The sequence below is a fragment of the Pseudomonas sp. NFPP07 genome (assembly GCF_900115645.1).
In the GTDB taxonomy this organism is placed as follows: Bacteria; Pseudomonadota; Gammaproteobacteria; order Pseudomonadales; family Pseudomonadaceae; genus Aquipseudomonas; species Aquipseudomonas chlororaphis.
Genome location: NZ_FOXG01000001.1, coordinates 114402 through 172072 on the forward strand (window position 1 = coordinate 114402; position 57671 = coordinate 172072).

The 57671-nt window shown below is 58.4% G+C and carries 55 protein-coding genes (2 of these 55 cut by a window edge); 15 read left to right on the forward strand and 40 right to left on the reverse strand.

The features are described 5' to 3' along the window. Both BM019_RS00505 and BM019_RS00510 read left to right on the forward strand, forming a co-directional pair. On the forward strand, positions 1-303 hold the 3' portion of the coding sequence (locus BM019_RS00505) for a hypothetical protein (RefSeq protein WP_092417373.1). The gene continues 93 nt to the left of window position 1, outside the view; the window shows 303 of its 396 coding nt (coding positions 94-396); its start codon lies off the left edge, out of view; its stop codon occupies positions 301-303. Positions 304-305: 2 nt separating this feature from the next. Then, positions 306-788 carry a GreA/GreB family elongation factor gene (locus BM019_RS00510; protein WP_062825078.1) on the forward strand — a complete coding sequence of 161 codons (483 nt, stop codon included), beginning with the start codon at positions 306-308 and terminating at the stop codon, positions 786-788. 7 nt (positions 789-795) lie between these two features. Here the strand turns inward: BM019_RS00510 and cysB are convergent, their stop codons facing one another. The 5 genes from cysB to BM019_RS00535 all read right to left on the reverse strand — a co-directional run bounded on the left by cysB (position 796) and on the right by BM019_RS00535 (position 4748). Further along, on the reverse strand, positions 796-1770 hold the full coding sequence (cysB, locus tag BM019_RS00515; protein WP_007931387.1) for an HTH-type transcriptional regulator CysB: 975 nt from the start codon (positions 1768-1770) through the stop codon (positions 796-798). Positions 1771-1882: 112 nt separating this feature from the next. Beyond that, entirely contained in the window at positions 1883-2383 is a 501-nt protein-coding gene (locus BM019_RS00520) for a universal stress protein (RefSeq protein ID WP_007931386.1), read from the reverse strand. A gap of 93 nt (positions 2384-2476) precedes the next feature. Beyond that, a complete protein-coding gene (locus BM019_RS00525) occupies positions 2477-3382 on the reverse strand; it encodes a 5'-nucleotidase (RefSeq protein WP_007931385.1) in 906 nt (301 codons plus the stop codon). Between the two features lie 23 nt (positions 3383-3405). Then, on the reverse strand, positions 3406-4362 hold the full coding sequence (locus BM019_RS00530) for a putative 2-dehydropantoate 2-reductase (protein WP_092417374.1): 957 nt from the start codon (positions 4360-4362) through the stop codon (positions 3406-3408). Further along, entirely contained in the window at positions 4362-4748 is a 387-nt protein-coding gene (locus tag BM019_RS00535; protein ID WP_092417375.1) for a thioredoxin family protein, read from the reverse strand. The genes BM019_RS00530 and BM019_RS00535 overlap by 1 nt, the downstream gene beginning before the upstream one ends. Between BM019_RS00535 and BM019_RS00540 the strand changes: the two genes are divergently transcribed. After that, positions 4747-5190: a pilus assembly protein PilZ gene (locus BM019_RS00540; RefSeq protein WP_009044962.1), complete on the forward strand. Its 444-nt coding sequence runs from the start codon at positions 4747-4749 to the stop codon at positions 5188-5190. The two genes, BM019_RS00535 and BM019_RS00540, sit on opposite strands and share 2 nt — an antisense overlap. A 131-nt stretch (positions 5191-5321) precedes the next feature. Next, positions 5322-6398, forward strand: a complete 1077-nt coding sequence (locus BM019_RS00545; protein WP_009044963.1) for a 3-deoxy-7-phosphoheptulonate synthase — start codon at positions 5322-5324, stop codon at positions 6396-6398. Between the two features lie 60 nt (positions 6399-6458). On the opposite strand, the gene BM019_RS00550 is transcribed toward BM019_RS00545, so the two are convergent. Then, complete coding sequence (locus BM019_RS00550; RefSeq protein ID WP_007931380.1) at positions 6459-6740, reverse strand: GNAT family N-acetyltransferase; 282 nt, start codon at positions 6738-6740, stop codon at positions 6459-6461. A gap of 674 nt (positions 6741-7414) precedes the next feature. Between BM019_RS00550 and oprI the strand changes: the two genes are divergently transcribed. Next, entirely contained in the window at positions 7415-7666 is a 252-nt protein-coding gene (oprI, locus tag BM019_RS00555; RefSeq protein WP_003448337.1) for an outer membrane lipoprotei OprI, read from the forward strand. A 126-nt stretch (positions 7667-7792) separates the two neighbouring features. On the opposite strand, the gene BM019_RS00560 is transcribed toward oprI, so the two are convergent. From BM019_RS00560 to BM019_RS00570, 3 genes are all read right to left on the reverse strand, one after another. Beyond that, entirely contained in the window at positions 7793-8761 is a 969-nt protein-coding gene (locus BM019_RS00560) for a L,D-transpeptidase family protein (protein ID WP_092417376.1), read from the reverse strand. A 114-nt stretch (positions 8762-8875) separates the two neighbouring features. After that, positions 8876-9169 carry a hypothetical protein gene (locus BM019_RS00565; protein ID WP_007931378.1) on the reverse strand — a complete coding sequence of 98 codons (294 nt, stop codon included), beginning with the start codon at positions 9167-9169 and terminating at the stop codon, positions 8876-8878. Between the two features lie 56 nt (positions 9170-9225). Then, positions 9226-9831 carry an arylesterase gene (locus tag BM019_RS00570; protein ID WP_009044965.1) on the reverse strand — a complete coding sequence of 202 codons (606 nt, stop codon included), beginning with the start codon at positions 9829-9831 and terminating at the stop codon, positions 9226-9228. A 10-nt stretch (positions 9832-9841) separates the two neighbouring features. Between BM019_RS00570 and BM019_RS00575 the strand changes: the two genes are divergently transcribed. Both BM019_RS00575 and BM019_RS00580 read left to right on the forward strand, forming a co-directional pair. Continuing rightward, positions 9842-10525 carry an ABC transporter ATP-binding protein gene (locus tag BM019_RS00575; protein ID WP_009044966.1) on the forward strand — a complete coding sequence of 228 codons (684 nt, stop codon included), beginning with the start codon at positions 9842-9844 and terminating at the stop codon, positions 10523-10525. After that, positions 10525-13029: an ABC transporter permease gene (locus BM019_RS00580; protein ID WP_092417377.1), complete on the forward strand. Its 2505-nt coding sequence runs from the start codon at positions 10525-10527 to the stop codon at positions 13027-13029. The genes BM019_RS00575 and BM019_RS00580 overlap by 1 nt, the downstream gene beginning before the upstream one ends. Before the next feature lie 16 nt (positions 13030-13045). Here BM019_RS00580 and greB read toward each other — a convergent pair whose 3' ends face one another. Continuing rightward, positions 13046-13519: a transcription elongation factor GreB gene (gene greB / locus BM019_RS00585; RefSeq protein ID WP_009044968.1), complete on the reverse strand. Its 474-nt coding sequence runs from the start codon at positions 13517-13519 to the stop codon at positions 13046-13048. Positions 13520-13898: 379 nt separating this feature from the next. Continuing rightward, on the reverse strand, positions 13899-15659 hold the full coding sequence (locus BM019_RS00590) for a hypothetical protein (RefSeq protein WP_239691034.1): 1761 nt from the start codon (positions 15657-15659) through the stop codon (positions 13899-13901). A 610-nt stretch (positions 15660-16269) separates the two neighbouring features. On the opposite strand from BM019_RS00590, the gene BM019_RS00595 reads away from it, so the two are divergent. Next, complete coding sequence (locus BM019_RS00595; protein WP_007931372.1) at positions 16270-16899, forward strand: response regulator transcription factor; 630 nt, start codon at positions 16270-16272, stop codon at positions 16897-16899. An 85-nt stretch (positions 16900-16984) separates the two neighbouring features. Here the strand turns inward: BM019_RS00595 and BM019_RS00600 are convergent, their stop codons facing one another. The 3 genes from BM019_RS00600 to BM019_RS00610 all read right to left on the reverse strand — a co-directional run bounded on the left by BM019_RS00600 (position 16985) and on the right by BM019_RS00610 (position 19509). Beyond that, a complete protein-coding gene (locus tag BM019_RS00600; RefSeq protein ID WP_037035956.1) occupies positions 16985-17293 on the reverse strand; it encodes a hypothetical protein in 309 nt (102 codons plus the stop codon). A gap of 257 nt (positions 17294-17550) precedes the next feature. Beyond that, positions 17551-17985, reverse strand: coding sequence for a DoxX family protein (locus tag BM019_RS00605; protein WP_007931371.1), 435 nt, complete (start codon positions 17983-17985; stop codon positions 17551-17553). Between the two features lie 102 nt (positions 17986-18087). After that, entirely contained in the window at positions 18088-19509 is a 1422-nt protein-coding gene (locus BM019_RS00610; RefSeq protein WP_092417379.1) for an MltF family protein, read from the reverse strand. Positions 19510-19744: 235 nt separating this feature from the next. On the opposite strand from BM019_RS00610, the gene BM019_RS00615 reads away from it, so the two are divergent. The 3 genes from BM019_RS00615 to BM019_RS00625 all read left to right on the forward strand — a co-directional run bounded on the left by BM019_RS00615 (position 19745) and on the right by BM019_RS00625 (position 22633). Continuing rightward, entirely contained in the window at positions 19745-20551 is an 807-nt protein-coding gene (locus tag BM019_RS00615; RefSeq protein ID WP_092417380.1) for a TatD family hydrolase, read from the forward strand. A gap of 85 nt (positions 20552-20636) precedes the next feature. Continuing rightward, complete coding sequence (locus BM019_RS00620) at positions 20637-22118, forward strand: methyl-accepting chemotaxis protein (RefSeq protein ID WP_092417381.1); 1482 nt, start codon at positions 20637-20639, stop codon at positions 22116-22118. Between the two features lie 152 nt (positions 22119-22270). After that, the gene (locus BM019_RS00625; RefSeq protein WP_092417382.1) at positions 22271-22633 is read left to right on the forward strand and encodes an Mpo1-like protein; all 363 of its coding nucleotides are present in this window, start codon (positions 22271-22273) and stop codon (positions 22631-22633) included. A gap of 7 nt (positions 22634-22640) precedes the next feature. Here BM019_RS00625 and BM019_RS00630 read toward each other — a convergent pair whose 3' ends face one another. The 3 genes from BM019_RS00630 to BM019_RS00640 form a co-directional block, all read right to left on the reverse strand. Beyond that, entirely contained in the window at positions 22641-23438 is a 798-nt protein-coding gene (locus tag BM019_RS00630; RefSeq protein WP_009044974.1) for an acyl-CoA thioesterase, read from the reverse strand. Between the two features lie 107 nt (positions 23439-23545). Continuing rightward, a complete protein-coding gene (locus BM019_RS00635; protein WP_009044975.1) occupies positions 23546-24313 on the reverse strand; it encodes a CHAD domain-containing protein in 768 nt (255 codons plus the stop codon). A gap of 144 nt (positions 24314-24457) precedes the next feature. Next, positions 24458-24736, reverse strand: coding sequence for a hypothetical protein (locus BM019_RS00640; protein ID WP_007931360.1), 279 nt, complete (start codon positions 24734-24736; stop codon positions 24458-24460). A 263-nt stretch (positions 24737-24999) separates the two neighbouring features. Between BM019_RS00640 and BM019_RS00645 the strand changes: the two genes are divergently transcribed. Further along, the gene (locus BM019_RS00645) at positions 25000-26040 is read left to right on the forward strand and encodes a patatin-like phospholipase family protein (RefSeq protein WP_007931359.1); all 1041 of its coding nucleotides are present in this window, start codon (positions 25000-25002) and stop codon (positions 26038-26040) included. Between the two features lie 19 nt (positions 26041-26059). Here the strand turns inward: BM019_RS00645 and BM019_RS00650 are convergent, their stop codons facing one another. The 6 genes from BM019_RS00650 to kdpF form a co-directional block, all read right to left on the reverse strand. Next, complete coding sequence (locus tag BM019_RS00650) at positions 26060-26755, reverse strand: response regulator (RefSeq protein ID WP_009044976.1); 696 nt, start codon at positions 26753-26755, stop codon at positions 26060-26062. 114 nt (positions 26756-26869) lie between these two features. After that, positions 26870-29521, reverse strand: a complete 2652-nt coding sequence (locus BM019_RS00655) for a sensor histidine kinase (RefSeq protein ID WP_092417383.1) — start codon at positions 29519-29521, stop codon at positions 26870-26872. A gap of 52 nt (positions 29522-29573) precedes the next feature. Next, positions 29574-30125, reverse strand: coding sequence for a potassium-transporting ATPase subunit KdpC (kdpC, locus tag BM019_RS00660; protein ID WP_037005296.1), 552 nt, complete (start codon positions 30123-30125; stop codon positions 29574-29576). Between the two features lie 127 nt (positions 30126-30252). Next, complete coding sequence (gene kdpB / locus BM019_RS00665; protein WP_175510549.1) at positions 30253-32352, reverse strand: potassium-transporting ATPase subunit KdpB; 2100 nt, start codon at positions 32350-32352, stop codon at positions 30253-30255. A gap of 10 nt (positions 32353-32362) precedes the next feature. After that, a complete protein-coding gene (gene kdpA / locus BM019_RS00670; protein WP_092417384.1) occupies positions 32363-34072 on the reverse strand; it encodes a potassium-transporting ATPase subunit KdpA in 1710 nt (569 codons plus the stop codon). An 8-nt stretch (positions 34073-34080) separates the two neighbouring features. Beyond that, positions 34081-34170, reverse strand: coding sequence for a K(+)-transporting ATPase subunit F (kdpF, locus tag BM019_RS00675; RefSeq protein ID WP_007899818.1), 90 nt, complete (start codon positions 34168-34170; stop codon positions 34081-34083). 415 nt (positions 34171-34585) lie between these two features. Between kdpF and eat the strand changes: the two genes are divergently transcribed. After that, positions 34586-35971 carry an ethanolamine permease gene (gene eat / locus BM019_RS00680; protein ID WP_092417743.1) on the forward strand — a complete coding sequence of 462 codons (1386 nt, stop codon included), beginning with the start codon at positions 34586-34588 and terminating at the stop codon, positions 35969-35971. 167 nt (positions 35972-36138) lie between these two features. Then, complete coding sequence (locus BM019_RS00685; protein WP_008006000.1) at positions 36139-36306, forward strand: DUF2897 family protein; 168 nt, start codon at positions 36139-36141, stop codon at positions 36304-36306. A 76-nt stretch (positions 36307-36382) separates the two neighbouring features. On the opposite strand, the gene BM019_RS00690 is transcribed toward BM019_RS00685, so the two are convergent. Together BM019_RS00690 and BM019_RS00695 are read right to left on the reverse strand one after the other, a co-directional pair. After that, positions 36383-37234, reverse strand: a complete 852-nt coding sequence (locus tag BM019_RS00690; RefSeq protein WP_092417385.1) for an urea carboxylase-associated family protein — start codon at positions 37232-37234, stop codon at positions 36383-36385. 15 nt (positions 37235-37249) lie between these two features. Continuing rightward, on the reverse strand, positions 37250-37903 hold the full coding sequence (locus BM019_RS00695) for a GntR family transcriptional regulator (protein ID WP_009044983.1): 654 nt from the start codon (positions 37901-37903) through the stop codon (positions 37250-37252). Positions 37904-38099: 196 nt separating this feature from the next. On the opposite strand from BM019_RS00695, the gene BM019_RS00700 reads away from it, so the two are divergent. Continuing rightward, entirely contained in the window at positions 38100-38666 is a 567-nt protein-coding gene (locus BM019_RS00700) for a TetR/AcrR family transcriptional regulator (RefSeq protein ID WP_085531731.1), read from the forward strand. Positions 38667-38694: 28 nt separating this feature from the next. On the opposite strand, the gene BM019_RS00705 is transcribed toward BM019_RS00700, so the two are convergent. From BM019_RS00705 to BM019_RS00775, 15 genes are all read right to left on the reverse strand, one after another. Continuing rightward, entirely contained in the window at positions 38695-39489 is a 795-nt protein-coding gene (locus BM019_RS00705; RefSeq protein WP_092417386.1) for an SDR family NAD(P)-dependent oxidoreductase, read from the reverse strand. A gap of 211 nt (positions 39490-39700) precedes the next feature. Further along, a complete protein-coding gene (locus BM019_RS00710; RefSeq protein WP_092417387.1) occupies positions 39701-40036 on the reverse strand; it encodes a ComEA family DNA-binding protein in 336 nt (111 codons plus the stop codon). A 121-nt stretch (positions 40037-40157) separates the two neighbouring features. Beyond that, a complete protein-coding gene (locus BM019_RS00715) occupies positions 40158-41183 on the reverse strand; it encodes an MraY family glycosyltransferase (protein ID WP_092417744.1) in 1026 nt (341 codons plus the stop codon). A 291-nt stretch (positions 41184-41474) separates the two neighbouring features. Next, on the reverse strand, positions 41475-43469 hold the full coding sequence (locus tag BM019_RS00720) for a polysaccharide biosynthesis protein (protein WP_009044988.1): 1995 nt from the start codon (positions 43467-43469) through the stop codon (positions 41475-41477). A gap of 167 nt (positions 43470-43636) precedes the next feature. After that, positions 43637-44812, reverse strand: a complete 1176-nt coding sequence (locus BM019_RS00725) for a DegT/DnrJ/EryC1/StrS family aminotransferase (protein WP_009044989.1) — start codon at positions 44810-44812, stop codon at positions 43637-43639. A gap of 82 nt (positions 44813-44894) precedes the next feature. Beyond that, complete coding sequence (locus tag BM019_RS00730; protein WP_009044990.1) at positions 44895-45524, reverse strand: acetyltransferase; 630 nt, start codon at positions 45522-45524, stop codon at positions 44895-44897. Continuing rightward, positions 45521-46117, reverse strand: coding sequence for a sugar transferase (locus BM019_RS00735; RefSeq protein WP_009044991.1), 597 nt, complete (start codon positions 46115-46117; stop codon positions 45521-45523). The genes BM019_RS00730 and BM019_RS00735 overlap by 4 nt, the downstream gene beginning before the upstream one ends. Continuing rightward, complete coding sequence (locus tag BM019_RS00740) at positions 46114-47331, reverse strand: glycosyltransferase family 4 protein (protein ID WP_009044992.1); 1218 nt, start codon at positions 47329-47331, stop codon at positions 46114-46116. Before BM019_RS00740 ends, BM019_RS00735 begins: the two co-directional genes overlap by 4 nt. A 2-nt stretch (positions 47332-47333) precedes the next feature. Continuing rightward, positions 47334-49163 (reverse strand): heparinase II/III family protein, encoded by a 1830-nt coding sequence (locus tag BM019_RS00745; protein WP_092417388.1) that lies wholly within the window; start codon positions 49161-49163, stop codon positions 47334-47336. After that, the gene (locus BM019_RS00750; protein ID WP_009044994.1) at positions 49160-51304 is read right to left on the reverse strand and encodes a bi-domain-containing oxidoreductase; all 2145 of its coding nucleotides are present in this window, start codon (positions 51302-51304) and stop codon (positions 49160-49162) included. Before BM019_RS00750 ends, BM019_RS00745 begins: the two co-directional genes overlap by 4 nt. A 146-nt stretch (positions 51305-51450) precedes the next feature. Beyond that, a complete protein-coding gene (gene asnB / locus BM019_RS00755; RefSeq protein ID WP_009044995.1) occupies positions 51451-53379 on the reverse strand; it encodes an asparagine synthase (glutamine-hydrolyzing) in 1929 nt (642 codons plus the stop codon). Between the two features lie 8 nt (positions 53380-53387). Continuing rightward, positions 53388-54686 carry an oligosaccharide repeat unit polymerase gene (locus BM019_RS00760; RefSeq protein WP_009044996.1) on the reverse strand — a complete coding sequence of 433 codons (1299 nt, stop codon included), beginning with the start codon at positions 54684-54686 and terminating at the stop codon, positions 53388-53390. Positions 54687-54705: 19 nt separating this feature from the next. Then, a complete protein-coding gene (locus BM019_RS00765) occupies positions 54706-55953 on the reverse strand; it encodes a lipopolysaccharide biosynthesis protein (protein ID WP_009044997.1) in 1248 nt (415 codons plus the stop codon). A gap of 41 nt (positions 55954-55994) precedes the next feature. Then, positions 55995-57008: a glycosyltransferase family 4 protein gene (locus BM019_RS30930; protein ID WP_223816043.1), complete on the reverse strand. Its 1014-nt coding sequence runs from the start codon at positions 57006-57008 to the stop codon at positions 55995-55997. A gap of 47 nt (positions 57009-57055) precedes the next feature. Further along, positions 57056-57671, reverse strand: partial view of a GDP-mannose 4,6-dehydratase gene (locus BM019_RS00775; RefSeq protein ID WP_239691035.1) — the 3' portion only. The gene runs 275 nt beyond the window's last position; 616 of the gene's 891 nt are visible here — the last part of the coding sequence; its start codon lies off the right edge, out of view; it ends in the stop codon at positions 57056-57058.

The window sequence follows — 57671 nt, forward strand, 5'->3', positions numbered from 1 at the left end:
TTTCTGGCGATCGCCCTGACCTGCGGGCTGGCCTGGCGTTTTCTGTTCGACCAGCCATTGGCGCCCGTCGCCCAGGCCGTGCAACAGCTGGCAAAACCGCCCAGTGCGGAATCGGCAGCGTCCAACCGCATGTTCGAGCAGTACCAGGAAAACCTGCGTAAAAACGAACAGCAGCAGGCCCTGGATAATGCGCGCAGCAACCTGCGCAACCAGTCCAACCCGAAATGCCAGTTCTGGTTGCAACAGGACCAGACGGCGCCGAGCGAAAAGAGCCGGGCCAACGTCCTGCAATTCTGCGATTGATCATGAACAAGTCTACGGTCCACCAGCTGATTCTCGACAAACTCCGTGGCGATCTGGAGATCGCCCAGCGTGCGGCGCAGACCGCCTATGAGGCGGCGACCCACGAAGAGAACATTGCCGAAAACAAGTACGACACCCTGGGGCTCGAGGCCTCCTATCTCGCCGCCGGCCAGGCCAGGCGCGTCGAGGAAATCCGGCAGGCGTTGGCGCTCTGCCAGAACCTGACCCTGCGCCCGTACGATGAGCAGGTCGGTATCCAGGTTGGCGCGTTGCTGGGCCTCGAAGACGAAAACGGCCACGAACAATGGCTGTTCCTGGCGCCGGATGGGGCAGGACTGAAAGTAGAGGTGGTGGGGCAACCGGTGACCGTCATCACCCCTCGTTCACCGCTGGGCAAAGGCCTGCTGGGCAAGTTCGAGGGGGATGAACTGGAGATCGTCGTCGCGGGCGCTCGGCAACAGTTCGCTGTCACCGAGGTCAAGTAAGCCCGACTTAGTGGACAGGCAGTTCGACGCCGTCGAACAGTTCTTCGAGCTCCTGCTTGTTGTGGCACTGAATGGCCTTGGCCATCACTTCGCGCGTCAGGTGCGGCGCGAACTTCTCGATGAAGTCGCACATGAAGCCACGCAGGAAAGTGCCACGACGGAACCCGATCTTGGTGATGCTCGACTCGAACAGTTCGCTGGCATCCAGTACCACTAGGTCACTGTCGAGCTTGGTATCGACCGCCATCTTGGCGACGATGCCCACACCCAGGCCCAGGCGTACGTAAGTCTTGATCACGTCGGCGTCGGCGGCGGTGAACACCACCTTCGGCGTCAGGCCGCGATGGCTGAAGGCTTCGTCGAGCTTGGAACGGCCGGTGAAACCGAACACGTAAGTCACGATCGGGTATTCGGCGAGGGTTTCCAGGGTCAGCTTCGGCAGCTTGGTCAGCGGGTGGCCCTGCGGTACTACCACGCAGCGATTCCAGCGGTAGCACGGCATCATCACCAGATCGCCGAACAGCTCCAACGCTTCGGTGGCGATGGCGAAGTCGACGGTGCCATCGGCGGCCATTTCGGCGATCTGCATCGGCGAGCCCTGATGCATGTGCAACGCCACATCCGGGTACTGCTTGATGAAGCTGCTGATCACCGGCGGCAAGGCATAACGGGCCTGGGTGTGGGTGGTGGCGATCGACAGGGTGCCCTTCTTCTCGTTGGAGAATTCCTGGGCGATCTGCTTGATGCTTTCAACCTTGCGCAGGATCTCGCCGGCGGTAGTGATGATGCGTTCGCCAGCCGGGGTGACGCGAGTCAGGTGCTTGCCGCTGCGAGCGAATACCTCGACCCCCAGCTCGTCCTCGAGCAGGCGAATCTGCTTGCTGATACCCGGCTGCGACGTATAAAGGCTTTGGGCTGTAGCGGAGACGTTGAGGTCGTGGTGCGCCACTTCCCAGATGTAGCGCAATTGTTGAAGCTTCATATGAATCCCTCAAAGCAGGTAGACGCCACGGGCATCAGCGACGGTATATAACTATATTAATGGTTCGAAGAATAAATCTAGAACTTTTATTAAGAAAATTCCAATAACCGCGTCAGATATCTCCGAGCCGCCGACGCTGTACCAAGGGCACCAGGTAAACCGGAACCTTGGCCAGTTGCAGTACCCTGGCTGCCGTCCTGCCCAATGGAGTTTCACCGCCCGCCCCATGGCTGTGACTTCCTACGATCAACAAATCCACAGAGAGTTTCGACGCCTGCTCGAGAATGACGTGCGAGGGGTCCCCCTGAAAGACCCTGACCGACTGAATCAGCGCGAGATCCTGCATACCCTCCCCCAACTCTTCGCGAAAGCTGTCGAGCACCCGTTGCTCGATATTCGCCATCACCGTGCTCAGACCCTGACTGTGAAACTCATTCAGGGCCTGTTCGTCGAGATAACTCTGTAACACCGACTCGGCAAACAGTCCCATGGGCTCCACCGCATGAACCACGTGCAATTCGGCATTGAATGTTCGAGCCAGCTCCAGGGCATGTTGCATCACGTAGGGCGCATACAGACCGAGGTCAGTGGCATACAGCATCGAACGAATCATATGACCTCCTCGACTGCCAATATGGCGGAGATTGATTCAGCTTAGCAGTGCCAAGGCGACTACGACGTCCCGCGCAAGCCCGTGAACATTGAGCTAAACCTTGGTTTCGTTGCTGATACCGTGGGGTACGTGACCGGTGGCGACCACTTCGCGAGCCAGTTCGCAATGACCCGCCTGATCGTCGAAGAACACATCGGCGGCGAAGGCTTCGAGAAAGGCGGCCTTCTCCAGGCCGCCCAGGAACAACGATTCGTCCAGGCGGATATCCCATTCGCGCAAGGTGCGGATCACTCGCTCATGGGCCGGTGCCGAACGCGCCGTCACCAGGGCGGTGCGGATCGGACAACCATCGTCGGGGAATTCGCGCTGCAACAGATTGAGCGCGGCGAGGAAGCCTTTGAACGGCCCCCCACGCAACGGCTCGCGGGCGGACTCGCGCTCCTTGGCCTGAAAGGCTTCCAGGCCACCGAGCTGATAGACCCGCTCCGACTCATCAGAAAACAGCACGGCGTCACCGTCGAAAGCGATCCGCAGTTCGGCGCTGGCGGCGCGTCGGGCGCCACCGGAAAGAATGGTCGCCGCGGCGAACCCGGCGTCCAGTGCGCTGCGCACATCTTCGGCATGGGTGGAAAGAAACAAGTCGCAACCAAAGGCCGCGAGGTAGGGATAAGGGCTGCGGCCACCAACAAACGCGGCCCGGGAAATATCCAGGCCGTAATGCTGAATCGAGTTGAAGACCCGCAGGCCCGTGTCGGCACTGTTACGCGACACCAGCACCACCTCGACCCGCGCCCGGCCGAGGCTGGCATTGAGGCTCAAGAGCTTTTTCACCAGGGGAAAAGCATCGCCCGGTTCGAGGGATTCCTCCTCGTGATCGATCTGATACTTGCGGTAGGCCTCGACCCCCTCGGCCAGATAGACCTTATGGCTCTCGCTGAGATCGAACAGGGCCCGCGATGAAATCGCCACCACCAGTTTACCGCCCAAGCCCTTTGCCATATCCCCTCTCCTCGATGCTGCGATCAACCGTTATGCCGGTCGATAAAACTCAACGTCTGATACAAGGCTTCCATTTTCGGCAGTGCGCATCCCACCGCCTTAGCCGCGGCCAGTGGCGCGGCATAGATGGCCGACAACTCCAGCGCACGTTTGTGCTGGTAGTCGTGGTACATGCTCGGCCAATAGTCCGGCATGCCTTCGGTCACCTTGAACAAGTGCTCAGCATAGCCGTCCGGCATGCTGTGACCACAGGCCAGGGCGCCTTGCACCACTTCACGCATCAAGGCCTGAATCAGCTCGCGGCTGTCGGCATCGGCCATCAGTGGCGTGGTGCTGGCGTTGAGCAATACCGACAAACCGTTATAGGGCACGTTCCACACCAGTTTCTGCCAGCGCGCCTGCTGCAGGTTGGCCATGGCCTGGGAGCCGATACCGGCCTTGCGGAACAGCGCAGCCCCCTCTTCCACTATCGCCTGGCGCTGCGAGTCGTCCTGCGCTGCCGGGCCACTGTGATAACCCAGGTTCACCGCGCCCAGCGCCTGATGCTCGATCACCCCGGGGCCGGCACGGTGCACGCAGATAAAACACAGGCCGCCCAACAGATGCAGCGAGTCGGGAAGCAGGTCGCGCAGGCCGTCCTCCACATCCAGGCCATTCTGCAGCAACAGCACCTTGGCGCCGGGAGCCGCCGCGCGAAGAATCGCCGGAGCCAGCTCGGCGTTGCTGGTGGTTTTGGCTCCCACCAGCAGCCAATCGCAGGGCGGCATGTCTTCGGCACTGGCATAGGCCTGGACCGGGTTCAGGGTCAGCTCACCATGCACCGCGCTATGCAGTTGCAACCCCCGCTCGGTGACCGCAGCGAATTCGCTGCGCAGCAGGAAATGCACATCCAGGCCGGCTCGCGCCAGCAGCATCCCGTAGAAACCACCGATCGCTCCGGTACCGATAATGCCGATTCGCGGCGTGTGGACTGCTTCCATCAAGGCAACTCCTCTGGAATTCGGTTCAGCGCCTGTGCCAGTCGCTCGCTGAGCTCGCCGGGTGTCAGGCGCGACTGCAAGGCCCCATAAAACTCACCGTCGCGCACCACGAACAGTGCCGGCAAGTGAAACACCTGATAACGCTCGACCGCGCCGCCATTGTTTCCCGCATCGATCCAGCACAACCGCTCGATCGGCAGATCGAAGTCGGGCAACTGCTGCCTGGCCCAGCGACAGCTGGCGCAGCCGGCGCTGGTGAATATCACCAGCGAAACACCGCTCATCGCCAACAACCGCTGATCGATATCGAAATCAGTCAGCTCCAATTCGACCACTATACTGGGGGAAACAATGTCACATAGCCGACACTCGGAGTCTGCGTTCATGGGACGTTTCATTCCTCATCCTGACGATGTTCCGGTTGAGATGACCTTACGCGAGCACGCATGCATTTCGCGTCAACGGTTGCACACTATCAGCCTCGGCGGCATGGCTTGCAATTATCACCGCGCCTGGCGTTGCGGCACCGCACTGGAAATCTGCATCCCCACTCTGGGTGAAAACGCCCGCTACAACGGCTATGTGGCCTGGTGCCTGCGACGCAAGCATGGCTATCTGGTGGGGATCGCCTTCATCGACGAACAGACCCTGTTCCATGCCCGAATGAGTGAGCAGGTGTGCCAGATCGCCCACTATTGCCACCTGCATGAGCCCCAGGCTGAGCAGCGACAGATCGAAACCCTGGCCCAGCAATGGGTCGAACAGCACGCCGCCGAATTCTCCCATGACCGGGTTCACCAGGCTTTTATGCAGCCAGCGCTGGATTAAACCCGCCTCTGCCCATTGTCGAGCCCCGGTGTAACGCGCTAAGGTTCGGCTCCCCGACGCGCTTAAATCCGCTGTGCACCGCCGCGCGGGGATCGCTGGCGGCCGGCACCCGTGACCTGACGAGTAACACGATGGCTGATTTACCGATCAACGACCTTAACGTCGCCTCCAACGAAACCCTGATCACTCCCGACCAGCTCAAGCGTGACATCCCGCTGAGCGACGCCGCCCTGCGCACCGTGACCAAGGGTCGCGAAGTGATCCGCAATATTCTCGACGGCACCGACCACCGCCTGTTCGTCGTCATCGGCCCGTGCTCGATCCACGACATCAAGGCTGCTCACGAGTATGCCGAGCGCCTAAAAGTCCTGGCCGCCGAAGTCTCCGACACCCTTTATCTGGTGATGCGCGTGTACTTCGAGAAACCACGGACCACCGTTGGCTGGAAAGGCTTGATCAACGACCCGTACCTGGACGACTCGTTCAAGATCCAGGACGGTCTGCACATCGGTCGCCAGTTGCTGCTGGACCTGGCCGAGATGGGCCTGCCGACCGCCACCGAAGCGCTGGACCCGATCTCCCCGCAATACCTGCAGGACCTGATCAGTTGGTCGGCGATTGGTGCACGTACCACCGAATCCCAAACCCACCGCGAGATGGCTTCCGGCCTGTCCTCGGCGGTAGGCTTCAAGAATGGCACCGACGGCGGCCTGACCGTTGCCATCAACGCCCTGCAATCGGTTTCCAGCCCTCACCGTTTCCTCGGCATCAACCAGGAAGGCGGCGTCTCCATCGTCACCACCAAGGGCAATGCCTACGGTCACGTGGTTCTGCGCGGTGGCAATGGCAAGCCGAACTATGATTCGGTCAGCGTCGCCCTCTGCGAGCAGGCGCTGAACAAGGCAAAGATCAAGCCGAACATCATGGTCGACTGCAGTCACGCCAACTCCAACAAGGACCCAGCCTTGCAGCCGCTGGTGATGGAGAACGTGGCCAACCAGATTCTCGAAGGCAACCAGTCGATCATCGGCCTGATGGTCGAAAGCCATCTGAACTGGGGCTGCCAGGCAATTCCCAAGGACCTGGCCGAACTGCAATACGGCGTGTCGATCACCGATGCCTGCATCGACTGGGAAAGCACCGAAAAAACCTTGCGCAGCATGCATGCCAAGCTCAAGGATGTCCTGCCAAAACGGGTTCGTACCTGACCCCGTATCGCAGACACAAAAACGCCGGGCCAAGCCCGGCGTTTTTTTTGGTGTCCCCGCTCAGAGTTTCGCGGCGTGGCGCTGATGGCGCTCCATATAGCGCTCCACATATGAGCACGACGGAATTACCGTGTAACCCATGCGGTCAGCATATTCCAACGCCTGCTCGGTCAGTGCCGCGGCAATACCACGGCCACGCAGCGCGTTAGGCACGAACGTCCGATAAATATCCAGGGTCTGCTTACCCAGGTCCATATAGGTCAGGTAGGCACGATGACCGTCCACATTGGTCTCGAATTGATGACCAGCCTGGTCATGGTGGATGGACAACGCCTCGCTCATCACTACTCCTCGCGGGTCTTGGATTCTGACCCCTACCTTACCGATGTTTTTCCGGCGAAGGAACAACTACGCCACCCCGTGCCTGTCTGGACACCGAGGAGAGCTTGCCGCTCTCGCATGACCGAGCACGTTTCAAATAGTAGGCACCATTGGCACCAATGCTCAAGGGACGCTTGCGTTCAAGCTACTGGCATCAGGCCAGTTTGCTGTCGATGCGTCCTCAGACCTGTTCCCAGCTACATGCAAAACGCTCGATCAAACCGCCTGAGGATCAACAACCTGAACATCGCCGGATGTTGAGATTTAAGACGAGCCCACCCATTTAAAGTCACCTCAACATGGACAAAGATGCGTGAGACGCCCCACAGATTCTGAACAAAAGTGTAGACGAGTCGATATAGATAGACTTGAGCCTACACTCCGCAAGCGCCGTGCAAAGGGACTCTACGGCAGATACGGTTAACAAGCGCAACCTCCCAACAGGGTGACAAGGTTGCGTATTTTTTATACAGATCGATAAAAAGTTGCTCGAAAAAGATTCAACGCCTAGAATTTTTTTTGCTTCTTGCGCTACGTCAGTTTACTTACTACAAGTAATGGGTAGTATGTACGCCGGCCATTTCATCACTCGGATGAGATAGCTACTTAATAGAAAGTCCTTGAAGGGGAACACGATGAACAACGTTCTGAAATTCTCTGCTCTGGCTCTGGCCGCAGTTCTGGCTACCGGTTGCAGCAGCGTATCCAAAGAAACCGAAGCTCGTCTGACTGCAACTGAAGACGCAGCAGCTCGTGCCCAGGCTCGTGCAGACGAAGCCTACCGTAAAGCTGATGAAGCTCTGGCTGCTGCTCAAAAAGCACAACAGACTGCTGACGAAGCTAACGAGCGCGCTCTGCGTATGCTGGAAAAAGCTAGCCGCAAGTAATAATCCCTCGGGATTGTTATCGAGCCGACCCATTTATTGGGTCGGCTTTTTTATTGCCCGGATCTTCTTGTGGCAATAAAAAACCCGTCGACGCCCGAAAGCATCGACGGGTTGCTGTTCCAGCCGTTACTGCTGCATATCGATAGGCACCGCCGATACCACCGGTGCATTGGTCGGTATGGCGATCTCTACTGGCAAACCATCTTCGGCCGCCACCACGTCGCGCACTACATCCCAATTCATCCGCAGGTTATTGGCCAGGTCTTCACGCTTGAGCAAGGCGTTGATCACCGCGGTGTGCTTGTCCACGACCGACGGATTGCCCTTGTCATCCAGTGGCGTATGAGCCTCCAGATAAACTTTGCCAGCGCTGATACCGAACTTGTACGGATCGTTGAGGATGCGCACCGATGTCCCCACCGGCACCATGCTCGCCATTTCCAGGACGTTGTTGTTGAACATCCGGAAGCAGCCGTGGCTGGTGCGCATGCCGATCCCGAACTTCTTGTTCGAACCGTGGATCAGGTAGCCCGGCATGCCCAGGGTGAACTTGAATGGTCCCAACGGGTTGTCCGGCCCCGCCGGCACCACGTTTGGCAGCGGGTCACCGTCGGCGGCGTGCTCGGCCTTGATCGAGGCTGGCGGAGTCCAGGTCGGGTTCGGCGTCTTCGCGACAATGCTGGTATGGGCGATCGGCGACCCCCAGCCTTCCCGCCCGATACCCAGGGGGAAGGTGTACACCACGTTCCGCCCTTTCGGGTAGTAGTACAGGCGATATTCAGCCAGGTTGATCACGATGCCTTCACGAGGTCCCGGCGGCAGGATGAAACGCGTCGGCAACACCACTTCGGTGCCCGCGCCCGGCAACCAGGGATCCACTCCCGGGTTGGCCGCGACCATCTCGTAATAGCCCAGGTCGTAGGTCGTGCCCAGGTCGGCAAAGGTGTCTTCGTACTTGGCCTTGATCACCTGTACCTGACCGACGATATCTTCGCCCGGTGGAGGTAGAGGCAGTTCCAATGCGGCAACGGGGCCGGCCACACAGAAGGCGGCAAGCGTCAGGCAACGGGTGACGACAGGAAAGCGCGGCAACATCCGGAAAATCCTTCGCATGATCAACGAGTAAAAAAGTGATTGTACACCCGCCCCCGTGGCTGCGGGAGCGACAGCTGCATCAGCAAGGAGGGAGCCAGGCGAGAACTTGCTGCCTTACAGTTCGAAACGCAACTCTGGCCAGATCGGTGGCGTGCCGCGCTTTTGCGATTCGAGGATCGCCCGGCACAACGGACACAGGCGCTGGTCCTGGAAAATGGTCCGGTCGACACTCGACCAGCGCGGTTGCGCGGGCAGCAAGGTGCCGCACAACGTGCGATCGGCAGAGCCGCCCAGCTCCAGCTGACGCGTCACCAGGTGCACCCGGACTTCCTGGCAGGCGAACAGGTCGAGCTGTTCGTCAGGCTCGATCAGTTGGTAGGCAAACAGGGACCAGGCGGGACGCGGCATCGGGGGCTCCAAATCGGGGGCGCCACATTAGCCGAAACACTGCCGGTAGAAAAGCGTCAAAGCAGCGGTTTTAGCGTCGGCCAGACATTTTCCAGCAACTTGCCCTGAGCGGTGACCGCAGGGTGGATGCCATCGGCCTGCATCAGCTCGGGATTGCCGCCGACCCCTTCCAGAAAAAATGGCACCAGCGCTACGTTTTTTTCATTCGCGAGCTTGCTGTACACCTCGGCAAACGCCTGGGTATAACGCACGCCGTAATTGGGTGGCAGCTGCATGCCAAGCAACAGCACCTTGGCACCACTGGCCTTGGAGCTGTCGATCATCGAAGCAAGATTTTGTTGCAATTGCGTGGGCTGTTGCCCACGCAGGCCATCGTTGCCGCCCAACTCGAGAATCACCAGCTCCGGCTTGTGCTCTGCAAGCAGCGCCGGCAGCCGCGCCTGGCCACCTGCGCTGGTGTCTCCACTGATGGAAGCATTGACCACTTTATCGTTGAAACCTTCGCTCTTGAGCCGTTGCTCGAGCAGTGCCACCCACCCCTGCCGGGTATCCAGGCCGAAAGCCGCGCTGATACTATCGCCAACGATCAGGACTGTACCCGCCGCTGCGTTCTGGGCCATGCACATCAAGGCCAGGCCAGCACTCAAAAACCACACACGCATCGGATTCTCCATGGGCGCAAGCATTCTCACTGCGCGGAACCTTAGCAAAGTGGTTCCCAGCGCGGAAGGTGAACTGACCATCCTGCACGAACTCAGCCTGGAACTGAACAAAGGCGACAGCCTGGCCATCGTCGGCAGTTCCGGCTCCGGAAAATCCACCCTGCTCGGCCTGCTGGCCGGACTCGACCTGCCCAGCAGCGGCGAGGTCACCCTGGCCGGTCGCAGCCTGAGCACCTTGGACGAAGACCAGCGCGCCCGAATCCGCGCCGAGCATGTGGGCTTCGTCTTCCAGTCGTTCCAACTGCTCGACAGCCTCAATGCCCTGGAGAACGTCATGTTGCCCATGGAGCTGGACGGCCGCCGGGATGCCCGCGAGCGTGCGACCGAACTGCTCCAGCGCGTCGGGCTCGGGCAACGCCTGAGTCACTCGCCTCGCCAGCTCTCCGGCGGCGAACAACAGCGGGTGGCCATCGCCCGCGCCTTCGCCGCCGAACCTGACGTGCTGTTCGCCGACGAGCCGACCGGCAACCTCGACAGCCACACCGGCGAGCGTATCAGCGACCTGCTGTTCGACCTGAACAAGGAAAGCGGCACGACGCTGGTCCTGGTCACTCACGATGAACGCCTGGCCCATCGTTGCCGGCGCCTGATCCGCCTTGAAGCCGGCCTACTGGTCGCCCCCCTGGAGCCTTGATGGCACGCCTGCCGCTGTTGCGCCTGTTCAGCCTTGCCGTTCGCCAACTTCTGCGCGACGCCCGCGCCGGAGAACTGCGGGTATTGTTCTTCGCCCTGGTGGTGGCCGTAGCCGCCAGCACCGCCATCGGCTATTTCGGTGCGCGCCTCAACGGCGCGATGCTGTTGCGCGCCACGGAGTTTCTCGGCGCGGACCTGCTGCTTGAAAGCAGCTCTCCGGCAAGGCCAGAACAGATACAGAGCGGTCGGGAACTGGGCCTGCAACATGCGCAGGTAGTGGAGTTCTCCAGTGTGATCGCCACCGACAATGGCATCCAGCTTTCCAGTATCAAGGCCGCGGACGACGCCTACCCACTGCGCGGCGAACTGAAAAGCGCCCCGGCCCCTTACGCGACGGAAGAAACCGGCGGTGGTCCGCAACCGGGTGAAGCCTGGGTCGAAGCCCGACTGTTGACCGCGCTCGACCTGAAAATCGGCGACAGCATCGACGTCGGGATGAAAACCCTGCGCCTGAGCCGGGTACTGACTTACGAACCGGATCGCGCCGGCAACTTCTATAGCCTGCCCCCCAGGGTACTGATCAACCTGAGCGACCTGAACGCCACCGGCGTGGTGCAACCGGGCAGCCGGGTCAGTTACAAGGAACTCTGGCGCGGTCCCGGGAGCGCCCTGGAAAACTATCGCCAATTGATCAAGCCAGGCCTGGCGGCCAATCAGCGCTTGCAGGATGCCCGAGATGGCAACCGCCAGATCGGCGGAGCCCTGGGCAAGGCCGAACGCTACTTGAACATGGCCAGCCTGGTGGCGGTGCTGCTGGCAGGCGTGGCGGTTGCCCTGTCCGCTGCGCGCTTCGCTTCCCGCCGTTTCGACGCCAGCGCGCTGCTGCGCTGCCTGGGCCTGTCTCGCCGGGAAACCATGCTGCTGTTCACCCTGCAACTGGCCCTGCTCGGCATCCTGGCCAGCATCGTCGGCGCGCTGCTCGGCTGGCTCGCCCAGCTTGGGCTGTTTTACCTGCTGCATGACCTGCTACCAACCGATGTGCCTCCTGGCGGGCTGCTTCCCGCTGTCGCCGGTATCGGCACCGGCCTGGTGGCACTTGGCGGTTTCGCCTTGCCGCCACTGGCGGCGCTGGGGCGTGTCCCACCCTTGCGGGTGTTGCGCCGTGACCTGCTGCCGATCCCCCCAAGCACCTGGATGGTGTATGGCGCCGCCTTGCTGGCTCTGGGCCTGATCATGTGGCGCCTGAGCCTGGATTTGCTGCTGACCTTCGCCTTGCTCGGCGGCGGCGTCATTGCCGCCGTGGTTCTGGGCGGATTGCTGCTGCTGGCCCTGCAGAGTCTGCGTCGCTTGCTGGCCAAGGCGTCGCTGCCATGGCGCCTGGGGCTGGGCCAGCTGCTGCGGCATCCTTTGGCTGCTGCCGGGCAATCCCTGGCCTTCGGCTTGATTCTGCTGTCGATGGCCTTGATTGCGCTGTTACGTGGAGAGTTGCTCGACACCTGGCAAAACCAGTTGCCAAAGAACGCACCGAACTATTTCGCGCTGAATATCCTGCCCGCGGACAAACAAGCTTTCATCGACAAGCTGGTGGCGCTTTCCGCCCCTTCCGCGCCGCTGTATCCGGTAGTGCCAGGGCGGCTGATCAGCATCAACGGCGAACCGGTCCGGGAAATCGTCAGCAAGGACTCCAGTGGCGATCGCGCCGTGCAGCGCGATTTGAGCCTGACCTGGGCCGCGGATCTGCCAGCGGGCAATAAGATCACCAGCGGTTCGTGGTGGGCACAACAGCCCGAAGGGGATTTGCCTGGCGTCTCGGTCGAGGCCCAGGTGGCCGAAAGCCTGAAACTCAAACTCGGCGACCAGATGACATTCAGCGTCGCAGGGGTCAATCGCGAGGCCAGGGTGACCAGCCTGCGGGAAATCAACTGGGATAACTTCCAGCCTAACTTCTTCATGATCTTTCAGCCGGGCACGCTGCAGGATCTGCCCGCCACTTACCTGACCAGCTTCTATCTCGCTGCGGGTCATGACCAGCAGGTGGTCGAGTTGTCCAGGGCGTTTCCGGCAGTGACCATCCTGCAAGTGGAGGCTCTGCTCGAACAACTGCGCAGTATCCTGGCCCAGGTCACCCTGGCCGTGGAATACGTGCTGCTGTTTGTACTCGCCGCCGGCATGGCCGTGCTGTTTTCCGGACTGCAGGCCACCCTGGACGAGCGTATTCGTCAGGGCGCCCTGCTACGAGCGCTGGGGGCGGAACGACAATTACTGGTCAAGGCTCGGCGTATCGAGTTCGGGCTGCTGGGAGCCGTCAGCGGGCTACTGGCCGCATTGGGATCGGAACTGGTGAGCCTGGTGCTGTATCGGTTTGCCTTCGACCTGCCCTGGCATCCACACCCTTGGCTGTTGCTCCTGCCTGTTATCGGTGCCCTGCTGATCGGCGGTGCCGGTGTCTACGGGACACGCCGGGCATTGAATGCCAGCCCACTGACAGTACTGCGCGAGGGGTAAGCCCCTCGCAGGCAGTTCATTTCACGTATTCGATCTGATTGATCCACCAGCACATTTCTCCACCGGGCGTCTGCACTATCGCCTCGTCGCCGACTTCTTTCTTCAAGAGCGCCCGGGCCATGGGCGAATCGATAGAGATGTAATCCTTCTGCCCGTATATCTCGTCATAACCGACGATACGGAAACGCTTGGTTTCACCCTCTTCATTCTCGATATCGACCCAGGCGCCGAAGAAAACCCGGCCCTCCTGTTCCGGCGAATAAGACACGACCTTCATGTCTTCGAGTCGCTTGCGCAAGTAGCGAACCCGGCGATCAATTTCCCTCAGGAGCTTCTTGTTGTATTGATAATCGGCGTTTTCACTTCTATCCCCCAGGGAGGCCGCCCAAGTGACTTTCTGCGTCACATCCGGACGCTTCTCCCGCCACAGGTAATCCAGCTCGTTTTTCAGAGCCTCGAAACCTTCCTGCGTAATGAGCTTGGTACTCAATTGGTTAAATCCCCCATGCAGAGCCTTATGAGCCAGTTCAGCATTATGGTTGAATCGAGACCTTGAGAACCAATGCTAAGCGAGATAGATCCACCTATAGCACACCTCCTCACGGGGATGCCCTATCCAGAGTGAACAGGCCGATAACACTACCGCTTGGGTTTTGTACGAAAAAGCGGTCGTGATAGGTCAATGGGGCATCAAACCCACGTGCGAATCCACATTAGAATGCACATATCTAAAACCGGATACACCCCATCAGTTCTCTCCAGCTTGAGCCGCCTGACTGCATTCTCCGCCTTTTCACACAGGCCAAATACGGCTTTATTGAAATACCCAATACACTGAAAAAGAGAACTGTAATTCTAGCAGGAGCGCTTTACTCATCATCGCTGAGCAATGTACTGGATATGCTATGCAGGCTGTTATTGAAGGTCACCGTCTCATTGAAGCCTTTTACAATATTGCTGAGCTTCTTACGGGTGCTGGACAACTGCGCTAACCTTTCCACTAGCTCTGTATTTTTTTGCTGGATTCCGGCGTCTCTCTTTTCCAGTTCAGCTGCGCGGATACTTTGCTTAGCGGAAATTTCATCAAGGCGTTGCTGCTCAAGCTGCATTAGTTCAGAGCGCCGGGCAACACTTCGCTCTCTGGACTCTACACTTTCAGCCAGCTGTTGAAGCGCAGCACTGCGTTCCGCAATCACTCGGGAATTATGCTCAGCGGACTTATCGATCGTGATTTTCTCTTGCTGAAGCTGACTTTGTACCTGGCGCAGGTGTTCTTCTTTTTCATGAAGTTTACGCTCTCGCTCTTGCAACTGTTCCTTCAAAAGCTCCAAAGCTTCCTGTTGCTTCACCGCAACCAACTTTTGCTGTGTCAACTCCTGCGCCATAAGTGCAAGATTAGACAAAGTGCTTTCCACATCAAGAAGTAGGTGATCGGTATCCGCCCCCTGAAGTGCAGCTTCAGCCTCAGGAAGCGTTGCCATCAGAAACTGCGTTTCATCCAATGAGTTCTCTAAGGGAATTGGGCAATCAGCCACCTCATCCGGTGTTACATCCCCAGCAACTTGAGCGGATTGATCGATATCTGCGGTAGCCTGAACCTGCCTATCCATCAAAGTTGGAACACTGTCAAATATCGACAGGTCGTACTCTTCACTCTGGATCAACTTCACCGTTTCCTCCGAAGACAAATCGCGAACTACTTCCGCCAAGCCAGCCAATGTGTTCTGTATACCTTGGGACAGGCGCCCAATGTCGGTCTCCGAGTTGGCAGACGGGTCAGCGATAACCGCAGGTGTCAAATGGTCAGACAAGGGAGCATCAATTTCAGATGAGTCGACATGTTTTTCGGCATTCGTAGTCGGCATTTCAGTCATATCGTATTGAAAACTCTCGGTAAATAATGAAGCATCAGTAAGAACCTTATCTATATCCGTCTCAACTTTTCCTGGCTTTTGAGAGAGCTCCTCTGGATCTCCAATCGGAGCAAATCCGGATGGAGCACCATCGAATACATCGCCTTCAAGATCCTCAACGGCTCCCGGCGAGCGATGCTCATTCGAATCAGAAACCTCATCCATGTGCTCCGCGACAGCCTGTACCGCAGGAGTATCTTGAGAAGCCATGGAAATAGAGACATCGAGCGCAGGAACTCCGAGTTCAACGCTGTCAATTGCAGGCAGGCAGGCAACCGAGGCCTCTGAAGAGATGAGCTTCATCACCAGATTTTTCTTGATGGTGAGTGAACGATGATCCGATAGATTCCCTGTCGGTATCACACAATTCTTAAGGTCAATCAGATGGTAAGGAATATCAGTACTACCACCAGCACCTTGCTGTCGCCCCTCAGGCAGGCTCGCATGGGTGACTATTTCTTTGAAGACTTGAATAACCTGACGCCAATCTTCTTCGACCTCGATCGAGCTCAGCGAATAACTCTGCCCTGCCTTATTTAGCATCGCCAAATAAACTCGCGACTCTCCGACCTCAGCACCCTCATTTAAGCTATAGGCAAGAAAATTGCGGCTCAGCATAGGAATTGCAAAACTGCAGAGCACCGCACCATTCAGAACTTCCTGCTCTGCGTTTTTGATGGAAATAGTTCGTAGCAGCATCGCCGGTTTAGACTCCATTATACATCTAAAAATATGTAGCACGGAGTAAAAAGTACCTCCTAACAACACATGCCAGCAACTGGATAACTCCTATTTTCCAGGTGGAATTTTCCGACAACTCACTACCAGAAAACTCAACTCTTTCGATTTATCCTACTATCACCGATAGAATTGACAACTGTGACCTCACTTAAGAGGAATATTCAAGCCCCTCTGCGGGCTGAGCTTGAACAACCACCAATCATAATTCGACCATAGCATGATTAATCCTCCTGCCAGCAGTAGCAATACTACTCCAGCCCCTCCTGTCAATATTAGTCGTTGCTGCCAGCCAAAAAAACACAGCGCGATACCAGCCACCCCCATTAACATAGACAGAGAAGGAGCGAACCAGTAGATAACACGATCAAGACGTAAAAGCATGTTGAATAACCAAGAGCCTTTCAGCTGAGAGGTCGGTCTAAAGATAATAATACGCATAGAGAGCGGAGGGCTTGGCCAGATCAAAACGGGGCTAAACCATAACTTAGCCACACAATGACAACTATCAGATTCGTCTGATTTAGTTTTCAGAGTGCTCGGATAAAATACGAAAAGCACCCTCCCCCTAAATATCGAGATGCCTTGCATGGGAAGTATCATCATCGTCGACGACCATCCGTTGATTCGACTCGCAATAAGAACCGTTCTGGAGCCTCATGAACACAACATCGTCGCCGAAGCCGATAATGGCGCGGACGCTGTCCAGTTGGTACGCAAGCATCTTCCGGACCTGCTCATCCTGGACTTGAACATACCCAACCTGGATGGGTTCTCCGTTATCTCCCATATCAAGTCCGCTGGACTGCCGATAAAGACACTGGTGCTGACGTCCAGCAACTCCAAGAACTTCGCCTTGCGCTGTTTGCAGGCCGGTGCGGCTGGTTTTCTGTGCAAGAACGATAATCTGAACGAACTGGCTAATGCGGTAAAAGCCATACTCTCGGGGTATAGCTACTTCCCCGAGGATACAATCAGCACCTTGCAACAAAATACAAACGCCGCCTGCCAGGAAAGTGTCTTGATTGCCCAACTGACCGACCGGGAAATCACCGTCCTGAAACTGCTGGCAAGCGGTCTGAATAATCAGAAAATCGCGGATGCGTTGCTGATCAGCCACAAGACGGTGAGCACCTATAAGGTCAGGCTGCTAAAGCGGTTCAACGTTTCCAATCTGGTAGCGCTGGCGGAGCTGGCCAAACGCAACTCCGTAGTTTGAACCCCTGATATCGATGCAGCCTTTAGCAGGAATTCAGAAACATCGGCCCCCCCACCTCGACTGCCGGGTTGATCACCTACGGTACTTACCTGCGGGTGATCAGCCCCTGTCGAGCCACACGGGTCAGATGCCGGATGACTTCCGCAGCATTTTCCGAGCTGGGCGCCTGTATCACCGCAAGGTCAAAACTGTCGTTGGCAAAACGTGCCAAGGACTCGCCATCTTCGATGAACTGGATCAGAAAGGCCGAAGGGCCTGTGCTGCGACGTGGCCAGCCATCGAGATAACGCAGCAATGTCGGCTGGTGTGTGCCGCCAAGAAGAATTTTTGGATTGCGCTGAACAAGATTCGCCGTGATTGGCGCAAGACGTACAGGAGGGTGGAGTGCATTCATCGTGTCGTGTCTCTGCCTCAATTTTCTGCCGGGCAGGTGAGAGGCAACACCGAACCAGCGCTTTAGCGGTATTTCGAAGCCGGTAGAGCTTCTGTCGGTGATATTCCGAATCACCTGGCGCCCCGCAAGTAGCTGTTTAAATCGGCGCATGGGCAACAATCCTAGAGAAGCCGACGGGGTAGTGTCAAGAATCCCCAATAACGAAATCAGCAACGAAAAAGGCCCGCTACAAGCGGGCCTTGGGTGTTTTCCGGAAGTTACTTGGCAATCGCCGCATCGAGTGACAATTTGCCTGCGCCTTCGATCAGAACCGCAATGGTGCCGCCGAGCAGAGCCAGGGCGAACTCATAACCATTGTTCGCCATGAACAGGCCATTGCTGATGTGCACGGAGAAAATCGCCACCAGCAAGGTGAAGCTCAACCCCAACGCGGCAGGACGTGCCAACAGACCGATAATCAGCGCCAGACCGCCAAAGAACTCGGTACCGCCCGCTAACAGCGCCATCAGGTGTCCTGGTGCCAGGCCGATGCTCTCCATCCACTGTGCCGTCCCTGCCAATCCATAACCGCCAAACAGGCCGAAAAGCTTTTGCGCGCCGTGAGCGGCGAAAATGATGCCGACAAAAACTCGCAGGACGGTCAGGCCGTAGCCTGCACGGGTGTTCAGTACGGTTTTGATCAGTGTGCTCATGCTGTGTAGTCCTTTGTAGTGTTGGGTAATGGGTCGCTATATTAATCACAAAATCTCATGTTAAAAGTGCAAAAATAGCAAGATAACAATCAACTTTATCGATTATTTCCTTGAGACGACCTTACGCGCTTGCGGCTCCAACGATTCGCGTTCCCGGTCAAAGGCCAAATAGTATTTGTTGACGCTATTAACATAGCTGACGGCGCCCATTCCGACCTGTTCCATGGCAATGCGCTCGACCTGGAAAAACCACTGATTGGGGTTCAATCCGCGTCGCCGGGCTTCGGTCCGCATACCCTGCACTCGCTCCGGCCCCATGTTGTAGGCCGCCAGGACAAATGCCATACGCTCGCGCTCGTTGAGCTTGGGACTGGAAAAGAACTTGCGCCGGATCAACGCCAGATACTTGGCTCCGGCCAACACGTTGTTATCGAGGGTCTGGATGTTATTGACCCCTACCCGCTGGGCGGCTGACGGGGTGATCTGCATCAGGCCGGTCGGGCCGCTGCCGCTCTTGGCAGAGGGTTGCAACGACGACTCCTTGAAGGCCAGCGCCGCCAGGTTCAACCAGTCCATGTTCTGGGCATCGGCATGCTTCTGTAATACCGGGCGCAATTTTTCCAGGCGCTGGCGATCGGCCCGGGTCAAAGGGTTATGCACCTGATACAGGCGTCGATAGATGCGCAAGAACGCAACGTCCTGATCCGCCGGAGCCTTATAGACCTTCAGGAAACGATCGATACTCGCCCGCAGCATCGAGGCATCCCGCCGCACGAACCAGTGCTCCTCGCCAGGCTCGCTGATGACCAGTTGCCGATCAAAACGCAGCTTCGGCAGGACTTTGCCCCAGCGCTCGGCAATGGGCTTCTCGACGATGGTCAGGTGAAAGATCCCGCCCTGGACCATTTCCAGGACATCTTCGACGGCCAGGCTCGGATCGACCCACTCGACCTTGACCGGCGCCAGCTTATGCAGCGCCAGCCTCTGATTGATCTGGCTCACCGCATCCCCGGCAGCACTGCCTGTGGTCAGCGCCAGGGTTTTGCCGGAGAGCTGTTCAGGCCGGGTGTAGCGCCGCTCGCCCTTGATTCCCACCAGCAGCAACGGCACGTTGCTGGCGACCGGTTCACTGGGGCTTACCGCTTGTCCCGGTAGCGCCTCCAACAACTCTCCCGGAGCGACCAGATCCCCCTCGCCACGCTGCAGCGCACCGAGCAATTGATCCTTGGCTTTGGGAATGATCTTGAGACTGATTTCCTGACCGTCGCGAGCGTGACCATTGAGGTACTGCTCAAAGGCGCGCAGACGGTGGTATTCGACACCGATGGCCTGGCCCTGGACTTCACCGGAACTATTGCGACTCTGGTTGACCAGCACACGCAAGACCCGGCTGCTGCGAATGTCCGCCAGGTCGCGGACCTTGCCCGCTACGGCCGCTTCCGGAGGGCCAGCCAAGCGTGCTACCGCCGGCAGGGGCAGCAGCAACGACAAGCACAACGCTAGCAAAACCGAGGGTCGCGTCATCCGCTCTCCGGGAAGAATACTGTCCGAGTTTTCGAGCAATGGCGAAAACCCGGGCGACAGAAACAGAGCGCCTAGAGCGCTGACAAGATGCGAAAGACTGGCACAGCCACGGCTGGCAAACCAACCGCTGCCTTTCTCCGGCATCAAGAGACAGCTTCAACTCGTTGTAGTTCTTGGCTTTTCTTATAAATCTACAGCTCTGATATGCTTTCCGGCCGCAGGCGGAGATAGCACCATGCAACTCATCGATATCGGCGTCAACCTGACCAATCCGAGTTTCGCCGAAAAACATCGCGCAGTACTGGACCGTGCCTATGCCGCCGGCGTCTGCCAGCTGGTGCTCACTGGCACCAGTGTCGAGGGTAGCGAACAGGCGCTCGAGCTGTCGCGGCAACTGGATGAAAGTGGCCGCCAACTGTTCTCTACCGCCGGGATTCATCCGCATTGCGCCAGCGACTGGAATACCGACAGCGCACAGCGCTTGCGCAGCCTGCTCAAGGAAAGCAGCGTCAAGGCCGTGGGCGAATGCGGCCTGGACTTCAATCGGGACTTCTCCCCCCGAGGGCAACAGGAAAAAGTGCTGGAGGAACACCTGGCCCTGGCCGTTGAACTGCAACTGCCGGTCTTCCTCCACGAACGCGACGCCAGCCAGCGCCTGCTGGAAATAGTCCGCGACTTTCGTGACCGCTTGCCGGCCGCGGTGGTGCATTGCTTCACCGGCGAACAGCGCGCGCTGTTCAACTATCTGGACCTTGACCTGCACATTGGCATCACCGGGTGGATCTGCGACGAGCGCCGTGGCACTCACTTGCACCCGCTGGTACGAGAGATTCCCCGCGGTCGCCTGATGCTCGAAAGCGACGCCCCCTATCTTTTACCCCGCAGCCTGCGCCCCAAGCCGAAGAACGGTCGCAACGAACCGGCCTACCTGACCGAAGTGTTGCGCGAAGTGGCCCTGCACCGCGGCGAGAGCCAGGAAGAGCTGGCGGCCCACAGTACCGCCAGCGCCCGTGCCTTCTTCGCCTTGCCCGAGATTGCTTGACGCATATCAAGATTCGACTCTCTGCATAGCGGCACAATAATGGCACCTTGCCAATACTGTTCCGCTTAATCAGAGAAGACCTTCCATGGGTGCCTGGCTCAGCAATATCTCATTGAAATACAAGTTCTGGGCGGTCAATGCGGTCGCCTTCGTGACCACCCTGCTACTGGTCCTGTACGCCGTCCAGCTGGAGCAGCAAGCGCGTAGCCAGGCCTCACAACACAACGCCAGGGCCCAGGCGAGCCTGCTCGGCGCATGGCCCTCCGGGCAAGCGCTGCCCAATGCCGAGAATCTGCTGAGCTTCGCGGCCGGCCAGATCCCCAGCCTCGACCAACGCCCCCTGCCAGAACTGAGCAACGCCAATGGATGGGTGGCCTTCGATGAAATGCCGCTGTTCGGCGAAAACCCACTGATCGGCGCGCAGGTGCTACCCCGGGCCGATGGCCAACGGGTTGCGGTGCTTGCCCATGGGCCAAGCCTGCATCAGGTGTTCAGCGAACGCTTCAGCCAGTACGCGGTGGCCGTGTTCATTCTGATGCTGGCGATGCTCGGTGCTTCGCAACTGTTGATCCGTTTCCTGCTCAGCCAGCTGAACACCCTCAAGGATGTGATGCTGCATGTGGAGAAAACCGGCGACCTGTCGGCCCGAGTGCCCCTGTCGTGCACCGACGAGGTCGGCCAGATGGCCAGCGCCTTCAATGCGATGCAGGCAGGTTACCAGCGGGTGGTCAACACCGTCGCCAACACCGCCCGGCAACTGGATATCGGCGCCGCGCGCCTGGCATCGAGCATGAGCGATGTGCGTCACGGCATGCTGGGCCAGCAAAGCGAAACCGATCAGGCCGCGACAGCGATCAACGAAATGTCCGCCACCGTCTATCACATCGCCCAGCACGCCGGCGCCACCCGGGATCGCTCCCAGGCCGCCGATGTCCTCGCCGGCAGCGGCCAGGAAGTGGTCAGCCGCGTGCAGAAGTCCATTTCCGGGCTCTCCAGCGGCGTGCAACAGACCGCCGAAATGATCCAGCGCCTGGCCGAGGACAGTCAGAAGATCAACGGTGTGGTCAACGTGATCCACAGCATTGCCGAGCAAACCAACCTGCTGGCGCTCAATGCCGCGATCGAAGCGGCGCGCGCCGGTGAAATGGGCCGGGGGTTCGCGGTGGTCGCCGATGAAGTACGCAACCTCGCCAAGCGGGTGCAGACCTCCACCGACGAAATCACCCGGATGGTCTCCGACCTGCAGGCCGGTACCCGCGACGCAGTGGACTTCATGCAGGAAAGCTCGTTCAAGGCGGACGATTGCGTACAGCAGGCCCAGGAAGCCGGCGCAGCGCTGGCGGAAATCACCGCGGCCGTGGCGCAGATGCGTGAGAGCAATACCCAGATTGCGGTAGCGGCCGAGCAGCAAAGCCAGGTGGCGGAAGAAATGAATCGCGCCGTGGTAAGTATTCGCGACGTCACCGAAAACACCGTGCAACAGACCGTCGACTCGGCGACCACCAGCAACGAACTGGCGACCCTGGCTGGGGAACTGAGCAAGGCCATCGGTCAATTGAAGCTGTAAACCGCGACTTTTCGCTCCTGCAGGAATCGGCAAGCCTGTCGGAGCGAAACCTTTGCCAGCCTATCGCCCCCATAGCCAGCCTTGATTCGCCGCCCCCTCGCGTGGGGCCTATCCTTTGATACATAGGCTTCTACGAATCAAGGATCACTGTCATGGGTAAACGTCACCCCAACCTCCCCGCCTGGCAATGGCGCTCCTACCCGCATAACCACCGCAACCCGACCAACCTGGTGTTGCACCTGATTGCAGTGCCGCTGTTCATCGTCGGCTTTCTGTTGCTGGTTTCAGGAGTATTCGGCTTGAGCTTCACCAACATCGCCATCGGCGTGGTCGGCCTGCTCGCCGCTTTGGGCCTGCAGCGTCACGGCCATAGCCTGGAGGCCCAAGCCGCCGAGCCGTTCAGTGACCGTAAAGATGCAGTCCAGCGCCTGCTGGTAGAACAATTCGTGACCTTTCCACGCTTCGTCCTCAGCGGCGCCTGGTGGCGTGCATGGCGCAAGCGCCACCGGCATTGAGAGGGGTTCAACCGAAGATGGTGACCGTCTGCCGGCTGAGCGCAATCAACCGGCCTTCGGCACTCCAGAGTGCCGCGGCCGCATGCCCGTAACCGTCACGGGCATGTTCGATATTCACCCGGTACTTGCACCAGTCCAGGGTGCTCAACGCCAGCAGTGGCTGCACGAACTCAATGGTCCAGGTCAGGGTACTGCCGGGCGCCGGGCTGGTCAGGTGTGGTAACAAGGCCGGCGGCCAGGCGTCCACCAGTGCGAGGATATGCGCCTCGGTCATGGGCTCTTCCTTCACGTCGCCCCGCAGGCGCACCCAACCGCCCATGTCCCGCGACTTGTTGCCGGTGAACGGCATGCCACCGATGCTCCAGCGCATTGCCAGATGGCGCATGAACTCCGGCGTCACGCCCTTGACGTAAGGCAGTTCCGGGCACTCGTCCCAATGTTTCATGCTGGGTGCTTCCTCGGCGACAACCGTCACCTCGGACGGCCGAGAGGCACCGAAACTGCCCTGTACCAGGGTCACTACCTGACCGTTCTGCACCGCACGCCCCAGCACCTGGCTGACGGCCTTGCCCTCGCGCAGCACCTCGACTTCAAAGCTGACCGGCACATCGGGGGTGACCGGACCGACAAAGGTGATCGCCAGTGAACGCACCGGACGTTCGGCGGGGACTTTTGCGCGCATGGCTTCATACTGCAAAGCCGCCACCAATCCGCCGAAACTGGCCCGCCCCTGCGCCCACTCGGTTGGAATCGACAGTTCCAACGGTTGGTGGCGGACGGCATCGAGCAAATCGCAAAAGCGCATGAGCACCTCTGATCAAGAAAAGGGTTTGAGGATCTTAACCAGCAGCGCACACGCGTAAAGCACTTGTTCCCGCCAAAAAGACTGACAGATAAGCCGCCAGCCGGGAGTCAGCTACGGAAACAGGCAGCGCTCAGCTTGTCGAGCACCCGATCGGCACGTCCCTCGGCCTTGTGCATGGTGGCGTGCCAGACCGGAACACAAGGCAACAGGTCCGCCTGCCGTTCGGCCTGGGCCAGCCATTGCCAGCAATCATGCCAGTCGCCCAGCGCGCCCTGAGCGGCCTTCAAGCGAGAGACCGCCTTGGGAGACAGTTCGGCAAGTTCGGGATAAGCCTCGGCGGCGTAGCGCACACGCTTGATCAGCAGGCGCAAACGGTGCCGATCATGAGCCGGATCGTGCAGGGCCTCGTCCAGTGCCTTCCATTGCTTGGACAGGCGCTTTTCGATGCGCTTGCGCAAGCCGCGCAACAGTTCCTGACGTTGCGCCGCCCGCAGGAAACGCGGGAAGGCATCCAGCACCAGCAGCAGTTGCTGGAGTTCGGAGCCCGTCGCCACTGTCCGGTATTCATCCGCCAGCCCCGCGGTACGGCGTTCCGCAGCCTGATGGTAGTCATGCTGATGCAGGTACGCAGCCAGGACCTCACGGTCGCGTAACGGCGTCGTCAGTTGCCCGACTGCCGAAGCGGCCGCTTCCAGTTGCTCGACACCAGGCAAACCGCGCAGCGCTCGCAACAGGCTGCGCAAGCGGCGCACCGTGGTACGCAGATCGTGCAGCGCCTCGGGGTCGGTCACCGCCTGCAAACGCGCCTGGCACGCCAGCAAGCGCACCTCCAGCCCCAACACCTGTGCCACCAACCGATCAACCAAGGCAGACATCATTGACTCCCGAAACGAATGACCCGGCTCGCAGCACAAAGACTGCGGCCGGGCCCAGGCATGACTGGCAGGCGCGCTCACGACGCCTGCGAGACGAAAACTGAAGAGCGCTCTTCAGTCTAGCGGCAAACGGCAGCCTTGCGATCAGCGGCCGGCGCGCGACTCACGAATATAGAAACGGGCCTTTTCGGCTTTTTTGGTACAGCCCTCGAAGGCTTCGAATTGCTGCTGGGTCTTGGCCCCGGTCAGCAGCGACAGGGCCTTGGAATAGCTGACTGTGCCAGCGAAACCTTCGGCCTTGGCCAGGTCCAGTTCATGCCAGGCCGCATCCAGTTGCGTACCGCAGCTGTCGCGATAGGCGGTCTTGCCAGCACAACCACCGAGTACCAATGCAATCAACGGTAGACAGATCCAGGCTTTCATCAATGACACCTCAAAGTAGGGGAGAAACAGTCGTGAACGATAAGAAGCAATTGCGAACAATAAAAACAATCGTGAACGTAAGACGATCGCCACCACTAAAAGTGCCTTGGCTCGTCAGGGAAAATATAGCCGCGCGAGCATAACCCCATGCGGCAAGACACTGGAAAAAATCCCCTTATCCAAGGCCCGCGGCGGCAGTCAGTGATTGAACCGAAACCCTCGATGGGTGCATTGTGGAAACCTGTCTGGCGAAGGATCGAGTCATGAAAAAGCGTGTCGCACTGGTCCTGGGCTCTGGTGGTGCCCGGGGTTACGCCCACATCGGGGTGATTGAGGAAATCGAAAGACGTGGTTACGACATTGCCTGTGTCGCGGGCTGTTCCATGGGCGCGGTAGTCGGTGGTATCTACGCCGCCGGCAAACTGGACGACTACCGCAGCTGGATCGAAAGCCTGGATTATCTGGATGTGCTGCGGCTGGTGGATGTCAGCTTTCGCCTGGGGGCGATACGCGGGGAGAAAGTATTCGGCCAGATCCGCAAGATCGTCGGCGAAATCAACATCGAAGACCTGCGCATCCCTTACACCGCCGTGGCCACCGACCTGACCAACCAGCAGGAAATCTGGTTCCAGGAAGGCTGTCTGCACCAGGCCATGCGGGCTTCGGCGGCGATCCCCAGCCTCTTCACCCCGGTCATGCAAGGCAATCGCATGCTGGTGGACGGCGGCTTGCTCAACCCGCTGCCCATCGTGCCGGTGGTCTCCAGCCACTGCGATCTGATCATCGCCGTCAACCTCAACTCGACCAACCAGCGTCGTTACCAGTTGCCGGTGATCCAGCGCCCCGCCGCCTTCAAGAGCCGCTTCGACAGCCTGATCAACTCCCTGGGCTCGCACCTGCCCTTTCGCCGCAAGCAAGCCGAACAACTGCTGCTGCTCGAACAGGAAGCGCTGCGCAGCGAGGCAGCCGACATCGGCAACCCCTGGATCGAATCCGCCGAGCCCGAGGCCCAGCAACCGGCCGCGGCTCCGGAAACCGATGGCGCCCCGAAATCGGCCACCGGCTCGTTCATTATCGATAACGTCGGCCCCGCTTCCCTGCTGGACCTGATCAACCAGAGCTTCGAGGTCATGCAGACCTCGCTGGCCCAGTACAAGATCGCCGGCTACCCGCCGGACATCCTGATCAACGTGCCCAAGCGGGTGTGCCGTTTCTTCGAGTTCTACAAGGCTCCGGAGCTGATCGCACTGGGGCGGGAAATTGCCAGCGACACCCTGGACCGCTACGAGAACGAACTGAACTGAAAGAGGGCCGCGAGCCCGCTCACTCCTGCGCCCCCAGCAAGCGGTACCCCACCCCGGCCTCGGTCACGATAAAGCGTGGCCGGGTCGGATCGTCCGCCAGCTTCTGCCGCAGATGCCCGACCACGATACGCAGGTAGTGACTGTCCTCGGTGTGCGTCGGCCCCCAGATATCCTTGAGCAGTTGCTGCTGGGTGATCACCCGCCCCGGGTGCCGCGCCAGTTGCGCCAGCACGGCGTATTCCTTGCGCGTCAGCGCCACTTCGGCACCGTCGAGCAGTACCCGGCGATACGCCAGGTCCACGGTCAGCGGGCCGAAATCCAGGGCTGCTTCCTGCGCTTCGCCGACGGGTGCCTGGCGCAACAGCGCACGAATACGCGCCAGGAACTCCTGGATGCCAAAGGGCTTGGTCACGTAGTCGTTGGCGCCACCGTCCAGCGCTTCGACCTTCTGCCCTTCGCTGGCCCGCACCGACAACACCAGCACCGGTACGCCCGACCACTCGCGAAACTCACGCAGCACCTGCTGGCCGTCCATATCCGGCAGGCCGAGGTCGAGCACCAGCAAGTCCGGCTTGTTCAGCGCCGCCTGGGCCAGGCCTTCGTTGCCGGTGCCGGCTTCAAGCACTTTGTAGCCCTGGGACACCAGGCTGATGCGCAGGAATTTACGGATCTGCGGCTCGTCATCGATGACCAGGATGGTCGCGGTCTGGCTCATGGTTTCGCTTCAAGACAAATAAGTGGCGCAAGAGTAGCGCAGGCGTGGCTCTGGATCGTAAAGAACATGTGCGGCCCTCCTGGCCTCGTTGGATTGACGCTTTTTTACCGGCACTCAGGCCTCTCCTTCAAACTCGGGTTGCGCCTGCAGCGGCAGGCACAAGGTGATGCAGGTACCACGCCCGTCGATCCCTTCGCCCACCGTGATGCGCCCGCCGTGGGCACCGACCATGCCCTGACAGATCGCCAGCCCCAGGCCGGTGCCCTGCCCGCCTCGATCGCCCCGTGCCGCGGTGTAGAACATGTCGAAAATCCGCGGCCGATCTTCCACCGGAATTCCCGGCCCCTCGTCGCTCACGGCAAACAGCAGCTCGGTATCGCGGGTCCCGACACTCAGTTGCAAACGGCCGTTGGACGGTGAAAAGCGCGCGGCGTTTTCCAGTACATTGATCAGCGCCTGTTCGATCAACGCCGCATGCACGAACAGCAACGGCAGTTCGGCCGGCAATTCGGTGCTGACCCGCAGCGGCGCCAGCACCACTCGCAGGCGATTCAGCGCGCTGCCAACGATATCGGCCGGCGCCACCCAGTCTCGTGCCAGCTTCAACGAGCCATGGCCGAGACGGGTCATGTCCAGCAGATTCTGAATGTAGCGATCCAGGCGCTCGGCCTCATCCCGCGTGCCTTCGAGCAGTTCGCGACGGTCTTCCAGGGGGATCGCCTCCCCCAGCGCCAGCAGGCTGTCGATGCTGCCGCGCATCGAGGTCAAGGGGGTACGCAGGTCATGGGACACCGAGGCCAGCAGCGCACTGCGCAATTGCTCGGTTTCGCCGTGCAGGCGCGCCGCTTCCAGATCCTCGGCCAACTGTGCCCGGGCCAAGGCCTGGGCCAGGGGCTGGCTCAAGGCACTCAACAGGCGACGACGCTGCGCGTTGAGCTCCTCGCCTTCTTTCGGACAGACTCCAAGCAAGCCCAGCGGGCCCTCGTCGACGGATAACGGCCACCACCACCAGCGCCCGAAAGGCAGGGTCCCGGTGCCCATCCCGGCCGGTTGATCGTGTTGCCAGGCCCAGTCGGCGGCGGCCCGTTCAGACTCGGAAAACTGCAAGGGCCCACCCGTCTCGACCTTCCAGCCACCCTGCCCGTCGCGATTGAGCAGGCACAGCTGCAATTCCTTCCAGCCATTGAGGTGCTGCGCCGCGGCGCTGACCACCGCCTGCCGGTCGGTGGCGGCGGTGAGTTTGCGCGACAGGTCCAGCAGCTCGCTGGTTTCTTCCTGGGTGTCGCGCAATGCCTGCAACTGCCGACGCTGGCGCGCCGCCAGGTTGCCGGTCAGGGCCGCCATCAACAGGAAAAACAGCAGCGTCAGCACGTCCTCCTCGCGCTGGATGGCGAAGGAGAACGTCGGCGGAATGAACAGGAAATCGTAGGTCAGGAACGACAACGCCGCGCACACCAGCGCCGGCCCGAGACTGCTGCGCACCGCTACCAGCAGCACCGCGGCGAGGAACACCAGGGAGATGTTCGGCAACGCCAGCACGCTCGCCACCGCCCACGACAGCCCCGAAGCCAGGACCGTCGCCAGGACCGCCAGGGCGTAGTCGAACCAGACCAGCGAACGCTCCACCCGCAGGCGCGGCTGGCCGGGTTCGTCCTCGCTGTCGAGCACGTTGATTTCCAGGCCCTGGGCGTTGCGCAGCAGGCGCGCCGCCAGGCCGCCGCCGAACAAACGGCGGCGCAGGCGTTTGCGTGACTGCCCCACCAGCACCAGGCTGGCGCGCCGCTCCGCGGCATGCTGGATCAGGGTCTTGGCCACTTCGCCGGCCCGCAGCAGGACCACCTCGCCGCCCAGGCGCTCGGCCAGTTGCTGGGCACTTTGCAGGCGCTGGCGAGCTTGCTCGTCAGGCACCCGGCCGTCATCCACATGCACCAGGCTCCAGGGCAGATGCCGCCGCCGGGCGACATGGCTGGCATGACGCACCAGGCGCTCGGCCTGGGCGTCGCCATCGACCCCTACCAGCAAGCGTCCGCGTACCGCCGGCGCGGCCTGCCCGAGCTTGCGATACCCCTGGGCCAGGTCGTCGTCGACCTGCGCCGCCGCGGCCTGCATCGCCAGCTCGCGCAGCGCGGTGAGGTTGGTCTGGGTGAAGAATGCGTCGATCGCCGCCCGGGCCTGCTCCGGCACATACACCTTGCCTTCGCGCAGGCGCTCCAGCAGTTCTCGCGGCGGCAGGTCCACCAGCAGCAATTCGTAGGCTTCCTGCAGCACCCAGTCGGGCAGGGTCTCGCGGACCTGCACCCCGGTAATGCCGCGGACCTGATCGTTGAGGCTTTCCAGATGCTGCACGTTGACCGTAGTGAAGACGTCGATACCGGCCGCCAGCAGCTCCTGAACATCTTGCCAGCGCTTGGCGTGCCGGCTGCCGGGGGCGTTGGTATGGGCCAGTTCATCCACCAATACCAGCTTGGGCTTGGCCTTGAGCAGGCCGTCGAGGTCCATCTCTTCGAGCATGACCCCGCGGTATTCGGAACGCACCAGCGGCTGTTGCGGCAAGCCGCCGAGCAAGGCTTCGGTTTCCGCCCGGCCATGGGTTTCCACCACCCCGGCCAGGACCTTCACCCCCTGGCGCAACTGCGTGTGTGCCGCCTGCAACATGGCGTAGGTCTTGCCGACGCCCGGGGCGGCGCCAAGGAAGACCTTGAGCCGGCCGCGGCCGTCATGGGACAGATCGGCTAACAGGGCGTCGGCGCGGCCGGAATCACTCATGCATTGTTCTCTCTGGACTCAAATCATCGACATACAAACTTGTAGCAGTTGGCTACAGGGCGAGCTTTTCCAGCGCCCTGTTCAAGGCCAGCACATTCACCACCGGCGGGCCGATCAGAGGCTGCTCGACATGGGCATCCACCAACTGTTGCAACGTGGCGACCGGCAGGTTGCGCGCCGCCGCGACCCGCGCCAGTTGATAGTTAATCGCTGCCGGTGGCAAGTGCGGATCCAGGCCGCTGCCCGAAGTCGTCAGCAACGCCAGCGGTACCGGCCCCTGCCCTGGCACCGCCAGCTTGTTGGCGTCGTCGATCACACGGCTGGCCAGGGCCGGGTTGCTCGGCGCCAGGTTGCTCGCACTGCTGGACACCGTGGCAAAGGCTCCGGCCGATGGACGCGGGTGGAACCAGCTGTCGCCGCTGAAATCCTGGGCGATCAGGGCCGAACCACGGACCTGGCCCACGCCATCGAGCACCAGGCTGCCATTGGCCTGTTTCGGGAACGCCACCTGGGCCACGCCGGTGACTACCAGCGGATAGGCCACGCCAGTGATCAGGGTCATCAACACAATCAGGCTCAAGGCCGGACGCAATACTGTGGACATCATCAAATCCTCGATTCGGTTAACGGGTTTACCCGGACTCCGTAGGAACCCGCTTGCTAGCGATGCGGTGCGTCTGGCGCACTGGGTTGACGCCATCGCCAGCAAGCTGGCCTACAGGGTCGCGGGGTTACACCAGATGCAAAGCCGTCAGCAGCATGTCGATCAGCTTGATGCCCAGGAACGGCACCAGGATCCCACCCAGGCCATAGATCAGCAGGTTACGGCGCAGCAGATGGGCCGCGCTGGCCGCCTGCACCCGCACCCCGCGTAGGGCCAGCGGAATCAGCACGACGATGATCAGGGCGTTGAACACGATCGCCGAGAGGATCGCGCTCTGCGGGCTGCTCAGTTGCATGACATTGAGCACGCCGAGCTGTGGATAAATCGCCGCGAACAGCGCCGGCAGGATCGCGAAGTACTTGGCGATGTCGTTGGCAATGGAAAAGGTGGTCAGGGCGCCACGGGTCACCAGCAGTTCCTTGCCGATCTGCACCACGTCCAGCAGCTTGGTCGGATCGCTGTCGAGGTCGACCATGTTCGCCGCTTCGCGCGCCGCCTGGGTGCCATCGTTCATCGCCATGCCGACGTCGGCCTGGGCCAGCGCCGGAGCGTCGTTGGCGCCGTCGCCACACATGGCGACCAGGCGACCGTCGTTCTGTTCATGGCGAATGCGCGCCAGCTTTTTCTCCGGCGTGGCTTCGGCCAGCACGTCATCCACCCCGGCCTCCGCGGCAATGGCGGCGGCGGTCAGCGGGTTGTCGCCGGTCACCATCACGGTGCGGATCCCCAGCTTGCGCAACTCGGCGAAACGCTCGCGGATACCGGGCTTGACCACGTCCTTGAGGTGAATGGCGCCGAGCAGCTTGCCCTCGGCGCACACCAGCAGCGGCGTGCCGCCACTCTGGGCGATCTTGTCGATTTCCCGGGACAGCGCCGGGGCCAGCTCGCCACGTTGCAGACCAACGAAGGCCAGCACCGAATCCACCGCGCCCTTGCGATAGACCCGCCCCTGATAGTCGACCCCGGACAGCCGGGTCTCGGCACTGAACGGCACGGCGGTCAGCATTTCGGCGCCCGGCTCAGACTGTGGATAAAGCCCGCGCAGGTATTCGACGATGGATTTGCCTTCCGCCGTGTCGTCCGCCAGCGAGGCCAGCAAGGTGGCCTCGGCCATTTCCTGGTGGTTGACCCCAGGCGCCGCGTGGATGGCCGCGCAACGACGGTTACCGAAAGTGATGGTGCCGGTCTTGTCCAGCAGCAGGACATGCACGTCACCCGCCGCTTCCACGGCGCGACCGGATTTAGCGATCACGTTCAGCCGCACCAGGCGGTCCATCCCGGCGATCCCGATAGCCGACAGCAGGCCACCGATGGTGGTCGGAATCAGGGTCACCAGCAATGCCACCAGGAACACCAGCGGCAGGCTGCCATTGGCAAAGTGGGCGAACGGCTGCAGGGTCACGACCACGATCAGGAAGATCAGGGTCAAGCCGATCAGCAGGATGTCCAGGGCCACTTCGTTCGGGGTCTTCTGGCGCTTGGCGCCTTCCACCAGGGCAATCATGCGATCGAGGGTCGATTCGCCAGGATTGCTGGTAATACGCACCAGCAACCAGTCGGACACCAGCCGGGTATTGCCGGTCACGGCCGAGCGATCGCCGCCGGACTCGCGGATGACCGGTGCCGACTCGCCAGTGATCGCCGCTTCGTTGACCGCGGCAATGCCTTCGATGACCTCGCCGTCACCGGGGATCATCTCCCCGGCCTCGACCCGCACCACGTCGCCTTTGCGCAAATTGGCGGCAGGTATCACCTGGAAGCTGCCATTGGCCTTTTTCAGGCGTGCACTCAGGCCCTCGCTGCCGGCCTTGAGACTGTCGGCGCGGGCCTTGCCACGCCCTTCGGCCAGGGCCTCGGCGAAGTTGGCGAACAGCACGGTGAACCACAGCCAGAGGGCGATCTGCGCGGCGACGAAGGTCGGCACCGCGGTATCCGGCACCAGGCACAGTACCGTGGTCAGGATCGCGGTCAGCTCGACCACCAGCATCACCGGCGAACGTTGCAACTGGCGTGGGTCGAGCTTGACGAAGGCCTGTACCAGCGCCGGACGCCACAGGGCTGCGATCGAGGTCTTCTGTTGTTCGGCAGCAGAGTGTTTCGAGGCCGCGGTTTTAGCGCCGGGCATTTCGGTTACAGCCTTCTTGGAAGCAGGAACATGCATATTCATCATTAAGTCCTCAGCCCTTCATTCCAAAGGCAGCCAAGCTCAAGTGTTCGGCAATCGGGCCCAGCGCCAGGGTCGGCAAAAAGGTCAGCCCGCCCACCAGCAAAATGGTCATGGTCAGCAGCGTGACGAACAGCGGACCATGGGTCGGGAAGCTGTTCTGGCTGATCGGCGCGGTCTTTTTCAGCGCCAGGCTGCCGGCCAGGGCCAGCACCGGCAGGATGTAGCCGAAGCGGCCGATCAACATGCCCAGGCCCAGCATCAGGTTGTGGAACGGGGTGTTGGCGCCCAGGCCGGCGAAGGCCGAGCCGTTGTTGGCGCTGGCCGAGGTGTAGGCGTACAGCAATTGGCTGAAACCGTGGGCGCCCGGGTTGCTCACCGCCGCCACCGGCCCCGGCAGGCTCGCGGCGATGGCGCTCAGTACCAGCACGCCGACCGGCATCACCATCAGTGTCACCACCAGCAACTGCACTTCCCTGGCCTGCAGCTTCTTGCCCAGGTATTCCGGGGTGCGCCCGATCATCAGGCCGGCGAGGAAGACCGCGATCAGCACGTTCAGCAACATGCCGTAGAGGCCCGCGCCGACGCCGCCGAAGATCACCTCGCCGACCATCATGTTGATCAGCGCGACCATGCCGCTCAGCGGGCTGAGGCTGTCATGCATGCCGTTGACCGAACCGTTGGAGGCCGCGGTGGTGGTCACCGACCAGAGCACGGTGGCGGTGGTCCCGAAGCGCGCTTCCTTGCCCTCGAGCGGTGCGGTCTGTTCGACCGCGACGTTGTTCAGGGTCGGGTTGGGCTGGTACTCGGCCCACAGCGAGGTCGCGCCACCGATCAGGAACAGCGCCAGCATGCAGGCGATGATCGCCCGGCTCTGGCGCAGGTCCTTGACGTAGTGGCCGAAAGTGAACACCAGGGCCACCGGGATCAGGATGATCGAGGCCACCTCGAACAGGTTGCTCCAGGCCGTCGGGTTCTCGAACGGATGCGCCGAGTTGACGCCAAAGAAGCCCCCGCCGTTGGTGCCCAGTTGCTTGATGGCGATCTGGCTGGCGGCCGGGCCCAATGGAATCACCTGATCGACGCCTTGCAGGGTCACGGCGTGGACATACTGGGCGAAGGTTTGCGGGACGCCCTGCCATACCAGGAACAGTGCCAGCAGCAGGCACAGCGGCAGCAGGCCGTAGAGTGTGGCACGGGTCATGTCGACCCAGAAGTTGCCCAGGGTCTTGGTCGACTTGCGGCCGATGCCACGACACAGTGCAACCAGCACCGCCAAACCGGTGGCGGCGCTGACGAAGTTCTGCACGGTCAGGCCGATCATCTGACTCAGATAGCTCAGGGAGGCTTCACCGCTGTAGGACTGCCAGTTGGTGTTGGTCATGAAGCTGACTGCGGTGTTGAATGCCAGCGTCCACTCCTGCCCCGGCAGGTTCTGCGGGTTGAGCGGCAGATGGTCCTGGAACAACAGAATCGTGAACAGCAACAGGAAGCCGGCCAGGTTGAACGCAAGCAGGGCCAGGGTGTATTTCTGCCAGCTCTGTTCGCTTTGCGCATCGACACCCGAAAGTCGGTAACAAACGCGTTCGACCGGCCCCAACAGCGGCGTCAGCCAGGTGCGCTGGCCCTCCATTACCTTGTAGTAGAACCGCCCCAGGAAAGGCGCGGGCAGCAGCACCAAGGCAAAGAAGCCGAGGATCAGCCAATAGTCATAACTGTGCATAGCCGCTCCTAGTTCCGATCCGCGCGCAACAGCGCAACCAGTAGATAGATGAACAGCCCCACTGCCAGCAGCAGGGACACCCCGTCCAGAACGCTCATGGAATCTCTCCGTCGTACGGCAATCGCCGCGTGTGGGGCATTGTCCGCAGGGAGGCTGTAAAGGAACGAGATCGAGGGCGCGGGCGGCGCATAAAGAAAGCGTAAAGAAAGGCTTTACGCGGGATTTACACCGGCCACCGGCGTGGCCAGGGGAAGGGATCGCCAGCCGGTTTGCTGCTGCACCGGAAAAGCACGATGCACGTAGAAACGAGCCTGCTCGCGATCGCGCGCCTCCAGCTTCCACCGCCCTCCTCTGTTGCACGGCTGTGCACCAACCCAGGCGCCTTCGGCCCCGAAACAACTGGAAACATCCTCGATACGACAGCTTTTTGCGCTTTACGACGGCCGTTTTCGCTCTGGCATGAGCGGTGCAATGAGCAGTCCCGAGCATTTCATTCCGTTCCGGGAGCCACGCATGAACACACAACTCAAACCAACGCTGGGCACGCTGCATTTATGGGGGATCGCGGTCGGGCTGGTGATCTCCGGGGAATACTTCGGCTGGAGTTATGGCTGGGGCGTCGCCGGCACCCTGGGCTTTCTGCTGACCTCGCTGATGGTCGCGGCCATGTACACCTGTTTCATCTTCAGCTTCACCGAACTGACCACCGCCATTCCCCATGCCGGCGGCCCTTTTGCCTACAGCCGCCGGGCCTTCGGTGAAAAGGGCGGGCTGATCGCCGGGCTGGCGACCCTGATCGAATTCGTCTTCGCGCCACCGGCCATCGCCCTGGCGATCGGTGCCTACCTGAATGTGCAGTTCCCGGCCCTGGACCCGAAGCATGCGGCGGTCGGCGCCTATATCGTGTTCATGGGGCTGAACATCCTCGGGGTCAAACTCGCCGCCACCTTCGAGCTGGTGGTCTGCGTACTGGCGGTGGCGGAACTGCTGGTGTTCATGGGCGTGGTCGCGCCGGCCTTCAGCTTCAGCAACTTCGCCCTCAACGGCTGGGCGGGCTCGGACACCTTCGGCGCGCCGGCGATTGCCGGGATGTTCGCGGCGATTCCGTTCGCCATCTGGTTCTTCCTCGCCATCGAAGGCGCGGCCATGGCCGCCGAAGAAGCCAAGGACCCGAAACGCACCATCCCCAAGGCCTACATCAGCGGCATTCTGACCCTGGTGCTGCTGGCCATGGGCGTGATGTTCTTCGCCGGCGGCGTGGGCGACTGGCGCACCCTGTCGAACATCAACGACCCGCTGCCCCAGGCCATGAAAGCCGTGGTCGGGGATAACTCCGGCTGGCTGCACATGCTGGTGTGGATCGGCCTGTTCGGCCTGGTGGCAAGCTTCCACGGCATCATTCTCGGCTACTCGCGGCAGTTCTTCGCCCTCGCCCGCGCCGGCTATCTGCCGGCGTCGCTGGCCAAGCTGTCACGCTTCCAGACGCCACACCGCGCCATCATCGCCGGCGGCCTGATCGGCATCGCCGCCATCTACAGCGATGGCCTGATCAACCTGGGCGGCATGACCCTGACCGCGGCGATGATCACCATGGCCGTATTCGGCGCCATCGTGATGTACATCATGAGCATGCTCAGCCTGTTCAAGTTGCGTAAGGCCGAGCCGCACCTGGAACGCACCTTCCGCGCACCGGGCTACCCGCTGGTCCCGGCCATTGCCCTGGCACTGGCCGTGGTCTGCCTGGTGGCGATGGCCTGGTTCAACAGCCTGATCGGCCTGATCTTCCTCGGTTTCATGGTGGCCGGGTTCATCTACTTCCAACTGACCGCGCAACTGCGCGCCGATGCGCCGGCGGATGCAATGCTGACCGGGCTCCGAGGGGATGGCATCTCTCTGTAGTTGGCTTGCATGGCCGAATGCAACCTTCGCGAAGATTGATGCAAGAGAGGTTACCGGGGCAGATCAGGCCTACAATGGAACCACTGCGAAACGCTGTAACTCGAAGTGGTATGGCAGCTTGACGGGCGAAACTCCTCGCCCGCCGGTATGCCCTCAAGGAGAGCCCTATGCCCTGGTATGCCTGGTTGATTCTGATCGTTGCAATCGGCTCGATCGTTGGCGGTCTGATGATGTTGCGCGACACCGCCAACAAGGTGGAACTGACCGAAGAGCAACGCAAGCGCGTTGCTGAGCGCAACGCGGAAGCGGACGCCAAGGACGCGCAGGACCGCTGACTGGATAACCCGATCGAACAGCCCCGCCCTTCTCGAAATGGCGGGGCTTTTTTATCCGCCCCTGCGGTCGGCAGCGCTATTTCTCCCAAGCAGCCTTGGCGATGTGCAGGCCATGCAAACCTTTGTAGGCTGCCCGCTCAGGCTGGCTCCAACCTTCGAGCAATGCCTCGTCGAGCCGATAGATCTCCACGCCCAACGGCCGACAGACACTGAGTGGGTCCTGAGCCTCCGGGCCCCACATGGGCAATGACAGATCGCCACCCGGGCAGGTCGACAGCGCGCACAACAGATCGATTTCGGCAAAGAACTCCAGGTAATCGCCCTTCTGCGCGGGGCAGGCCTTCATGAAGTACATGTCGTCATGATTGAGCCCGGTGCACTGGAAGATGTTCAGCACGTCATGCACATCGAACTCGGTCAGGCCGTGGGGCAGGACCGCGCGCGTCAGGTTGGAATGGCAATGGTGATGGAAGTCCTCCCCGGTGAGCATGCGGTTCACATAAGGATCGCAGCGCGTGCCGAGCAGGTCGTGCAAGCGCCCGCCATGCTCGTCGATCCCGTAACCGGCCAGGCTGTCATCGGTGATGGTCACCAATGGCCGCAAAAACGGCAGGTTCGACCACAACCGGTCATGGGTACTGACATGCGCGCCCTGCAACTGCCGGGTACGCGCCGCCCACAGACGCTCCCGCGGATCGCTGGCATTCCAGACGTTGAAGTCTCCGACCTGCGGGCCGGCCGGCGTGGTCACCCGGAACACGTGCCCAGCCGGCACATGCCAGGCACGCCCGGTGCGGATCGGCACTTCGAATTGCTCGATCAAGGTGCGTTGGTCCTTGCTGTCGCGGACCTGTTCATAAAAGGCCGTGTCCACCTGCAGGGCCGAGCCTTTGCTGACCTGATAAGCCGCGGGATAGTCTTTGTACATGGTTGAAACCCTCGATCAGTGGCGGGAAGAGTGGCTGAGAATGTCGAGCAGCAGCCGTTCGGAATCGTCCAGGTAAACCGCCAGGGTTTCGCTGGCGGCCTGCTTGTCGCCAGCGGCGAGCAAGTCATGTATCTGCCGGTCCCGGGCCAGCCAGGGCGATTGAAAATGCTGCTCGTCAGGGGCGGCACAAAACACCAGGCGCATCTGCGCCACGACGTTGGTGAAGAACTCATCGAACAAGGGGCTGCGCATCAGTCCGACGATGTGTTGATGAAAGGCCAGGCTGTGGGTGCCCACCGAGCGCCAGTCCTCGCGCTCGCGGGCGAGTTCGCTGGCCTCGATAGCCTCGAGCATCCGGTCGGACTGGTAGTCGCGCAGCGGTTTGCTGGAGGCAATGGCCTGCAACTCCAGGGTACGGCGCACCTGGAACAGATCACGCACTTCATCGATGCCCAGCCTGCGCACCGTGACACCTTTATTGCGTACGTAGCGGGTCAGGCCTTCCTGTCCCAGGCGATGCAAGGCCTCGCGAATGGTGTTGCGCGAGGCGTTGTAGGCGGACACCAGATCGCTTTCCACCAGGGCCATGCCCGGCAGCAAGCGACCGCCGATGATATCGGCACGTAATTCGAGGGTTATCTGATCGGCCAGGGACAGTACGTTGCTCATGAATATCGCCTTGCGATTGTTGAACAATCTATGGATATCCAATATTCACTATTCATGCCAACCGATACTTGGCTCACTGACGAATCATGCTTTTCTAGCTATTCAGTGAGAAAAATGAGGTTTCCGGGGTTAATAGTGCAATCCCCCTTCCGTCAACCTTGGGTAAGATGACTCCCTAGCTGTGGAGACTTCCCCGATGCGTTACTCGCACGACCATAAAGCCCAAACTCATCAACGCATCATCAAGGAGGCCGCCGAGCGCTTTCGGCGCGACGGTATCGGGGCGACAGGCCTGCAACCACTGATGAAAGCCCTGGGCCTGACCCATGGCGGTTTTTACTCGCATTTCAAATCCAAGGACGAACTGGTCGAAAAAGCCCTGCAGGCCGCGGCGGAAGAACTCGATGCGCACTGCGCCACGCTATTTGCCCAGGAACAACCCCTGCCGGCCTTTATCGACAGCTATCTGTCCGAGTGGCATCAGACCTCCCCAAGTGAAGGCTGCCCGCTGCCCACAATGTCTTCGGAACTGGGCCTGCGCGGGCAAGCCAGTCCCACCACTGATGCGGTGCTCAATGCCCGACTCGCGCAGGTAGAGGCCAATCTCGAAGGAGAAAATGCCGCCGACCAGAGCCTGGTGATCATGTCGACCCTGGTCGGGGCCCTGGTGCTGTCGCGCAGTGTCGAGAACCCCGACCTGGCCAAACGGATACTGGAGGTAACACGCGAGCATCTGAAAAAACAGGATGGTCAGGCGGAGTGATCCCCACCAACCTCCAGCCTCGACACCGTTATTTGTAGCGAGCAGCCGCACTGCTTTTCGACAAGTTTGGCCCCAGGGCAAAACGCGCAGCTACAAAGGAGTCCCAATCTGCCGAGTCGGGTAGCGAGGGGATGGTGATCAACTCACCCTGATCAAAACCGGCCAGAGCCGCATCCACCATCTCGGTGGCTTCCATGATCATCTCGGCTGGAATCCCTTGTGCGTCGATGCCCGAGCGCTCCCAGATCTCAGTGCGGGTCACCCCAGGCAATACCGCCTGGACCTGCACACCCTTACCGTCCAATTCCGCAGCAAGCGACTGAGTCAGGCTCAGGACATAGGCCTTGGTTGCGCTGTAGGTCGCATTAAAACGCTCGGGAATCAGCGCCACCACCGAAGCGATATTGATGATCGCTCCTCTTCCCGCCGCCGAGAAGCTGGCGGCGGCCGCAGCAGCCAGACGAGTGACCGCAACCACATTCAACTGGATCATTGCCTCCAGCTGATCCGTGTCGGCAACGGCCAGGTTCCCGTCAGCAGCGATACCGGCATTGTTCAGCAATAGACTGATGCTCGAGTCGGAACGCAAGCGCTGCTCGACCTTCAGCACATCGACCTGGAGCGTCAGATCGGCCTTCAACACTTCAACCTGCACCTTGTGCTCGGCCCGTAACCGGGTCGCCGCGGTTTGCAGGCGCTGCTCATCGCGTGCAACCAGTAACAGATCGTAACCACGAGCGGCCAGCCGCTCGGCATAAACCGCACCGATGCCAGATGAAGCACCGGTGACAAGTGCCAGCCCCTTGGGGGAAATCGAGTTCATGACGGCTCTCCAGAAAAGTGCTTGAGAAGGGAAAGACAAGGAATTGATACGCTGCTTGGGAAGCGGTTTGATTATAGTCATAATTCAATAAAATATTACGATCGTAATTCTATCGATACGATAGATAACATTGAATGGCACAACCTTGCTTATGGCGGGCCCGAAAAACGCAAGGCCGATCAGTGATCGGCCTTGCGCATGAATTGAAGCGTCAATTGACCTTCAATTTTTCCCGATTGCTTTCCAGAATCGCCTTGCCGATTCCCTTGACCTCGAGCAGTTCGTCCACTGACGAGAAAGCTCCATTAGTTTCACGATATGCAACAATTGCCTTGGCTTTTACCTCACCGACTCCCAACAACTCACGCTGCAACGTAGCCGCATCAGCCTTGTTGATATCGACCGTGGCAGTTTGTGGGGCAACAGCCGCAGTCACGACTGGCGCCGTGCTTGCTGCCTCCTGTTTCGACGCGGGAGCAGCAATTACACTGATAGAGGCGCTAGTCAGCAGGGCAAAAAGCAAGGAATAGAAATAATTTGCACGCATAAGTGACACTCCATGACACCGTTGATAGAGATACAGCTTTTCCGAAGCTGCCCCTCAAACTTAGGTCATGGTGATGCACTGTCAAAAAGGGATTAATTACAGATTATGTAATAGTAAAGCCTCATCCATCTGCTCGGTGTTCCGACTCACCGGCCCGATACTTCACCGCCAGGATGAGCAAAGGTACATAGGCCATGATTACCCCCAATCCTCCGTCCAGCTTCTGCATGGCGACGCACAGACCGATGGGTAACAGCCAGAGAAGGTTGATCAATGCAACGCCCAAGGTCACCGGGAAATGACTTCCCAGTTGGCGTGAAGCGAATTGATAACCATGGCTGCGATGAGCTTCATAGATACGCTCTCCACGTAAAAAACGCCGGATCAAGGTAAAGGTCGCATCAACGATGAACACCCCGAGCAAAATGCACCATACCCACAGGAAATCGGCGTTTCTCCAGGCGGCCTGCAGCGAAAGAATACCCAGCACAATCCCCAGGAAACCGCTGCCGATATCACCCATGAAGATTTTCGCCGGCGGGAAATTCCAGTACAGGAAACCCAGCGCGGAGGTGGCAAGCAGCAACGGCGGCCAGATCAGCTCGTCATATCCCGACAGCCAATAGATCAGGCAAATGCTCAGGCAGGATGTCACGGCTTCGACACTAGCAATCCCATCGATGCCATCCATGAAGTTGTAGAGGTTCAACATCCAGACCAGATACACCACCGCCAGCCCATGCCCGATCCAGCCAAGCTCTAGCGTCATGCCGAACACCTCGAGCGCCGGTAATCCTCCCAGCCAGAACAACGCCCAGAGACTACCCGCAAAATGTCCGAGTAAACGCCAGCGGGCTGCAATGGGCCGGTGATCGTCAATAAACCCGAGCAAAGCAATGCCAGCACCAGCGCCTGACAAGCTCCAGACCAGATTCTGGTTGATAGCGCCAAGCATTCCGGCCAAGGGCAAGGCAATAAGGAAGGTCAGGACGATGCCTACTCCGCCACTACGCGGTGTAGGAATGGAATGGGAGCTGCGTGCGTTCGGAATCTCCATCAGCCTGTGAGTAAGCGCATAACGAAGAAAAACACCGGTCACCGCCAGCGAGAGGATCGCCATGATCGGTAGCGACCACAAGAGTCCAATCCAGGGAAACCATAGGTCAGACGATGCTTGAAAGTTCAAGGTGTCGACTCCAACGGCATGTCGTGGCAGTGAAGTCTGGAACCATCATGCGGTCCCGGCTGACCACTTCAATATGTTTTTATTTTTGTAGTTGCGGAGCAGAACGTTTTTTCAGACGGGTCAGGATGGTGACCGCCCCGGCGGCGCTCGCTCCGTGTCAGTACAACCAGATACGGGTAAGCCTGGTCGGTGTTACTGCCCCTCAGCGTCAGCCAGAAAGCTCCTGGCGGCCGAGGGGTTTTATCGGTGCAACTAAGGCTCGAGACGACGTTGCTGATAAATCCAGTCGACAATCTCGCTGTCTGGAGTGTAGCCACTGACCGTGTCGCGCAACAGTTGCCGGACTCTCGAGTAATCATCCTGGTCGACCGCCAACAGCAACTCGCCCAGCCTGGCCTTCAACACATCCCAAGGCAGATAGTCTTCGTTGGCGCTCATGATCATTGGATGCTGTGTCGCCACGACGTTGTCGCCGATCAACAGTTCTTCGTAGAGCTTTTCGCCCGGCCGCAGTCCAGTGAACTCGACGGCTATGTCGCCGTGGGGATTCTTTTCGGAACGCAGGCTCAACCCCGACAGATGAACCATCTTCTCGGCCAGTTCGACAATCCTGACCGGCTCGCCCATATCCAGCACAAACACATCACCGCCCTGCCCCATGGAACCCGCCTGGATCACCAACTGGGCAGCTTCCGGGATAGTCATGAAATAACGCGTGATGCGAGGATGCGTGACCGTCAACGGCCCACCGGACTTGATCTGCTTGTGAAACAACGGAATGACCGAGCCGGAAGAACCCAGCACATTGCCAAAACGCACCATGGTAAAGCGGGTTTTATTCACCCGGGAAACATTGGCGTGTTCTCCGAACAATACCGGAGCCACCTCACGGCTCAGAGCCTGCAGCGTCATTTCGGCCAGACGTTTGGTACTGCCCATGACATTCGTCGGGCGTACCGCTTTATCCGTAGAAATCAGCACGAAGTTCGCGACATTCGCACGAAGAGCGGCCTGCGCCGTACTCAATGTGCCCATCACATTATTCAACAGGCCTTCAGCAATATTGTGCTCGACCATGGGGACATGCTTGTAGGCTGCGGCGTGATACACCGTATCCACATGCCAGGTTTGCATGATGTCGAGCAACTTTTCCTGATTACGCACAGACCCCAGGATCGGCAGTAACTTCACGGACAGCGACTCGCGCACGATACGTTGTTCGAGCTCTTGCAAGATGCTGTAGAGATTGAACTCACTGTGCTCGTAGAGCAGCATCGTGGTCGGGCGCAACGCAAGAATCTGGCGGCACAGTTCCGAACCGATCGAGCCACCGGCCCCCGTGATCAGTACCGACTGCTCCTTGATGCAATGTTCGAGCAACTCCTCTTGGGGGGGGACCGAATCGCGCCCCAACAGGTCGGCAATATCAACTTCTTGAATATCATCGACCTTGACCCGTCCGCTCGCCAGATCCATAAAGCCCGGCACACTTTGCACGTGCAGGCCGAACCCCTCGAGAAAACTCAGGATCTCTCGGCGGCGCGTACGATTTGCAGAAGGGATCGCCAACAGGATCTGCTGAGCACCGGTCACATCGATCATTTGCTGAATATGTTTGGGCTTATAGACGTGCAGCCCGGAAATCACTCGCTCGGCAATATTGCTGTCGTCGTCGATGAATGCCACCGGGCGCATCAGGCGGCCCATCCGCAAAGCAGCGACCAACTGGTTACCCGCTGCACCGGCGCCGTAAATGGCCACCTTCGGCAAACCGTCATCCCGGCTAGTAAAGGGAACATGCTGCGCGGCCGTGAACCAGTCGCCCAGGAAGTACTGGCGCATCGCAAGACGCAACCCACCGATCATCACCAGGCTTAGCCACCAATAGTTGAAGATTATCGATCTGGGTACCAGCGGTTGACGGCTGCTGCTCCAATACACGATCAGGGCGAGAATGAGCGCCGACAGGCTAACAGCCTTGATAATGGTGATCAGCGCATCGTTGCCGAAATAACGCATGACGGCACGGTACATGCCGAAGCGTATGAACAATGGGATGGCGACAACAGTGGCACTCAAAAATAACCAGAGGTAATCAGCAAAGGGATTGACCAGCTCATCGACGCCTAAACGAACGACAAAAGCCATCCAGAGGGCGAACCAGACGAGGACAACGTCAGTCACCACCTGAAAGGCACGCTTTTGCCGGCGCGTTAATCCCAGTAAAAAGGCTCTCAACTTATCCATAACACCTTGAACACCTCTATTACTCCTGAAATATATCTGGTGCCACACTGGGTGATCCCAAGAAGTTCCATTTTATGACAACAGGCAAGCCCGCTTTACAGCCCAGCAGCCGAATTCTTTTTGTGCAGGGAGCGGAAACCGCCCCACCGCACAACGTTGGCTAATAGTTACCGTGCGGCCAGTTGCATGACCTCTTTGAGCACCGAGCACGTTTTCTCGATTTCAGATGCCTTCAGCGTAGGGTGTACCAGGAACATGAGGCTGGTTTCACCCAGCTCTCGAGCAATCGGCAAGCGAGTCGCGGGGCGCCAGTCAGTATTGTCGAAGGCTTTTTCCAGATAGACCTCGGAACAGGAGCCGGAGAATACCGGGACTTCCCGCGCTGTAATCTCCGCGAGAATACGGTCCCTGTCCCACCCGTCCTTGAGCTGTTGCGGTTCCACGAATACATAGCACTTGTAGGCCGCATGAACACTGCCTTCGGGTATCGCCGGAGTACGCAGGCCATTCAGTTGGCGAGCGCAATCCCAAATCTGCTGTGCGTTCTGCAGGCGGCTTGCCTGCCAATCGGTCATGCGCTTGAGTTGAATCCGGCCAATCACGGCCTGGACTTCCAGCATCCGCCAGTTAGTGCCAAAACTTTCGTGCACCCAGCGGAAACCTGGTGGATGCTCGCGTTCATAGACAGCCTCCCAGCTCTTGCCGTGGTCCTTGAAGGCCCACATGTCTGCCCACAAACCGCGATCATTGGTGGTGACCATACCGCCCTCACCGCCAGTGGTCATGATCTTGTCCTGACAGAAAGACCAAGCACCGACATGGCCGATCGAACCGACAGGGCGCCCTTTGTACAGGGAACCATGGGCCTGGGCGCAGTCCTCGATAACCTTGAGATCGAACTCCTGCGCCAGCGCCATGATCGGGTCCATATCACAAGGCCAGCCAGCCAGATGCACACAGATGACCGCGCGGGTGCGTGGGGTCATTACGGCACGAATGGTCTGCGCAGTGAAGTTCTGCGAGTCGCGATCCACATCAGCGAAAACCGGAGTCGCCCCGGCATTGACAATGCTGGACACCGATGCGAGGAACGTACGGGAGGTGACGATCACTTCGTCGCCGGCGCCGATACCCAGCGCCTTAAGGGCCAGGTCCAGGGCGACCGTGCCGTTAGCCAGCGCAATGGCGTATTGGGTACCCGCCCATGCCGCGAATTCCTTTTCGAACTCGCGTCCTTGCGTGCCCGTCCAGTAATTGACTTTGTTGGACAGGATCACATCACGTACAGCATTGGCCTCTTCGTCGGAAAAGGAAGGCCAGGGAGAAAAAGGTGAGTTCAACACAACCAATACCCGTCAGTTTTCATTCGATAATATGGAGAGCTCCTCATGAGCTCCTGCTGTCTACAAAAAGCTGGGGGATGCTTTAAACACCGGGCCCCATTATCCGGGCAGGCACGCCTGCGACGATAACGTTGTCCGGCACGTCTTTGATCACTGCCGCACCGGCACCAATCATGACTTGCGCCCCAATGTTCACAAGCTGCCGCACACTGGCACCAATACCTACCCAGCTCAGATCCTGCACCGATACGCCACCGGCAAGCCGGGCACCAGGACTGATATGTACACAATCGCCCAGGCGGCAATCATGATCGACGCTGCAACCTGTATTTAGAATGGCCCCCGTGCCAACGATCGCATCAGCATTCACCACAGCCGCGGCAAACACAACCGACCCTTCACCGAGGCTGGCATACCGGCTGAAAGTACAGTTAGGGTGCAAAAGGCTTATCAGCCTGGCACCCATCGCCTTGAGCTGAGCGAGCTTGACCTGACGAATACGATTATTGCCGATCGCGACAATCACACCGTCATATAGATCCAGATTGGCCAGAAGCGCCGCGGTATCGCCCACAACATCCCAGGCACCATTGCGCCGCCGCTCGGGCCAGGCATCGTCAAAAAACTCGACAATCTTCCAGCCACAGCACTCAGCCGTATCCGCAACGACCTTGCCATGCCCGCTGGCTCCCAGCACTGCCAGCCGGTTCATCGCTTGGTCCCGGTAAACTTGGCGGCGGTGACTTCGCCTTCCGCGCTAATACCGTCACGGATAACGACCTTCTTGATCGTCAGGAAGATGACCTTCAGATCCAGCCATAACGACTGGTTATCCACATACCAGACATCCAGGTTGAATTTTTCTTCCCACTCCAACGCGTTCCGTCCATTGATCTGGGCCCAACCCGTCACCCCCGGACGCACCTCATGACGACGATACTGCTCGCTATTATAGAGCGGCAGATACTCCATCAGCAGAGGTCGTGGCCCTACCAGGCTCATATCGCCCTTCAATACATTCCACAGTTCAGGCAACTCATCCAGGCTGCTCGAACGCAGGAAGCTACCGAACGGCGTCATGCGCTCCGAATCCGGCAGTGGATTGCCCATCGCGTCATGAGCATCGCGCATCGTACGGAACTTGACCATCTCGAAGGGCTTGCCGTCCTTGCCCGGCCGGACCTGGCGGAACAACACGGGCGAACCAAGTTTCTTGCGGATCTGCCAGGCGACTATCGCCATGACCGGTGCCAGCAACAACAGGCCCAGTATCGAAGCAAGCAGATCGAACCCACGCTTGATCATCGGGCCACACCCTCCAGCCAATCGACAAATCGATCCGCCAGCTTACGACGATCGAACTCTCTGACCGCCAGCTCACGACCTCTCAGGCCTTTGGCCTTGAGTTCTTCACGGGCATCGGCTGCCTGTATCAGGGCATCGGCGAACAGCGATGGATTTTCCGGCGGCACGACAAAACCGCAATCTTCCTTGGTGATCATTTCGGCCAGCCAGCCTGGATAGTTATTCAGAACAGGCAATGCCGAAGCGATGTAGTCGAAAAACTTGTTGGGGGAGGTGCCGTAATAGAAAGCAGGAACATTAGCGAGCAACTGCAAGCCAAGATCTGCGCTGGCCATCAGACCGGACAATTTCGCTTTGTTCACCGGATCGTGAAAGATCACATTATCCAGCCCTTCCCTGGCCGCTCGCTGCTGCAGCGCCGGCTTCAGCTTGCCCTGCCCGATCAGCACCAGGCGGATATCGTCACGCTGGCGAAGTTTCAGTTCCTTCGCCGCATCCAGTACCGAATCCAGCTTGTTGGCAACTCCGTGGGTACCGGCAAAGACCGCCATCAGTTGATCTTTTTCCACACCGGCAGGCCGCCATGGCTCGGCGGGCGCATTAAAAATGTCGAGGTCACAGCCGTTGGGGATCATGGTGATCCGATCGCGTGCAACACCGCGATGGGCGATACCGTCGACAATACCCGGGGAAAGCCCGATAACTCGGTGGGCGGAACGATAGCTTGCCCATTCAAGCAGCGACATGGCAGACAGAATCAGAGGGTTGCGAATGACGCCCATTGCCTTGGGGAGTTCGGGCCAGAGATCGCGGACTTCGAATACAAACGGCTTGTTGCGCAACCAGCGGGCAAAGATACCGGGGATCCCTGCCGTCAATGGTGTTGTCGTGGCAAAAACCAGATCGTAACGCTCGGTCAGCGCCAAGCCGATACTGCGAAATGCAAATTTCAGGAAACTGAGTGTACGGGTGAACAGGCCATCACTGTTGGAGTACGCCAGATCGAACTCGATGATTTCGATTCCGTCGACGGTGCCCTTGCGTTTCCCTCCGACAAAAGGCCCTTCCAACCCTGTCAGCCCACCGCCGTAGCTACCGCATACCATGGAAACCTGATGCCCTCGAGCAATCAGGCGACGGGCCATTTCGTAGGAACGAATACCAGTCGCTCCTTTCGGAGTGGAAAAATGCTGATGAAAATAAAGAATTTTCATGTTTACCAGTGATACTCCGTAATCAAAACACCCGCCGAATCCACTTCTATTTCAAGCACCGGCACTTCAGTCTTCTGCAAGTAGTAACGAGACTCCCAGCCCTGAACCAGCTCCTGCCGGACAATCGACATGCTGCCCGTTACCGATATCCGGTGCGAACCGTTGCTCAATACGCCATCCGACATCTGCCAATCGCCAGGCTGCAAACGCCAGCGCAGAACCGCGCCGGCTTTGAACCCTTTGATCTCATCCCGAACCTGTAACCTGGTATCGCTCAGACGCACCTGGCGTGTATGAGAGGCACCAGCGTTGTCGCTATAGCTGGCACCGCAGGTAGTGGCCTCCGGTGTATCGCTCAGACCATCGACCTTGCGCGTACGCAACCAGTCGCCAAACAGGAAACGACTGAGTCTTGGCATCTGGTCACGCCCGTCGAATTGCACGGTGTTATGGCTGACGGTACCAGGGAAATAGCTCAGCCATTGAGCCGAGGTGTTATAGCTATAGGTTCCTGCGTCACGCAGCAGATTGAGGCCCGAACGCCAGAGATCCACGTGCAAGGCATCGGCCTGGCTGGGTCGAAAACGAAAGCGCGGATAACGCAGCACGGCAAGGGTGTCTACGCGTCGCAATAGTGCATATCCACCCTGGTCGAACAGCTGGCTAGCCGGGCGCTCGACAACAGCCGACGGCGCGGACAGCTGCAGCCACTGCAAAGGCAAATCCCACGCCCCTGGAGCCGCATAGGCTCTTTTTCCGCAGAACAGCGCCATGGCCAACTGAACCGCCGGCCTGAAATCGCGGTAGTCAGTGTCCGTCAGCGGCAACAGCCGCGCGCCATCATTGGCCCCTATGTTCGGCGCATCCCCGGAACTCTCGTCAACCAGCGAAAATAGCCAATTCGTAGCCGCGCGCGTCCTGGATTGAAAGGTTGCGGAGAAGGCCTCGAGTCCGGCCTTGATTCGCCAGACCTCGACCATGGAAAAGGTATCGAGCATGACCCGGTGATAATTGACCGAGTACTGGCTGAAACTACCGTCCAGCTCAATCAATCTAGCGGCACGGTTCTCCAGCCACCTACGTCCCAATCGCTGCCAACGCAGCCCTTCGGGATGATTGCACAGTGCCAGCCAGCTACCACCGACAAACAAGGCCGCAGCTTCAGAGGTGCCGTGATTGTTGTCCTGGGCCATCGCATAACTCAGCGTTGGCTCGATACGCTTGAGGTGCAGTCGGACAAGCTCCATCAACCCAGGCAACGGCGTCGACGACTGCTCGAGAATGATCGCCGTCATCGCCAGGTGCAAAACACGAATGGAAGCCTCCTGACCGCACTTCCAGTTCGGACCGCAATAAGGAGGGTTATTCTTGCACCAGTGCGTCAACCACTGGTTCAGCCGCTCCATCTGCGAGGCATCATCTGAGCAGGCTCGCTGAGCAAATGCCAGCGTCCAGTCCAGGCGCGACGCTTCCCAGATATTCTTGATGTCGCCAACAGCGGCATCAAAGTCAGGGATGCGCCACCACTCCCTTTCGGGATCCGGAACCCGAACCCCACTGAGCGGGTTCAGGTGCCAGTCAGGCGCATTGTCTGAAACAGGAATGGCCCAACACCCGTAATAGCGGGCCTGGGTATCCCATTGGGTATTGACGGGCAATGAGTTGGCGCGTCTAGCACTGGGCGCAAAAAAAGGCCCCTGAGGCATATCAGCGAAAAGACGTCTGACAGGGTTCAACCCGGTCTTGACCCCAAGCCGATACATCAATGCGCGAACCAGATTGCCGCCCCCTAGCGCGGCGGCAGTTCTGGCTTTAGTAATAAAAAGGCTCATTGCTCACGCAGGATCCGCGAAATCTCGATACTCACTCGCGCCACTTCGAAGATTTCATCGGAGGAGATCGGCGTCGCCTTACCAGACTCCACGGCAGCAAGGAATGCAGCCGCACACTCGCTTTGCCCCTTGTTCTGTTTCCACAGGTTGAGCTTGTTAAAGCCCGGCCAGCCGAAACCTTTCAATTTACGGAAGTTATCCAGTTGCAGAACACGGCCCGCGGCAAAGACTTCCACGCGCTCTTTTGGAAAGCTCGACGCACCATTGGCCAGGTAATGAATGGTACCGAAAGAACCATCTTCAAAACCCAGAATGATCGCAGCTTTATCTTCGGTGATTTCCAAGGCGTCCGTATCGCCCATTCTACGGGCCTGGATTGAAACGATTTTGCTACCGGCCAGGAAACGCATCAGATCAATGAAGTGGCAGGCCTCGCCGATAATACGTCCGCCGCCAACCGCTGGGTCCTGTGTCCAGTGATTCGCGGGAATAGCGCCGGCATTCATTGTCATGACAAAGGATTTCGGCTCTTTTACCGCTGCAAGCAAAGCTTTCATCTTCTGCACTTGCGGCGAAAAACGTCGATTGAAGCCCACCATCAGATGAGGTTTGAGGCCCTTCTCGACAGCACTCTGATAAGCCTGCTCAACCATCGCCAGCTCTTGGGTTTCGATGGCCAATGGTTTTTCGACAAATACGTGTTTGCCGGCCTCGAGCGCCTGAGCGACAAAACGAGCATGGCTATCGTGACGGGTGACAATCGCCACGGTATTGATCAGGTCGTTGCCCAGCATCGCCCCAATATCTGTCGATGCTTCCGCAAATCCGGCCTTGCTGCCGTGGATGACTCCGTTGATCCCACCTGCGGTCACGATCGTATGGAATTGCGCGCCTGCCGCCTTGAAAGCAGGAATCAGCATTCTTGAGGCATAGTTTCCAGCACCGATGAAACCCACCACGGGTTTGACCGGGTTGAAGCTCGCGACCGCTTCCGGTGCCAACACCACTTTCTTGATGTTGCGCTCAGCCGCACTTGAAGAATATTGCAGGATGATGCCCAGTGCGGAATTATCCGCCGTGAGCGTCTGATAAGCATCTGCCGCGTCTTCAAAGGCAAAACGATGGGAAATCAGCGAATCGACTTCCAGTTGGCCACTGGCAAGCATGTCCAACACAGCCTCGAAGTTACGTTGCTCAGTCCAGCGAACGAAACCGATCGGGAAGTCATTGCCCTGATCTTCGTATGTAGGGTCATAGCGCCCTGGACCGTAGGAGCATGAAACCTGGAATGTCAGTTCTTTTTCATAGAAATCGGCCCGATTCAGCTCCAGGCCAGTGACACCTACAAGCACAATGCGCCCGCGCTTGCGACACATATGCGCGGCTTGGGTGACCGGATCAGTCGACTTGGTGGAGGCGGTAATGATAACGCCGTCAACACCTCTGGAACGGCTGAACATCATACCGGCGGCAACAGCATCCTCGCCCTTGCCCGGATTGCAGGTTTCGGCACCGTAGCTACGCGCCAAGGCCAGTTTCTGGTCATCAAAATCGATGGCAAGCACACGGCAGCCCTGGGCGCGCAAGAGCTGGACGGTCATCAGACCGATCAGACCAACGCCGGTGACGACAAAGGCCTCTCCCAGCGTCGGCTGAGCCAGCCGGATACCTTGCAGGCCAATGCTGGCCAGGACGGTAAACGACGCTGCTTCGTCACTGACCGAATCCGGAATGACGGCACAGAGGTTTTTCGGAACGATCACCACATCGGCATGAGGACCATTGGAAACGACTCTGTCACCTTGTTTGAAACCGGAAACATGATTGCCTACTGCCGCGACAACACCGACGTTGCAATATCCCAGCGGCAAAGGTTGCGCCAGCTTCGAGCGAACGGCTTCTACAGTGGTTGCCAAACCGTCGGTCTGGACCTTCTGCAGAACCATACGGACCTTATCGGGTTGCTGACGGGCCTTTTCCAGCCAGTTAGCCCGGCCAAAGCCCACAAGCATGCGCTCCGTGCCAGCAGAAATCAGCGTATTGGTCGTGTTGATCTGTAAAGCGCCACTACGAACAGTCGGGGCAGGCGCATTAACCAATGACGTCTCACCGCTAGCCATATTCTGAACAACCTGCTTCATGCATTCGTACCAATAAAGTTAAAAATTTCACTCATCACTGAGAATCTTGTGTCTAGCCGCCTAGATTAACATCGGTTCATACAATCCGTATTTACACAGAGCCCCTGATTCCCGCGCAACCTTGGTTGCGCGGGGCCTCGCTGCTGTCAGCGATCAAGGGCGAAGTTGCCATCAAGGTACTGTTTGCACCACAACTCCATACAAACGATGCCAAACAAGGTGTAGGCCGCATCAATGCGCCCTGAACGATCAGCCTCGATCAGGCGCGCGACCGCTTGCGGATCAAAAATTCCTCGCTGAAGCAACGAGGCTGGAGACAGCACTTCATCGACCAGCGGCTTCAATCGCCCCTGCAACCAGTTGCGCAACGGCACACCGAAGCCGGTTTTAGGCCGGTAAATGATGTCGTGCGGCAGATAAGGTTCCATCGCTTTTTTGAAGATCCATTTTCCTTCACGGCCTTTCTGCTTGATGTCGGAAGGCAACGAACCCGCCAAGCGCACCAGATCCAGGTCGAGCAATGGCACACGCACTTCAACGCCCGCGGCCATCCCCATCTTGTCGGTGTAATTGAGGTTGTGATCCGTGAGGAAGTGCTTGCACTCCAGGGTGAGCATCTTGTCCAGCGGAGTCACGTCGGAAGGCAAACGCGAAAGTGTCTCACGCATCGGCGCAAACAGATCGTCCGCCGCCAACTGGCGACGCAGATCCGGTGCCAATAGGCCGTAAGCCTGCTCGGGCTCCAACCAAAGGAAATAACTGATCAGGCGATCGTCGCTTGGAAGATCCGCATAACGAAAAGCCTTCCCGAGACGCCGGGACAGTGGCGACGACGCAGGGAGCAGATTGGAGGCATTGGCAAGCACCGACCGAAGCGGTTTAGGCAACCCGCCCCACCACCGCTCCTGGGCCAAGGCGAAATGCCGACGATAACCGGTGAAGATATCGTCTCCGCCCGCACCGGACAGCAGCACCTTGATACCGTTCTGGCTCGCCAATTCAGAGATAAACAAGGCATTCAGGGCAGCCGGGTCCGGAGTTGGTTCATCCAGCAGATAAACCATCTCAGGCAGTCGGTCCATCATTTCATCGCCAACGCCGACCACATGCAGATCCACATCCAGGTGCTTGGCAACTTTCTGCGCATAAGGAAGATCGTCAGCAAACCCTTCATTTGACGTGGCGCCATTATCGATACGGATACTGAAACACTGCAGTCGTCCCTTGTTCTGCATCTCCTGTGCAGCAAAGGCGACTATCGCACTGGAGTCCAACCCTCCGGACAGAAAAGAGCCCAGCGGGACGTCCGAAACCAGCTGTCGCTTGACTGCGGTCCTAACCGCGTCAGCCACCTCGATAGCAACATCATCGACTTTCTTCGCCAGTTTCTTTTCCGCAATAGGCAACTCGTAGTAAAACCAGCTCTTTTCAATACGTCCATTACGAACGCACAGTGCCTGCCCTGGAAGAACCTTCTTGATATCCCGGACGATTGTTTTCTCTCCCGGCGACCATAAGAAGCCGAGATGAGCCAGCACAGCCCGCGGATCGATTTCGGTGGTACCAAAACCACTGCGAATGAGCCCTTTCATTTCACTAGAAAAAGCAAAGCAGCCATCACCGGAATGGATATAAAGAGGTTTTACACCAAGTTGATCGCGCGCCACCCAGAGCGTATTCGTGTCCCGCTCCCAGAACACAACGGCAAAAATACCGTTCAGCCGATTCAAGCACTCAATGCCATAACGACAAAACAATGCAAGCAACACCTCGGAGTCGGACTGGCTGGAGAAAACATCTCCCGCCGCCTCCAGATGGGCTCTCAGTTCGCGGAAGTTATAGATTTCACCGTTGAAGACCATGACCACACGGCCGTCTGCCGAAACCATGGGTTGGTGTCCGGCAGACGTCGTATCGAGGATAGACAGGCGGACCTGTCCCAACCATACGCCCACATCAGTGTCAGCCCAGATCCCCTTGTCATCCGGACCACGACGTCGAATGAAAGAAAGTGCCGAAGAGAAATCAATGGACTCTCGCGTCCCGTTATGTATGTAGCCCAGAATTCCGCACATAAGAGTCTCTAGATCGAATTATTAACAGGTTCTTGGCGCTTTGAGCTTAATAATAAAAAGGGGATCAGAATAGAGGCAACGAGAAGAGCCACCGAAGCCAATTCCCCTCTGAACAAATGAAGCATGGAAGCAACGGTCAGCGCATATACACCCAATGCTCGGTCGCTTTGGGGGTTATAGATAACAGCCCCATAAAGCCGTCCCCACAGGAGCCCGAGGAACAAACCGCCGAGTGAAACACCGAGAATACCAAAGTTCATATAAAGCTCGCCGAATATACCAGGCGGCAAGGTTGTACCTTCCATCAACCACTTATCCGGCCAAAAAGCTCCTGTAAACACGCCGGCAGCGGTCAGCGGTTTATCGGGGAAAAGCCCAGATGGAATCAAAATCAAAACAATCATTAACAATGTCGTTCCATTTTGCCATTCAAGACCTTGCGGCATAGCATCGACCAGTACAGTCATGGTCTGAAGCTGCATCAGGTTTCCTGTAAACTGCGTCGCCAGAAAGTTAACAAAGGATAAAAATACTCCCTGTTCTTCATTGATGAAAAAGAATTTCCCCGTCGCCAGAAACTCCTGCTTAAGCAGGTGATAGATCATCAAGGAAACAAACATCACAAAACCCAGCACCGCCCCTTTTACTAGGCTGACGCGCTGGACCCGGTAATGCCTGACAATTATCAGCGACAACACAATAATAAAAATGGTCGATTTCTGCCCTTGCAGTGCGCAAATAAATAGCCCCGCAAAAAAATACAACCAAAAGCAGAATCGTTCAAAAAGCTTCCTTTTTTTCCCACGTGTGAGACGGATAAACCATGCCAACGACACCGAAAGGAACAGGTTCTGCAAAAGGAACAAACCATTCAAACCAGCAAATGCCCTGATTCGATCACTGGCCCCCTGAAGCAATCCCGAAACGCCGCCCAGCACGACCAAAATCATGGTAAACGCCAGCAGCGCTATCACAGTCAATACAAACGAACGCTGGGAGAGAATTCTGGCACTGGCGATATAACGGACCTTGGCCGGTGCAGCGAACTGGGTCTTGCGCCCCAGGTAACATCCCACCAAGACAAATAAAAGTGCTGCGGTATACAACAGAAGTGCGGCATCAATGGATCCGTTCTTATCAGCGAAGTCAAACTTCCAAAACTGACTAAACCCATCAAACCCCATGATAAACGGGTATAAGGGAACGATCACGCCAGCAAACCAGATCACCAGAAAGAAAAAACCCACACTAAAGCAGTCAAAACTTCTTTTTTTAGCTGATGACATAAACCAGCTTTTCTTCAACATGATCTCTTCTCTCCCGGCATTATAAATCAGCTAGGCGGATTCTCACCGCAGAGAACAACAGCACTACTGACAGCAGTGCACCAGCCGTATAAGCCGCAACCCCAGCCCATCCCTCCAGAACCGGAATACCTACATAGAGAAGAATAAGAACAAGCAGCCCCTCCAAAATATTGACCTTAAGACTCAACCCAAAGACCCGCAGCGCCACCAACATTGTTCCACAAGCAAGCGCAATTGCTTTTAACGGCAAAGTCAATGCCAATACAATTACGTACAAAGCTGTAGTTTTGTAAACACCGCCGACAAACAACCACCAGATTGACGATACAAAGATCAATAGCAAGGCAACAGCTGACGACACCTTCAGCATACTTTTTGAAACAGCAGAATATTTTTTTTGCAGTTCATCTGGATGCTGAAGTGCTTCAACCAGATCAGGCAAAGCTCTCTGGGCAATGATAGCCAAAGGCAAAAGCCCAAGAACAAGGCTCAGTATCGCTATACCAAAAAAACCGATTTCTTCTGTTCGGATATGAAATGCGGTCAACATCAGGACAGGCAAACTATCAACTAACAAACGAACAAAAAGGCTAGCATTGATAGTTACACCAGATTTGGCAGTAAGCATCAATTCCCTTTTGTCCACTGCCATGAAGTTCAGCGCCGGTAAAATATAGCTTCTAAGCTTCCACCATACAGCCATCAGACAGAAAAACTCTGCTAGATAGCGCGCTGCCATCCAACCTTTTACGCCATATAACTTTGTCAGTACGACATGCAGTACAACGCCCACCGCTGTCACCAGCATTAATAGAATATAAATCTCACCAATTGCTTTCGCCCCTTGGGCAAAGCCTGTGCTGACACGTAGCAAATTGGTGAGTACAACTAAACCGCACGTTGTAAAAACATAAGAGCTTATCGCTGAAGTCAGAACAAACTCATGGGCCACGAATATTCCAAAAATGACGACACTGGATGCTAGCGCGACAAGTAAAAAAACCTGTCGCAGTACCGCACTCTGATTAGAAGTATCGCGATGAGCCGCCGTATCCCGAATGGCGATACTTTGCATACCCAAACTACCTGCTAATACAACCAACGCAATGACGGTCTCCAAGGAACGCACAACCCCTACAATCGAGGGATCCACCCAGGGAGTAATCAAAAATTGACTGATGATAACGCCACCCTGGATGCAAGCGGTGATAACAAAAAGCTGCAATAGCCTCGAACTCTCGAAAAGGCTGATCAGACGAGCTAGCACGCAGTACCACCATTAAAATTATTTATCATACTCAATGAAAGCTACCCCTTCTTTTCTGGCGACAATGAATCCAGAACACTTTTCAGCGCAGCCCGACGGGATGCGATCGAGTAGTTAGAGGAAATCCATTGATGCCTGGCCTGCGCTTCTCCCTCCGCAATAGGTGTAGCCACTACCATTTCCATGGCTGCGGTAATCTCTTTCTGGCTGTCCGGCTGGACCCAGTAAGCAAACTCCCCAGCGACCTCAGGTACCGCACCTCTTGGCGAGGTGATTACTCGCGCCCCACAGGCCAAAGCCTCGCCTATTGCATGGCCAAACCCCTCGTAGAGGGTAGGCTGAACATAAGCAAGACATTTACGGTAATGTTCAAGCTTCTCTTCGTCGGAAATCATCCCAACAAACTCGACCTTGTCTGCAACACCCAATCTATGCGCAAGGCTTTTCAGCTCATCCAGATAGTCACCATGCTTACCAGCTACCACCAACCGAAGCTTGCTCGCTTTTTTCGCAACTTCTGCAAATGCCTCAATAGTCGGAATGAGACCTTTACGAATAGCATTAGTCCGGCTTGTCCAAGTAACGGTAAAAAAGTAATCCGACTCAGCAGACGGAGATTCGCCCGGCGAGTAGAACTCTGTATCGATTGCCAATGTGGCATAGACTGGATTTTTTACCGGAAGGTTGGAAGTAACTTCTTCACACTCGGATTTCGAGATAAACAGGTTTCTATCGGCCAATAACAAAGAGCTACGTAGCACAAGCTTCTGCCACCATGGCCGATCCAGATAACAGAGCCCTGGAATTTCTTTTCGACAGGTGGAGTAGTCAAAAGCTCCAGTTACCACAACCGGTCGGCGGCGAAGTTTTCCCGCGAGCAAAGGAAAAGGTGAATGCCCCCACCACCAGCAAAAATAAAGATCGGCCTTCCAATCCAGAGTCCCTGGCGTCCCGGAAAGCACAACCTCATGCCCGAGCTCTTTAAGAATCCGAATATCGACTCTATAAAACTCAACTTTATCAAACAGCTCACGCCAATTGGCGTGAGCTGACATATTCGCAAAAAAACATATACGCACAGTTCACCAACCCGCTATAGCCATTAACCTTGGACGCTTATCTTTTGCTGATACATGGAGAGAAGTGTCTCATGCAAACTAGGCACCTCTAACACCCCCACGATATCGAAAAGCTTGGCCGAACTTCCATAAAGTTCTTTTACTTCATCGCTCCGGACGAAAGCCGGGTCCACTACTATATTAGGCCGATACCCAGCAATCTGTACCATTTCGTCAATCACGCTGAGCAAGGAAATACTCCGCCCCGAACAGATGTTGACAAACTCACTATACTTTTCGCATGTCAAAAGGCGCGCATAGGCCTCAACCACGTATCTCACATCGGAAAGATCGCGAGAAACGTCCAGATTTCCCAGCCTGATTTCCTTTTCACCTCTGGCAAAAGCACCGACGATCTTGGAAAACACAAAGGACTCCGATTGACCTGGCCCCGTGTAGTTAAAAGGCCGCGTCACCAATATAGGCAAGCGAACAAACCACTTACGGAGCAGCGCCTCCATGGCGAACTTGCTCAGAGCATAATGGTTCATCGGCTGTGGCTGGGCAGACTCCACGATAGGTGACGAAAGAGCGTTGCCGTAGATATTGGCGCTACTGGCAATTACCACCTTTTCGATGTCTATTTTCGACTCGATGATA

Coding starts and splice junctions, on each gene's coding strand:
- BM019_RS00735 (WP_009044991.1), bottom strand. CDS start 46,117: ATGATCAAGCGTGGGTTCGATCTGCTTGCTTCGATACTGGGCCTGTTG.
- BM019_RS00630 (WP_009044974.1), bottom strand. CDS start 23,438: ATGCGCTTTTGCGATTTGCTCGATGCCGTCCGCCACCAACCGTTGGAA.
- BM019_RS00730 (WP_009044990.1), bottom strand. CDS start 45,524: ATGAACCGGCTGGCAGTGCTGGGAGCCAGCGGGCATGGCAAGGTCGTT.
- BM019_RS00690 (WP_092417385.1), bottom strand. CDS start 37,234: ATGTACAAAGACTATCCCGCGGCTTATCAGGTCAGCAAAGGCTCGGCC.
- BM019_RS00625 (WP_092417382.1), top strand. CDS start 22,271: ATGGGTAAACGTCACCCCAACCTCCCCGCCTGGCAATGGCGCTCCTAC.
- BM019_RS00520 (WP_007931386.1), bottom strand. CDS start 2,383: ATGATTCGTTCGATGCTGTATGCCACTGACCTCGGTCTGTATGCGCCC.
- kdpA (WP_092417384.1), bottom strand. CDS start 34,072: ATGCACAGTTATGACTATTGGCTGATCCTCGGCTTCTTTGCCTTGGTG.
- BM019_RS00545 (WP_009044963.1), top strand. CDS start 5,322: ATGGCTGATTTACCGATCAACGACCTTAACGTCGCCTCCAACGAAACC.
- BM019_RS00550 (WP_007931380.1), bottom strand. CDS start 6,740: ATGAGCGAGGCGTTGTCCATCCACCATGACCAGGCTGGTCATCAATTC.
- BM019_RS00700 (WP_085531731.1), top strand. CDS start 38,100: ATGCGTTACTCGCACGACCATAAAGCCCAAACTCATCAACGCATCATC.
- BM019_RS00600 (WP_037035956.1), bottom strand. CDS start 17,293: ATGAATGCACTCCACCCTCCTGTACGTCTTGCGCCAATCACGGCGAAT.
- BM019_RS00745 (WP_092417388.1), bottom strand. CDS start 49,163: ATGAGCCTTTTTATTACTAAAGCCAGAACTGCCGCCGCGCTAGGGGGC.
- BM019_RS00565 (WP_007931378.1), bottom strand. CDS start 9,169: ATGCCGCGTCCCGCCTGGTCCCTGTTTGCCTACCAACTGATCGAGCCT.
- BM019_RS00645 (WP_007931359.1), top strand. CDS start 25,000: ATGAAAAAGCGTGTCGCACTGGTCCTGGGCTCTGGTGGTGCCCGGGGT.
- BM019_RS00640 (WP_007931360.1), bottom strand. CDS start 24,736: ATGAAAGCCTGGATCTGTCTACCGTTGATTGCATTGGTACTCGGTGGT.
- BM019_RS00620 (WP_092417381.1), top strand. CDS start 20,637: ATGGGTGCCTGGCTCAGCAATATCTCATTGAAATACAAGTTCTGGGCG.
- BM019_RS00570 (WP_009044965.1), bottom strand. CDS start 9,831: ATGCGTGTGTGGTTTTTGAGTGCTGGCCTGGCCTTGATGTGCATGGCC.
- BM019_RS00540 (WP_009044962.1), top strand. CDS start 4,747: ATGGGACGTTTCATTCCTCATCCTGACGATGTTCCGGTTGAGATGACC.
- BM019_RS00635 (WP_009044975.1), bottom strand. CDS start 24,313: ATGTCTGCCTTGGTTGATCGGTTGGTGGCACAGGTGTTGGGGCTGGAG.
- asnB (WP_009044995.1), bottom strand. CDS start 53,379: ATGTGCGGAATTCTGGGCTACATACATAACGGGACGCGAGAGTCCATT.
- BM019_RS00705 (WP_092417386.1), bottom strand. CDS start 39,489: ATGAACTCGATTTCCCCCAAGGGGCTGGCACTTGTCACCGGTGCTTCA.
- eat (WP_092417743.1), top strand. CDS start 34,586: ATGAACACACAACTCAAACCAACGCTGGGCACGCTGCATTTATGGGGG.
- oprI (WP_003448337.1), top strand. CDS start 7,415: ATGAACAACGTTCTGAAATTCTCTGCTCTGGCTCTGGCCGCAGTTCTG.
- BM019_RS00740 (WP_009044992.1), bottom strand. CDS start 47,331: ATGAAAATTCTTTATTTTCATCAGCATTTTTCCACTCCGAAAGGAGCG.
- BM019_RS00605 (WP_007931371.1), bottom strand. CDS start 17,985: ATGAGCACACTGATCAAAACCGTACTGAACACCCGTGCAGGCTACGGC.
- BM019_RS00575 (WP_009044966.1), top strand. CDS start 9,842: ATGGGCGCAAGCATTCTCACTGCGCGGAACCTTAGCAAAGTGGTTCCC.
- BM019_RS00720 (WP_009044988.1), bottom strand. CDS start 43,469: ATGGATAAGTTGAGAGCCTTTTTACTGGGATTAACGCGCCGGCAAAAG.
- BM019_RS00710 (WP_092417387.1), bottom strand. CDS start 40,036: ATGCGTGCAAATTATTTCTATTCCTTGCTTTTTGCCCTGCTGACTAGC.
- BM019_RS00695 (WP_009044983.1), bottom strand. CDS start 37,903: ATGAGCAACGTACTGTCCCTGGCCGATCAGATAACCCTCGAATTACGT.
- BM019_RS00560 (WP_092417376.1), bottom strand. CDS start 8,761: ATGTTGCCGCGCTTTCCTGTCGTCACCCGTTGCCTGACGCTTGCCGCC.
- BM019_RS00580 (WP_092417377.1), top strand. CDS start 10,525: ATGGCACGCCTGCCGCTGTTGCGCCTGTTCAGCCTTGCCGTTCGCCAA.
- kdpB (WP_175510549.1), bottom strand. CDS start 32,352: ATGAATATGCATGTTCCTGCTTCCAAGAAGGCTGTAACCGAAATGCCC.
- BM019_RS00760 (WP_009044996.1), bottom strand. CDS start 54,686: ATGTTGAAGAAAAGCTGGTTTATGTCATCAGCTAAAAAAAGAAGTTTT.
- BM019_RS00525 (WP_007931385.1), bottom strand. CDS start 3,382: ATGGCAAAGGGCTTGGGCGGTAAACTGGTGGTGGCGATTTCATCGCGG.
- BM019_RS00610 (WP_092417379.1), bottom strand. CDS start 19,509: ATGACGCGACCCTCGGTTTTGCTAGCGTTGTGCTTGTCGTTGCTGCTG.
- BM019_RS00750 (WP_009044994.1), bottom strand. CDS start 51,304: ATGAAGCAGGTTGTTCAGAATATGGCTAGCGGTGAGACGTCATTGGTT.
- BM019_RS00530 (WP_092417374.1), bottom strand. CDS start 4,362: ATGGAAGCAGTCCACACGCCGCGAATCGGCATTATCGGTACCGGAGCG.
- kdpC (WP_037005296.1), bottom strand. CDS start 30,125: ATGTCCACAGTATTGCGTCCGGCCTTGAGCCTGATTGTGTTGATGACC.
- BM019_RS00535 (WP_092417375.1), bottom strand. CDS start 4,748: ATGAACGCAGACTCCGAGTGTCGGCTATGTGACATTGTTTCCCCCAGT.
- BM019_RS30930 (WP_223816043.1), bottom strand. CDS start 57,008: ATGTCAGCTCACGCCAATTGGCGTGAGCTGTTTGATAAAGTTGAGTTT.
- BM019_RS00685 (WP_008006000.1), top strand. CDS start 36,139: ATGCCCTGGTATGCCTGGTTGATTCTGATCGTTGCAATCGGCTCGATC.
- cysB (WP_007931387.1), bottom strand. CDS start 1,770: ATGAAGCTTCAACAATTGCGCTACATCTGGGAAGTGGCGCACCACGAC.
- BM019_RS00655 (WP_092417383.1), bottom strand. CDS start 29,521: ATGAGTGATTCCGGCCGCGCCGACGCCCTGTTAGCCGATCTGTCCCAT.
- BM019_RS00510 (WP_062825078.1), top strand. CDS start 306: ATGAACAAGTCTACGGTCCACCAGCTGATTCTCGACAAACTCCGTGGC.
- BM019_RS00650 (WP_009044976.1), bottom strand. CDS start 26,755: ATGAGCCAGACCGCGACCATCCTGGTCATCGATGACGAGCCGCAGATC.
- BM019_RS00590 (WP_239691034.1), bottom strand. CDS start 15,659: ATGGAGTCTAAACCGGCGATGCTGCTACGAACTATTTCCATCAAAAAC.
- BM019_RS00595 (WP_007931372.1), top strand. CDS start 16,270: ATGGGAAGTATCATCATCGTCGACGACCATCCGTTGATTCGACTCGCA.
- kdpF (WP_007899818.1), bottom strand. CDS start 34,170: ATGAGCGTTCTGGACGGGGTGTCCCTGCTGCTGGCAGTGGGGCTGTTC.
- BM019_RS00615 (WP_092417380.1), top strand. CDS start 19,745: ATGCAACTCATCGATATCGGCGTCAACCTGACCAATCCGAGTTTCGCC.